The organism is Roseibium sp. (assembly GCF_965233565.1).
Taxonomy (GTDB): domain Bacteria; phylum Pseudomonadota; class Alphaproteobacteria; order Rhizobiales; family Stappiaceae; genus Roseibium.
Map to the genome: position 1 here is coordinate 6,093,737 of NZ_OZ247494.1, position 57,671 is coordinate 6,151,407.

A 57,671-nucleotide genomic window follows, 5' to 3' on the forward strand; every position below is an offset into this window, starting at 1 on the left:
CGGGGGTTTACACACAGCCCGCAGGATAGTTCGAAATTTTGCGTATGTTGTTGCGACATAAAACTCTTTTATGTGACCATGGCCACACTCGTTTTGCCATTCTTTGATACTATCAGCCCATAGACGATGCGATCGGCGCTGAACTTGGCTGGGTCGCAAAATGACCAATGACCGAGGAGTCCGTCATGAAACACATGTTTAGATCCGTTTGTTCGGAACGAAGTTCGAAACGCATTCTGACAGCTGCCGCCGTCCTGAGCCTGTCGTCTGCCACGGCCTTGGCCGAGCCCGTTGCCCTTGTTCTGGACAAGTCGGAAAATGTCGGCGTGTCTGCCTTCAGCGAACTGATGCCGGGAACGGTGGTTGAGCTTGGCGATGGTCATATCGATCTTCTCGACTATGGCGCATGCCAGGAAGTTCGCCTGTCTTCCGGTGTCCTGAGCGTTTCCTCAGAAGGATACACTCTGGAAGGCGGTGAAGAGAAAGTGCTCCGGGCCGGCAATTGTCTGCAGGCCGACAGCGGAACAAATGTCGAGGCGGACAAGGGACTGACCGTAACCCTGCGCGGCCTCAATCTGGAAAACAAAAAGGCGGCCTCGCTGATGCTGCGCTTCGATGACAAGTTGCGCGACCAGTACGACACCGTCTTTGTCTCCTTTGAAGGTGGAGCTCCGAAGCGTTTCGACTTTGATGCGCTCGATAATATCTTGACGGATATGCCGGATCGCGAGAGCGAGGGCGACGCCGTCGAAGTGGAGCTCTTCCTGCAAGGCAAGGCGCCGGATTATGGAGTTGTCATGCGGAAATTCACCATCGATCCGGATCAGGTCGGGCGTAAAACAGCCGTTGTCATTGTGAAATGACAGGAGGCGGCCGCTTTGCGGACGCAGCCTTTGGCCGAAAGCAACTCATGATCCTGATCGCGCTTGTTGCGACCGGGGCAGGCATCGCCATCGGATTATCCGCCAAAAAGGCCATCTGGGAAGGGTGGGTGACGGACCGCCTTTTCCAGGTGAAGACCGCATTCGCGGGCGTGGATCGGGTCGAATCCGCGCCCGTGCTTGTCGTTGGTCTGGACAATGTTGCGCTCAACTCCGAACGGCTGGCGCCGATTCCACGTGTTCTGATGGCACCGCTTCTGGCGGAAGCCGGGCAGGCGCTTCTGGAGGCTGGCGCCGTCGCTGTCGGCTATGATTTTGTCTTTGCCTACAGCGCCGATTCCTTTGTTGATCCCAGTACAGGTGAACCGCGCCTGAGGGGCTTCGATCTTCCGTTCCAGAGATACCTTTATCAGAACCGCGACCGGGTATTCATTGCGCACACCGAAGTCGGTGTTCCGCACCGGTCCTTCACCGCAGCGGCAGGGCAGGGCGGTGTGCGCTCCGTCATCGTGTCGACGGACAGCGATGGCGTTGTCCGCCAGCACACGCCCAGGCTGCCGCTTTCTGAATCGCCGCACCTGATTGATGCTCTGCTGGCCAAGGGCGGGGTGCAGATTTCCGAGCGCTACACGGCAATGCCTACAACAAGGCTTGCCACGTCCATTCCCTATCTGTCGCTCATCGATGTTCTGGACCTTCTGGAAACAGAAGCAGGACGCAAGGACCTGCAGGAGTTTGCCGCAGGACGGATCGTGATTTTCGGCGGGTTGTTGCCCTTTGAGGACGAGCACCTGTACTCCGACAGGTTCCTGCCGCATCTTCCGGCAGAACGCGCGGAGACCGGTCCAAGCGGCCGGCCGCGGGTTCAGCCGCAAACGGCCGGTGTCTTTATCCTGGCCGACTTTGTTGCCGCAGCAGCGACAGGCCGTATCGCGCTGGAACCGGTACCTGGAACACTGCCCGCGCTTGCAATCGCGTTTGCCCTGATTGGGGCCGTCGCGGGTTTGCTTTTGCCGCTGGCGAGTTTGCCGTTTGTTGCGATTTTGGGGAGCGTGCTCGGCCTGGGTATCAGTCTGGTCGGATTGAGTGCCGGCGTGCTGCTCGCACCCGGTGTGATGCCGGTGGCCTGTCTCAGTGCCATGGTGGTGTCAGGTGTCGGCAAGGTCGGTATCCTGCAGCGACGGCAGAGGTCGCTGGTCAAATTGTTCGGCCATTACCTGGCGCCGGATGTCATCAAGCAGATGGCGGTCTCCGAGCAACTGCCGGAACTGGGGGGCGACACGCGTCCCGTGGTGGTGGCTTTTATCGACATTGTCGGCTTCACGAAAATGTCGGAAAGCCTCGCCGACCGGGATGTGGTTCGGGTGGTCAATGCCTGTTTTGATGAAATCGGCAGGGTCATCACCAAACACGAAGGCTACATCGACAAATATATAGGCGATGCCATCATGGCGGTCTGGAATGCCCCCAACAAGGTGGAAGCGCCGGAAAAAGCGTCCGTCGATGCGGCGGCTGAGATAATCGGTCTGCTGGATCAATTACGCCAGATTACCGGCCAGCCACCTCTGGACCTGCGAATTGCCCTGAATGCAGGACCGGTTCTCGTCGGTGATATCGGCGGTGAGCACCGGCGGTCTTTCACAGTTATGGGTACAACGGTCAACACGGCAAGTCGCGTTGAGTCGGTTGCAAAGGATTGCAAGGTTCGTCTTGCGATCAGCGGCTCCGTTGCCGAGAAACTGCCTGAGGACTACCCTGTTTCGGAAATCTGGACCGGACAATTGCGCGGTCTGAGCACTGACATCTCCGTTTTCACCTTGGACCGGCCGGAAATGTATATGGAGCCGCGCAGTGGAACAGACACGCAGACAACCGGCAGCAAGGAGATTTCGGCGGACCCTGGCAATCTGGTCAATCTGAAACGGTAACGGCAGGCGAGCCTTCCACAAACGCGTTTTGCATCTCGCTGCGTCATCCGGCATGATCCGGAAGCAGAATTGTTTGGCGAACCGCGCAGGCTTGGCCTGCCTTTTCAGGGTCTCGGCATGGCTCAATGGCCTGAAAACTACAACCCGGGTCAAAACCGTCCCGAATTCGAGCGGACGGTGATCCGTCCGTCCGGACAATCGGCGCGCAAGACAGGTACCGGCTCGAGCCCTCCGCCGACACCACCCCCCCCTTCACCACCACGGGGACCTTCTAAATCCGGTCGCAAACGCAGTCCCATTTGGACCTATGCTGCATTGGCCGTTGGTTGCCTGCTCATTGGAGGTGTTGCAGGAGGTCTGGCCCATCTCGTCACGTCGGGCGCAATCTCGTTTTCATCGCCAGAGGAAACCGGTCCTGAGCTGGTGACCGCGGAGAGCGTCGAAGCGATTGCCGAGCCAACAGAAGAGACGGTTGAGGAGCAGCCCGAACCGCCAGCGGAAGACGAAACGGCGCTTGCCAATGGCGATGATCTGGATCTGCCTGCCGATCCGTTTTTCGACATGGCCCAATCGGCGGTCATTCCGCTCGCAGGAGATCCGGTTCTGCTTGAGAGCAGCGCGGCGGGTCAGCGCATCGACCTGACGGAGCGACCGGTCCCGGCTTCAGCCAGCGGCACGGGGCGGGCAGCCATACCGACTGCGTCAGCCTTTGTGCTCGACAGCCGCATGCTGGATCAAAACGGCAATCTGGTCATTCGTGCTCCCGGTAACGAAGCGGACTTCCAGTTCGGCAATTTTGGTGGCGGCGCCGACAGTGAAAGCCTGACCATTGAAGAAAACAGCGGTTCCGCCGATCCGGCGGAAAAGAATTTGCCGGTTTTCCTGAAACCGGCGACAGACACGCTGAATCTTTACCTCACTGAGCGCCCGATCGGCCAGGGGCCAAGCCGGATCGAGATCCGGGAGGTCATTGATAAGGGCCTGTCGCTGAAAGACTTTCTGACGGAAAACGGATTTGATCCCGACGCAATCAAACCGCTTCTGGAATTCATGGCGATCGAGCTCAAGAAAAGCGATTTGATCGCTGGCGATAAAATCGCAATGCGGGGGGTCCGGATGCCGAACCGGCTGGGTCGCGTCGGTGATTACTATCGTCCGGTGCAAATTTCGATTTATGCAAAGGACGGATATCTCGGTACAGTCGCCATGTCCAACAGCCGTGACGGACCGACTTACGTTCATGGTGCCGATCCCTGGTTTGGACAGGAAATCGGACAGGACAAGATCGCGCAAGACACAAGGCCCGGCTCCGGAAAAAAACACCGCCTGATTGACGGGCTCTATGCCACGGCTGTCAGGAATGCCGTGCCCGCTTCTATCGTGGGAGAGGCAATCGCCTACCTGGCACCCATGACGGATCTGCAACGCGCCATTACGGATGATGAACGGTTCAGTCTTGTCTTCACCGATGCGCCTCGCGACGAGAAACGGGGCGGGGGCAGGGTGTTGTTTGCAGGCGTCCGGCGCGGCAATGACTGGTCGGTGCGCTGCTATGTCATGAAGGCACCGGGCAATCGCGGATTTGCCTGTGTCAACGAGGGTGGACAAGTCAGTTTGTCGGGGGCCATGCTGGTGCCGGTCAAAGGGGTGCTGACCTCAAAATTCGGTATGCGGTTTCACCCCATCAAGAAAACCCAGCGACTTCACGCAGGTGTTGACTGGGCCGCGCCGACTGGCACACCGATCCGCGCGGCCTTCTCCGGCAAGGTCACCTATCGCGCCGTCCGCGGCGGCTACGGAAATTTCATCGAACTGACCCACAAGGACGGCATTACCAGCCGATACGCCCATATGCATGAGTATGCTGACGGCGTTGAAATGGGGACTGTTGTGCAGGCGGGCGACCTGATCGGCTATGTGGGTACGACGGGGCTGTCCACCGGTCCGCATCTTCATTTTGAGATCCGGATGCGCGGCGAACCGACAGACCCTCTGGCCTTTGAAATGGAAACGGGAACGGACGCCCCGCAATCCGTCGCCAGCAATGATATTCGCGACTATCGCAATTCAATCACGGACATTCTGACGGTTCATTGAGCGGAGCACGTCTCAGCCGGTCGGAGAAGCCCCGACCGGCGTCTCAGGACCTTTATTCAGCCGCTTGGGCAGCCGGGCCGGCGGTTTCAATGTCCAGACCGTCGGCGCCCACTTTCAAGGTAGCCTCTGATATCTCTTCGCCGTGCAGCTGCGCGGTCAGGAATGCACGCGACAGCTTCGGCAGAAGATCATTGGTGATGATATTGTCAATCATGCGTCCGCCGCTGTCCGGGTCCCGGCACAGCGAGACGATATGGGCGACAACATCGTCGCCATAGGTCAGCGTGGCATCCCGGTTTTGCTTGACGCGCTTGACGATGCGGTTGAGCTGCAGGCGCACGATAAAGCCGAGCATCGATGGTGACAGCGGATAATAGGGGATCGTCACGATCCGGCCGAGCAGGGCAGGCGGGAACACGTCCAGGAGGGCAGGACGCAGAGATTCCGCAAGCTGTTCCGGATCCGGTGCATTCGGATCAGTTGCCGCCTGGCTTTCGTCGGTCGACACCGGCGCATCCAGCATGTGACTGGCCGCATTCATGATGATCTCTGTGCCGACATTAGAGGTGAGCAGGATGAGCGTGTTGCGGAAATCGATCTTCCGGCCCATGCCGTCTTCCATCCAGCCCTTGTCGAACACCTGGAAGAAGATCTCGTGCACATCCGGGTGGGCTTTCTCGACCTCGTCGAGCAGCACCACGGAGTAGGGCTTGCGCCGGACAGCCTCGGTCAGGCGGCCACCCTCGCCATAGCCGACATAGCCGGGAGGGGCACCCTTCAGGCCGGAGACGGAATGGGCTTCCTGGAATTCCGACATGTTGATGGTGATCAGGCTCTCTTCACCGCCATAGAGCGCTTCGGCCAGGGCCAGGGCCGTTTCGGTTTTGCCGACGCCCGAGGGGCCGCAAAGCATGAACACGCCGATCGGCTTGTCCGGATTGCCGAGCTGTGCCCGGCTGGTCTCGATGCGCTTGGCGATCATTGCCAGTCCGTGCGCCTGTCCGATCACGCGCTTGTTCAGGCTGTCGGTCAGATTGAGAATGGTCTGCATCTCGTCCTGAACCATCCGGCCGACCGGAATGCCGGTCCAGTCGGAAATGATACTGGCGACGGCCTCGTCATCAACATAGGCATAGACCATGCGGTCGTCTTCCGGAATTTCAGAGAGCTCAGCCCGTTTCGCCGCCAGGGCCTCTTTGATCGCGTCTTCGTTTTCCAGGTCGACATCGAGATCAAGTTCGATCTTGTCGATCGGCACCAGAGCCGGATTGTCCTCCTCGGGGTCTTCGATTTCGGCACTTTCCGGGTGCGGTGCGGCTTCTCCGCCTCTCAATTCGGTGAGGGCGGCGTTCAGACGCCGGATTTCGGCGACCAGCTTGCGTTCACGCTCCCAGTCCTCGCGCACTGTTTCGATTTTCTTTTCCGTTTCCTCGATGGCGTCATTCAGCGCTTCGAGTTTCTCCTCCTGCTCCATTCCAAGTTCGGCGTCATTGGTCAGAGCCTGCTTCTCTGTCTCCAGAAAACCCTTCTTGGCGGCGAGATCGAGCAGTCGTGAAGGCTGCGCGGCCTGGGAAATGTTGACGCGCGCCGATGCCGTATCCAGGACACTGACGGCCTTGTCAGGCAGCTGACGGGCGGGGATATAACGGTGCGATAGCGAAACGGCGGACCTGACGGCGCTGTCCAGAATGCGCACCTGATGATGTTCTTCCATCGGACCCAGCAGGCCGCGGACCATTGCAAAACACTTTTCCTCGTCCGGTTCGTCAACCTGGACCGGCTGGAACCGGCGGGTCAGTGCCGGGTCCTTTTCGAAATGCTGCCGGTATTCTGACCATGTGGTGGCGGCCACAGTGCGCAAAGTGCCGCGGGCGAGAGCCGGCTTGAGCAGGTTGGCCGCATCGCCGGTCCCTGCCGCTCCACCAGCGCCGATCAGCGTGTGCGCTTCATCGATGAACAGTATGGTCGGCACGATGGAGCCGTGAACGGCGTCGATGACCGCCCGGAGCCGCTTTTCGAATTCACCCTTCATGGAGGCGCCGGCCTGAAGAAGGCCGAGATCGAGCGCACAAAGCCGTGTGCCCAGCAGGGCCGGCGGTACGTCGCCCGCCACGATCTTCTGCGCAAAGCCTTCCACAATAGCCGTCTTGCCGACACCGGCTTCCCCGGTCAGGATTGGATTGTTCTGTCGGCGGCGCATCAGGACATCAATGACCTGCCGGATTTCCTCGTCGCGTCCCACAATCGGATCGAATTCTTCTGCCCGGGCACGGGCTGTGAAATCGACGGTGAACTGGGAAAGCGCATCCTCGCCGGGGCCGCCACCAGGAACGGATTCCGTCGGGGCTTCCCCCGGGGCGGCCGCGGCAGCCTTCGGGCCGGAGCCGTCGATCGGACGCGCACGCGCTTCACCGGAGCCGTCAACGATGGCATCCAGATTGCCGGAGATTTCGTCCCGCTTGAGCTTGTTGAGCGATGAGGACAGGCGGAACAATTGTGTACGCGCCGCCTCATCGCCGAGGACCGAGATGAGCACATAGGCCGACCGGATCTTGTAGTCGCCAAAGGTGAGCGTGCCGACAAACCAGGCGCCTTCCAGGGCTTCCCGGAAAGGCTTGGACATGGAGGGCAGCTCGGTCTGATTGATCTTCAGTTCCTTGATCGCCGCCTGAAGGTCCTTGTCGAGGGTTCCAAGGTCCACGTCGAAATGCCTGAGGATCTGAAAGAGATCCGACTTCTCATCGCGGATCAGATAGTAGAACCAGTGCAGCAGCTCCAGGTGCCGGTGACCGGCATCCTTGGTCAGCCGCATTGCCTTGTCGAGGCTCTCATAAGCGACCGAGTTGATCTTGTAGGCTACGTTTTCAACGGTGATGTCAGCCATGGCTCAGAACCTTCAAAGTTGAGTTCTATTGATAAACGGTGGTGTGCCTGCGCACGGGCCGGAAACGGGTGTCTGTCAGCATCTCTTCGTCGTCCTCAGGCTCGTCAAGTGATCTATCTGTGGCCGGTTTCAACCAACCGATATGGCCGAGCGTCGCCGAGTTGTTTCGATCCATCTTGACAGAAGAGGCGCAACGTTTGGGAAGGGCAAGTTCAATTTCGTATTCGATCTCCAGCCCGAGATAGAAATCGATCAGATCAAAGAGCTTCTCTGTCCAGGGATTGGGCTTCGTGCGCGTTGGCGGCAGGAACTTGCGGTATTCTTCCAGCGAACGTGTGAAGATCCGGATACGGATTTTGTCGCTCACGCTGTAGACCTTGGCGCCGACTATGGTATCCGCACCAAGTTGTCCGGCGCCGCCCGGACCGAACCCTCCCAGTTGCAACTGATCGTCCCGGTCGAGGTGCAGCCAGGTCCCGACGCATTGATCGACTTCGACCTTCACGCCAAAGACGCCGGTGATCAGCGCTTTCAGCCGCACTGCGCTTTTGGTCTTGGAGGAGGTGAGCCCTGCATAGAGCAGCTTCAATCGGTCGTCGATGCGGTCCTGATCACGGTAGATAGGAGCGCCGAGGCCAATCGGCGAGCCGAGATAGGTCAGAAACCGGTCATCGTCAGGCCTGTCATGCTGCACGATCGGACGGGCATCGGCCCAGGCTCTGAAAAACAGCTGGACAAAGCGATTGTTGAAGACGTCAAGGAAGCGCGGAAAACTGTCATCGCCTCTAAGCCCGCGCATGATCGCTTCGTCGGTGTAAGGCGCGGGCAGACCACCTTGCGGCCCGAGCAGGCCCAGAAAGCGTTCCAGCAGCACCAGACCGCCATCGGCATCCCGCGTGGCACGTTCGATAGTGGAAGGGGCAAATTCACTCGAAGGATCCTGTCCGAACCGAACAATGTCCTCCATCAGCCGGCGGCTTTTGCCTATCCGTGGCGGAGCCGGTTCATCTGCCTTTTTGGGGTCCATGCCCGTGGACGCGCCACCCGGCGCGGTCTGGCCCTCCAGCATGCGCAGAACGGCAAGAAGGTCATGGCCGCCGGGGTGTTGCTCGATCCGGTCGCTCAACGCGGCGAGCAGGGATGCAAATTGCTGCTGGACAGGCACCTCGATCCTGGGAGCTTCGGGCGGGGGGGCGCTGTTGTCTTCCGCCGGTTCCAGCTCCGCATCTGACAACGCGGGCGCGGCGGTTTCCCTGGGTTCTTCATCCTTGTCTGCTTCAGCCCGGGTGCCAGTTTCGGGTGAAGGAGGTTCTTGGGGGGTGGGGTCGGCGAACGATGACGGATCAAGCGCGTTAAATGGATCTGCGGCATGAAGCGCGAGTTCAGGCAATTCGGGCGTGTCAGTTTTTATCGTATCCGCTTTGATCGTCTCTATTGCCGACGCGTCCTCAATCGGAGTTGGCGTTTCTGGCGCTTGCGACCAGATCGTGTCATCGGGTATTTGCGCAATGTCGGTGGAAGCTGGCTCCTCTTGCCTTGCTTCACTCTCGATGGCTGGATCCGATCCCTCTTCGGTCTCAGGCGAAGAAGCTGCGTCTGCCTCCACCGCGTCTTTGGGGATGTCTCCTCCAGCCTCGGTATCTTCGTTATCGGTCGCCGGCCAGACATGCGTGCGTGCACCGGCAAACTGGACAATTGTCTTGTCGTCCGCCTTCCGGTCCTTGAGCAGGTCCTTGTCGTCCTGCTTGCTCATAAGATCCCCTTTGCACCGATCCTGGGCGGCCACTTCATGATGACACCGCGTTCGGTGGTGGCTATGACGCATTGCGTGAAGTGATTGATGGACGCGTATTCCGCAACAAACCGGTCGAGCACAGCCCCCAGAAGGAATGCGCTGGCGCCTTCAAAGGCCTTGTCGTCCAGCGTGATGGTGACTTCCAGACCTCGGGCAACGCCTGTGCCGGATTTCTGCTGCAGACGGCGCACGACGGGACGGGTGGAAACCGCGCGCACCGATTGGGCCTGTCGATCTGCCGCATTGTCGGACAGCGGCGCGAACACGCTCAGAATGTCTCGGAATGACCGTCCGTCGGCGCCCGCCGCATCATGGACAAGACCCGTATGGTTGAGCGCCAGTATGTTGATGAGGCGCCAGGCAATGGCGCCGGCGTGACCATCCTCCCCAAGCCGCTCGTTGTAGGAAAGCAGCGGCGGGCGCGGTGCGGTCGGACCGGCAACGCAATCCACCTTCAGACCGACATCTTCCAGAATGCGGAAATCACCGGTCTCGGACTTGTCCGGATTGGAGCCGACAGGCAGATCCGCGGCAAGAGCGCGATTGGACGCCATGACTTTCAAGGAGAGTTCTGCAAGGCGCTTCTTGCCGCTTTGCAAAAGTGCTGTTGCCTGTGCGCCGCTGGAGATTGTGATGAACGTCTCCGTGCCGACATAGGAGCTGGGCTGCTGTCGCCGGATTTCCGATGAAGATTGGCGGCGCGGCAGGCGGCGGATCGTATAGAACCATTCGTGTCCGGATTTTTCCGTGTCCGGCGCAACGCTGTAGAGCGGCTCTATGGGGCGCTTTTCGCCGCCGGAAAAATGTGCGTTGACCTCGGTGACGGAATGAACCTCATAGTCCAGCGGCCGCGTTCTGTCGGTGATGACGGCAAATTCATGCTGCCCCTTCTTGATCGGCACCCGGTCCGTCTGGCGTTCGAAGAGATTGACAGCGGGGGCAGTGTGAAGGGCAAAGATCTTGCCCTCGACATGGGCCGGCAAGCGTGAATCCGCCTCATCGAAGACAAACACAAGGTCGAAGGACTTGGCGCGGATCCGGTCGAGATAGCGGCGCAGCCCGCTAAGACGAAAGCCCAAGAAGCTGCGCGGGAAGTTGAAATAGTCGCGCAAATAGTCAAAGCCGGTGAACAGCCTGAGGTCATTGTGCAAAAGCGCATCTTCCTCGTCGAAGCCGAGTTGCTGAACAGCGGACACCGGAAGCCGCTGCAAACTGACCTGGCCAAAGGCATCTTCCGTGCGCAGGTAAAGCGCGATGGTGTGGCCGAAGATCTGCTCATAGACCTTTGACGCCAGATCCAGCGGGCCCACCAGCCGAATGGGCAGTTCATCAATGCGGCAGCCTGCGACCTGGAATTCCGGTTTTTTGAGCGCTTCTTCCGCAGAAACCTCCAGTTCCGGATCTTCCGCCATGCGGTGGGTCAATGTGATCGACAGACCGGCCCGAGCGCGCCGGTCTTCGGCCATGTCAGCGCCAAGGCCGGACACTTGCGCAGCTGAGCTGAGATACTTTGCCGAGGCGAGTTCCAGCGGCGTCAAGGTGATGGGGGAGGTCAGGGTGAAGCGACAGCGGACTTCCCCCTGCCGTTCGCGGAACACCGCCTCCATGGGCGCGTGGCGCTCGATCTTGATGCCGTTTCGCAAGTTGGCATCGCCGAATTTCGGCGTGACGCGCGCCAGCACCATCGAGGGGATCGGGGCGAGGGCGGTCGGATACAGTTGCTCGAACAGGTTGGAGGTGAATTCCGCGAATTCGTGCTTCATCTTGAGCTGCACACGAGCAGACAGGAAGGCAGTGCCTTCCAGCAGGCCGGACAACATCGGATCCGACTTGTCCTCCAGAAGTCCGCCCAGGCGCTCGGCAACGGCAGGATAGGCCTCCGCGAAGGCGGCGCCCTGTTCGCGCAGATAAATGAGTTCCTGGTTATACAGATCCAGAAATTCGCGGTTCATGAAGTCGCCCCGATAATCTTGATGCGTCCAAATGCGGGATCTACATCGGCAACAAATTCACTGCCGACCCGGATCGGGTCGCAGCGGATTTCGGCCTTGATCAGGAACCGGACCTTGAACGTGTCGCTGTCAATGCTGTCGTCCCTGGTCACCTGGAGTGTCTTGGGATCCATTCTTGGTTCAAACCGGATCAGAGCTTCCTTAATATCATCTGCAAGGCGATCGATCCGCACCGTATCGACAATGTGGACGGACAGATCCGGCAGACCGTAGTTCAAGATGGAGGTGGTGACCTCCGGAAAATCGGAAAGATCTTGTGTAGAGTTGAGATTGACCGTGTTCAGCAGGGCTTGCAGGTCTCTGCGAACTTCGGACAGAAGGGCGTGTTCAGAAACGCCGTAGGAGCGGGACAGTCGACGGCCAGACCGCAGATTTTTGCCATTTGAACTTTGTTTTTGACGCTCCTGGGCAGCTTTGTAGTCCGGGTCGTCCATCGCCCGGAAAGCCCACATCAGCGGGGAGTGCATTTTCACGGTTGATTTAGCCATCGGCCATGCCCACGCTGACTGCCAGCCCCAAGATGCTTGTCGTTCCATTCGGCGTTGCGCCGGAGATCGACTTGAGCGAATGCCTCAAAGAAAACGGCTGCCGCGCAGCGCACGGCAGCCGGGTCGGCAAAAGCCTTATTTCTTTTCGTTGGAAGCGATGTCCCAGGCAAATTCCGGGGCCGCGCCCTTGGAGCCGTCCGGCTTCTGTTCGGTGTAGATGTATTTGTACTCACCGAAGTTCAGCGTGCAGCTCTCCGTGATACGGTCGTCGGAACCGCTGCCACCGGTCGAGATGTTGGTGACGATAATGTCTTTCATCTCGATCTTGATGTATTCCAGCGGGCTGTCACCAGCCGCCTTGCGCACGAACAGAGTGCCTTTGGCGATGTGCTTGCCGGTGGAAACATGCTGGAACAGCACCGGGGTGGATTTATCGACATATTTGGTGATGCTCAGGTCCTGAAAATGAGCCTTGCCGGAGCCGGAGCCACCGCCCATATGGGTGGTGCCGGACTGGGATGCGCCCCAGGACCAGGACAGGACGTCAATCTTGTCCTTATGGGTTTTGTCCTGTGCTTCGCCTTTGATACCATCAAGTTCCAGAAAAAAATCGACAGCCATTTCAATAAGTCCTCTTGGTTGTTGACGGTCAGGTCCGGAAACCTGACACAATCCTAACTATTCCTGACAACTACCTCGGACCTCGCGGTCCAAACCCCTAGACACTTGCGTGTCTCGTTTGTACCTCCGCCCGGAAAAACCGGACCGCATCCTTTGGGGATGCCTGCCGGGGGCGGTGACCGCCGCCCGGCAATTCGTGAAATCAGGTGCCGTCCTGCGGGATGCGGGACGCCAGGCTCATGCCGATGTCCATGCCTTCCAGCTGATAGTGCGGACGCAGGAAGAACTGGGCCCGGTAATAGCCGGGGTTTTCTTCATCGGGCACGATGGTGACCTTGGCTTCGCGAAGCGGCTTGCGCGCTTTGGTTTCCTCGGTCGAATTGTCCGGATCGCCGTCGACATAGTCCATGATCCAGTCGTTCAGCCAACGCTGCAGCTGCGGCGCTTCCTTCGTCGAACCGATCTTGTTGCGCACCATCACTTTCAGGTAGTGGGCGAAACGCGTGGTCGCGAACATGTAGGGCAGGCGGGCGGACAGGTTGTCGGATGCGGTTGCATCCTTGCCGTCCGGTCCGGAGAACTGCCGCGGCTTGAACACAGACTGTGCTCCGAGGAAAGCCGCCTGATCGGTGTTCTTGCGGTGGATCAGCGGGATCAGCCCAAGGCGGGAGATCTCGTGTTCGCGCCGGTCCGAAATTGCGATCTCGGCAGGGCATTTCTGATCGACGCCGCCATCATCGGTCTCAAAGACATGGGTCGGCAGTTCCTCGACCAGTCCACCGCTTTCAACGCCGCGGATACGGACTGTCCAGCCATACTCCTTGTAGGCACGGTTGACGTTCGCCGCCATGGCATAGGCGGAGTTCATCCAGGCGTAATTGTCGTGCGTGTCCTCGCCGAATTCCTCTTCGAAAGCGAATTCTTCAACCGGATCCGACTTGGCACCGTAGGGCTGACGGGCCAGGACACGCGGCATGGTCAGGCCGAGATAACGCGCATCTTCAGATTCGCGAAGGGTCCGCCACTGGGCGTGGATCTCGGTGTCGAAGATCTTCGACAGGTCGCGCTTGGCCGGCAGTTCCGTCCAGCTGTCCATCTGCATCAGCTGCGGGTTGGCAGCTGCCAGGAATGGAGCGTGGGCCGCGGCCGAAATCTTCGCCATGCCGCGCAGAACCGTGATGTCCTGCGGGTCATAGGAAAACTCGTAGTCACCAACAAGGCATCCGTAGGGCTGGCCGCCAAGCTGGCCGAATTCAGCTTCATAGATCTGCTTGAACAGCGGGCTCTGGTCCCACTTGGCGCCACGGTAGCTCTTGAAGACCCCGGCAAGTTCCCGTTTGGAGATGTTCAGGAACTGCAGTTTCAGCGTCGCATCCGTTTCCGACTGGTGGACCAGATAGTCCAGACCGCGCCAGGCGCTTTCCAGTTTCTGATATTCCGGCGCGTGAATGATCTCATTCACCTGCGCGCTCAGCTTTTCGTCCAGCTTGGCGATCATCTCGTCGATGGTGTCATAGACATCATCCTTGATCAGGGCCTGGTCGGACAGGGCCTCGGCAAGGAAGGTCGACATGGCATTGTCAACAAGCTGATTGGCCGTGTCGTTCTCGTCCTTGATGCGAAAGTTCTGTTTCAGGATCGAGGCGAACTCTTCCGGGCTGGCTTCCCCAGTGGCTTCGCCGGCAGCAGCAGCGCTTGTCTGGGCGCTGGTATCCGTGTTGCTCATTTACGCCTCCTCTTTGCCGTCGCCTTCTGCCGCACCGTCGGCAGAATTCGATTGATCGGCCTCGATCTTCTGAGCCAGGGCCTGCATCAGAGCCGGGTCCCGTGTCAGTTCCTCCAGTTGCGAAATCGCCTGAACGCGGCCATCCATCATGGTCCGAAGCGCAGCCAGGCTGCGGCGGGCGTCCAGAAGCTTCTTCAGCGCCGGCACCTGTTCGGCCACCTTGCCGGGTGTGAAATCGTCCATGCTCTTGAAGCGCAGTTGCACGCTCATCTTGGAGTTGTCTTCACCGGACAGCTTGTCTTTCACGGTGAAAGACGTACCGGGCTCGATAGCCTCCATGCGCTTGGTGAAATTGTCCATGTCGATATCGAGAAGCTTGCGATCGTCGATGTCGGGTTTCTCGACACCCGGATTGTCTCCGGACAGGTCGGCCATGATGCCCATGACAAACGGCAGCTCGACCTTTTGCTCCGCATCAAACGGATCTTCGTAAAAAATGTGAACCCTCGGAGGCCTGTTCCGCTTAATAAAGCTTTGCCCGCTATTCGATGCCATTGTACTTGCCTTTCATTTCATTGACCCAGAAAAAGCAGAGTCAAATTTAGTCAAATACTGACGCAGCGATATTGATTTATTGAATTATTGTTTTCTCTGCGTTTGATCTCTTGTGTATCTATGTACTTCGATTGATCGTGATTGGAAGTGATCATGGTCACATGATCGCTGGTTTCTAATTTTATTTCGATTATTGAGGACCCGTTGACCGATTGTGTCAAGAAGAACCTGAAAACTCTAGGGAATGTGGTCCCGGTCAATGCTCGGCGTCAGTCGTCCTCCGGTCGCAAAAACAGGTTCAGCAGGCCGGTGAAGGACCCGGAACTCATGTTCTGGGCTTCTTCGAGCAACAGGGGTATCGGGCTCGTCGGCTCGTTGGTGGTGAAATACCCCTTGACCGCACCGATGCCTTTCATCGCATCCGATCGGCTCTCGATCACCATGACGGAAAAGTCTTCAATGTTGCCGAGGTCACGATCGTCGTTCTCGTTGAGGTCGATCAGCCGATCGTTGGACAGCTGCAATCCGCTTGCGCCCAGGAGCAGGGCGACATCGTCAAACCGGCGCGGCATCAGGATTTTCAAAGCGTCGAGATAGGATTTTCCGACAAGACCGCGTGCCTCTCGGACGAGAAACAGAGCCGGGTGCGACGGTTCCCTGGACGCGAAATAATCCTCAACCGCATCCAGGATCAGCTTGGCCTGCGCCGCGTTGGCAATGTCCTGCTGTTCCATTGCCGGCTGATCTGCAGAACCGGCATCCTGCGATGTCTCTTCCTGATCCTCGCCTGCTTCGTCTTCTGGAGAAATGCGACCGAGGCGGACGTTCAGCTCTGTCGTCATTTCCTTCAGCAGCGTCGTCAGGGCGTCGTAATTGGGCGGCGCCGCTTTGGCATCCTTGAGCTTTTCGGTGCAGATGCTGGAAATTGCCTCCAGTTCTGCCGGCAGCTCTGTGAGGTCCTGCACAACTTCGTCGATTTCGTCCTGTTCCAGTTCGCCGGAGGTCAAAGCAGCTTCAATCGCACCAAGTGAAATGGTGTGTTCGTCAGGGCGCGCTGTCGCGCTTCCGGCGGCGATCTGGATGGCGCGGTAGCTTATCGGACCGGTTCGGCGGGTCTTCAGCAGCGGTGCGGCTTCAAGCGGCAGCACCACGGCTGGACGGTTGTTGAGCGCTTCCAGGGCACCAACACGCTCCATATAGCCAAAGTCGGCATCGACCGGATGGACTTCGTCCCAGTGCGCCTCAAGCAGTTTTCGGATCGTACGCACGGCATTGGCAAAGGTGTGCAATTGCCCGCCCAACAGACCGAACTGCGCCACGAAGACCAGGAGCCTGAGGTCCCTGGACTGTTTCAGAAAGCCGTCCATCTGTTTGAACAGATCTGTAAAATCTATTTCCGACCGGTCGAACTCGCTGAACCGTTCGGGCAGCATTTCCTCGCAGGAATCAAGCAGGGCGGCAAATGCGGGTTCAGTGTCATAAAGATCCGGTCCGCAACCCGCGCCGGGCGAGACTTCGGTGCCGTAAGTGTCCGGATCAAAACTCATGGATGCTCCCCAACCCGGTCCGTTGCCCAGGCCCATCTCTTATAGAATTTGCTCCGGCCGGTTGTCTGTCCGGCCGGAGAGCGCACGAGCCTTACTGCTCGAGGATAAGCTTGCTTTCGACGCGGCGATTGGCCGGGTCGTTGATGTCGGCGACCTTCGGCCGCGATTCACCATAGGCAACAGTCGTCAGTCGGCCGCGATTGACGCCGAGATTGATCAGATACTGCGTGACCGCCTGCGCACGGTCTTCTGACAGACGCTGATTGTAGCTTTCAGAGCCGATCCCGTCGGTGTGACCCTCGATAACGAATTTGGCCGCCGACAGGTCAGGATCCTGGATGGCTTTGGCGAATTCCCGGAGGTTTGCCTGTGCCGAGGTGCTCAGACGCGCTGAAGCATATTCAAAGGACACCAGCAGATTGAAAGCGTCGTCGATGGCGTTGGTTTCCGGGTCGACCACCAGGGGGGCATCGGGTGTGGCCGCGGCGCTATCCGTCTGGCCGTCCGCGTTTTCCTGGGTCACGGCAACCTGGCCGCCACCCTCTGTCGCCGCGTTCGGGTTGCACTCGTCTCTGGTGCCGATGCACAGGGCCCTTGTGGACCCTGTTGCCTTCAGCGAACGGGTCTTGAGCTGCTTGAAGTGCTGTTTGACTTCATCGGCGGAGTAAGTCGCATCCTGCGCGGCGGCCGGTGAGGAGAGGCTCACAAGACCGGCGAGCGCGACTGACAGCACTGCTGCGAATACGGCGCTACGCAATACGGTGCGGTTGGCATGGTGCCGGGTCTTGGTGTCAATGGTAGGGGTCACGATCTCAATCCTCCCTTGTGGAGTGTTCGAATGCATCATTGCATCGGGCTTCGAAATGTATCGTGCCATATCGGTGGAATATTAGTGTGGTCAAAGTCACTAAAGTGCGTTTTGATGTCAGTATGTCGTTTTGCGGAAAAGAAGCAAGAGGAGACATGGGGGAATGACGTTGCTGAGCGGGCTAATCAATTTGAAGAAAGCGTTCCTTAATAGAAGAACAGTTGGGTAAGGCGCTTGACGCATTTTCGTCAATCTAGCGAAAGGCGCTGAAAGTATTTGCAACAATTGTGTTCTTGAGCACATTATTTTTTGCGGAAACGCCATAGGTACTGAAGGAAGGCAGTTGCCAGGCTGCCACTGTCAGAAACCACAGTATTTCCGAGGAGACCTTTCGTGGCCTTAGGACAACTCAAACAGAAACAGCGGATGGCCGAACTGACGTCGGTCTTTGGCAAGGACGAGCTGTCCATTGTCTCCGTTGAATGCGACGAGGGCCTGAGCGACGATTTCGAGATTCGGTTGGAAGTCGTCAGCCAGAAGGAAGACCTGGATTTCGACCAGGCGATCGCGACACATATGACGGTCAAGGTTGTCACCAACAATGGCGACACGCGATATTTTGACGGTCTTCTCACCGATGCCAGGTGGATGGGGCACCGCGATGCCTACTACATCTATAGGCTGACACTTCGGCCCTGGTTCTGGCTGCTCACCAAGAATGCCAACTGCCGGATTTTTAAAGATAAATCCGCGCCTGACATCATTTCAGAAGTGCTCGGAGAGCATGATTTTGCGGACCACCGGAAGAAGCTGACGGAAAGTTACGATCCGATCCATTACTGCGTTCAATATCGCGAATCGGATTATGATTTTTGCCGCCGCCTGATGGAAGAGTTCGGAATCTCCTATTTCTTCGAGCACGAAGACGGCAAGCACACGATGATCCTGGCCGACGCCAAGTCGTCCTACAGCCCCATCACGGGCGATTCCACCATTCCCTTCATTCCCATCGGTGGCGACAGTCAGCGCGACGAGGAACACATCTACCACTGGATCCCGACGCGCCGGTTCCGGACGGGGAAATTCGCCGTCAACGACTACGATTTCGAGAAGCCGAGTGCGTCTCTCGAGGCGGACAGGGACGCCGGTTCGGCCTATCGCGCAGGCTCGCTTGAGCATTACGACTACCCCGGTCGTTATACGGAAAAGGACAAGGGCACGACCTTCTCCAAGATCCGTCTGGAAGCGGAACAGGCGGCCGACAAGCGCATCGAAACAGCCGGCGAGGTGCCAAGACTGTATGCCGGTGGCCTCTTCACCCTGAAAGATCATCCCCACGGGCCCCAGAACAAGGAATATCTGGTGGTGCGCGCAAGTCACCAGATCATCACCGAGCAATACAGGACCGGCGGCGGCGCTGCGCAGGGTGAAGCCTATACCGGCACCTATGACGTACTTGCGTCCGAAATTCCGTTCCGGACGCCGGCAGTCACGCGCAAGCCCAGGATCCCGGGCCCGCAAACGGCAAAAGTCGTGGGGCAAGGCGAAATCGATGTGGACGAGTACGGCCAGATCATGGTCGAATTTCACTGGGACCGCGACAAAACGCAATCGCGCCGGGTGCGCGTTGCTCAAGTGTGGTCCGGCAAGAACTGGGGCGGCATCTACATTCCGCGTGTCGATCAGGAGGTGATTGTTCAGTTTCTGGAAGGAGACCCGGACAAGCCGATCGTCATCGGAACGGTCTATAATGCCGAAAATATGCCGCCTTATTCCCTGCCGGGAGAGAAAAACAAGGCTGGGGTCAAGTCAGACTCGACGGTCGGCGGCGGTGGCTACAACGAGTTTGTGCTCGACGACACGAAGGGTCAGGAACAGATCGGCGTGCACGCGCAGAAAGACATGGACACCGTTATCGAGAACAACGAGACGCTTCATGTCAAAAACTGCCGGGACACCAAGATCGACGTCAACCGTACGGAAAAGGTTGGCGTGAACACGACCGAGAAGATCGGCATGAACTGGACGGTGGAGGCCGGAACGCTGATTGAATTCAAATGCGGTGCCAGCAAGATCACCATGACGCCCGCGTCGATTGCAATTGAATCGGTGATGATCGACGTGAAGGCATCGGCCGTGCTGAATGCGACTGGCACGCTGACAAACGTGACCGGCAGCGCGCTTCTGAAGCTGAAGGGCGGACTTGTGATGATCAATTGATGTTGCTGTTCCGGCAATGCGGCAAAACAACAAGAACGGAGTAGAGCAGATGGGATCACGTATCCGCTTTACCAAGGCAAAACAGGTTTTCGAGGCCTATCCTGGTCTCTCGGAATCGGTGAGTGAACCTTCAGGGGACATGGCTCCGGAAGAGTATGCTCTGGAACTTCAGGAAGGTGACGAACCTCTGAAGGCCATTGAATATTTCGCGCATGTGTTGCCCAAACGGGAATCGGTCTGGTGGGGCATGAAATGTGTGGCGGGCCTGGACGGTGCCAAAGACGACAATGACCGCGAGGTGCTGGCGCTGAGCGAGACCTGGGTGCGCGAAGGCGATGAAGACGCCCGCGCCGCAGTTCACGCGGCGGCTGAAGCGGCAAAGGCCGACAGCGCGGCCGTGTGGATCGGCTTTGCCGCCGGCTGGTCGGGAGGCTCCTTGTCGCCCAATCCCGATCATCGTGTTGACATGCCAGATGATCTCACGGCGAAAGCCGTCAACGCGGCTGTTCTGATTGCGCTTGGAACGCTGTCTGCTCCCGAACGCGAACAGGCCGTGAAATCTTGTTTGTCGGCGGGCCTGTCCTTTGCCAGTGGCGGGTCGATGCCGGCGGTGAATGTCGAGGCCGTATCGGCTGCTGTGCCTTAAGTCAGGTGAAGGAGATCTGCGGGAATGCGTATTACGCTCCAGATCGAAAATGTTGACCATTTGGATACCGGCGGACAGCTGTCCTACAGCTGTAGCGATCGCGGGTTCGATATTGGCCGGCATGAGCATCTGGATTGGAGTCTGCCGGACCCGCAACGTGTGATTTCGGGAAAGCACTGCGAGATACGCTTCGAAGGCGGGCAATACGTCCTCTATGACTTCTCCACCAATGGCACGTTCTTGAACGGCAGCCAGACCCGGATGGACAAGGCCCATGTTCTGCGTACGGGCGACCGCCTGATGATCGGTGACTACATTATCAAGGTGTCGCTGGAAGCCTCGGCAGGAGCTGCGTCGCACCCACAGTGGAGCGCACCGCAACCGGAACCGGTTGCCGCTGCACCTGCATGGCCGTCGACAGCGGATCCCGCCCCGCAGTCGCCTTATCCCTCAGAGCCGGGTGGTGGGCCATGGGCTTCGCCGGTGGCTGGAATGGAAGGCCGGCACGCGCCCCCTTCGGCGGCTCCCGGCATTGGCACACCGGCCGATGACGTCTGGAGCCAGCAGGGCCATGGATGGGGCAGTGCCGATCCCGCTCTCTACGATCCGCAAGCGCAGCCGATGGAACGTGAACAGGTTCGTCCTGCGCAGGCTGATCCGCTCGATCATCTGGCCCAGCAGCCGCATCTTTATCCGGAGCCGGCGAGCCCGGCAGGCCAGGAGCCAGTGCCGCCGCCGCCCGAGCCGCCTGTGTCTGCTCCGGCACCTTCTTTTCCTTCGGCTGAGATCAGCGCGGACGGCGCACCGCCCGAACCCCTTTTTAAGCTCCCGGAGATGGAAGACGCGTCGGCGCAACCCGAGCCGGTCGGTTCACCTGTAGCTGCAGTTGCAGAGCCCGAGGCAGCTGTGTCTCCGTTTCCAGAGGCAGGAGGCTGGGCAGAACCTGCACCGGCTCAGGTGGCGGAGCCACCACAAGCGCCGCAACCACCCGCTGCGGCGGAACCGGCACCAAAAGCACCAGAAGCATCAGCGCCTGTCGACCCCAAGACAGGGGGCGATGTTCTTGCCGAAGCACCCGTTCCACCAGTTGCAGCACCGGCAACACCTTCACCAGAGACCGCAGCACCGGAAGCGCCTGCGCAAGAAGTTGCAGCTCTGCCTTCGGACGTTGATATTCTGAAAGCCTTCGCAGAGGGCGCAGGCATCTCGCCGGATGTCTTGAAAGGACGCGATCCGGAAGAATTTGCACGCGAGCTCGGGGCCGTCCTCAGTGGTGTTACCGGAGACCTGATGGGTCTTTTGCAGGCCCGCAGCCAGGTCAAGGCGATGACACGGAATGTCAACCGGACCTTGATCATGCGCAGCGGAAACAACGCGCTGAAATTCTCGCCGACACCGGCCATGGCCCTGCAGACCATGCTGTCTCAGGGCGCTGAGGAAACCGGCTATCTGCCGATTTCCAAGGCCATGTCGGCCGCGTTCAAGGATATCCAGAAACACCACGTTTGGACCTACGCTGCCATGCAGAAGGCGGCCGCCCGGTTCGAGGAGACACTGTCTCCCAAGGCCATTGAGGATGAAGGGCAGGTGGCCAAGAGCACGTTCGGAAATCAGAAGGCCAAACTCTGGGAGAAGCTGGACGAGCGCTGGACATCGTTGACCAAGGCCTATGACGACGGCCTTGTGGGTGTTTTTACCCAGTATTTTACCGAAAGCTATGAAGACATGAGCAGCGACGACCTGGATGAGATGCCAGGTCGATAGACCAAAAGTTTTTTCGAGTTCACGAGCGCAAAAGCGCCGTAGGTGACAAGGGAGCAGTGCCTTTATGTCGTGGTATAGCAAGGTTGCTTGGACCGAAGGCCTGTTTTTGCGGCCGCACCACCTGCAGCAGAGCGACCGCTACGCGGAACATCTGCTGGACGAGCGGGTCCGGCTTGCCTCCGCCTATCCCTGGGGTTTTTCAGAACTCGAAATTGACCAGGATGTCGGCCAGCAGTGCCGGTTTGCGCTGCGCTACGGCCGCGGGATCTTCCCGGATGGAACAGTCTTCAATTTCCCGGCGGACGGTACGCCCCCGCCGGCAATCGACGTCCCGGAAGACGCTGCCGGGCAGATTGTCTGGCTCGGCATCCCCGAAACGACCGTCAATGCCGTCGAAGTGGCGAATGGCCGCGAGGATGCCGCCACGCGCTATGTGCAGGACCGTGAGACCATCATCGATTCCACCTCTGCCATCCGGCAGGAGGAAGAGATCGACGTGGCCCATCCGCGGCTCATGTATTCCATCCGCTCGACACCTCATCCTGGACAGGTGTGCCTGCCGGTTGCCCGGATCACGGAGATCAAGGACCGGATCGTTATCACCGATGGTGCCTTTGCGCCTCCGGTGCTGGCCTGTCACGTTCATCCGGCGGTGACTGGCTGGATCGATGCCGTGATCGGCTGGGTGGAACGCAAGCTGAGTGAACTTGCCCGCTACGCTGCCGACACTTCCGCCGGTGGCGGCCTGCAGAATTTCGATTACCTGACCCTGCAGATGCTGAACCGGACCTATCCGTTGCTGATGCATCTGCGCAAGTCGGCCTATGTTCATCCCGAGCGCGTTTATTCCGAGTTTCTGCAAATCGCCGGTGAGCTTGCGACCTTTGCGACCGAGGAGCGCCGGGCCCGCAACTATCCGGTCTACGATCACGACAAGCTGCATGACGTCTTCAAGCCGGTTCTGTCCGACATTCAGGCGTTCCTGTCTGCAGGTTACGACCGCCGGGCGATCCGCCTGCCGCTGGAGCAGCTCGCTCCGAACGCCTACAAGTCAACGGTTGTCGACCGCAACCTGTTTGCCCAGGCAAGCTTTGTCATCGAGGTTGCGGCGCGCCGTCCGCTGACCGAGATCCAGAACGAATTTCCGAAACTGTTCAAGGTCGGTCCGTTCGGGCAGATGCGGCAGATCGTTTATTCCAACCTGCCAGGCATTCCCCTGATTCACATGCCGGTGCCGCCTGCACAGATCCGGGCGCTGACGGACAGGGTCTATTTCCGCCTCGACAAGACGACGCCGCTCTGGCGGGAATTCAGTCAGGATTCAGCGGTCGGATTGCAATTTTCCGGCAACTGGCCTGACCTGCAGCTTGAATTCTATGCCATCCGGGAGGGCCGCTGATGTCCGACCAAGACGATCCCTTTGGCGTCTCTAAACGCAAGGGCAAAACCATTGTCATGCCCAATCCGGGCGGGCGCTGGAGCGAGGGTCAGTCGGCCGGGCCAACGGCGCCGCCCGGCCAGGCGCCACCACAATCCCCGCAACCGCCACCTGCACAACCGCCGCAAGCAGCCCCTCGGCCGCCGCAACAGCCACCGCCGCAAGGCGGCGCACCTGACCCTTGGCAGGGAGGCGGCGGGAAGGGGGACCCCTACGCCCCAACACCGGCCGGCTACGAATATGGGCAGCAAGCGGCCCCTGATCTCAGAACGCCGCCGCAGGCACCCGGCGCGGCTCCACCGCCACCCCAGGGAGCTGCGCCGGCTTCCGGAGCCGGACAGCTCGCACACACACCGGATATCAACCAGATCCGGGTTGCCAACCGCAATCCCATTTCCCGCGCAGCCGCACCGCTGCTGTTGTTGCTCGGCCGCCTGCACCTGACCATGACCGACGCGCAGTTCGATCAACTGATGCGGGACGTCTACAACGCCATCAAGACCTTCGAAAAAGAGCTGCGCAACGCAGGGATTACAGACGATCAGATCCGATCTGCCGCCTATGCCCTTTGCGCCACCTCCGACGATATTGTGCAGAACCTGCCATCCGCAGGCCGTCACCAGTGGACGCAATACTCCATGCTGACGCAGTTCTTCGGACAGGCTACCGGCGGTGTTGAGTTTTTCCAGTTGCTTGAGAAAGCGAAACAGGACCCTGGGCTGAACTATGGGGTCCTGGAAGTGATGCATGCCTGCCTGTCGCTCGGTTTTTACGGCAAGTATCGCGCCATTCAGGGGGGACAGCAGGGGCTGGAGCGCGAACGGCGCGATCTGCACGAAATCCTGCGCCGCGTCCGGCCACGTCCGGGAGATGACCTGTCGCCGCATTGGCGCGGGTTGGAATTGCTGCAGAAACGAACCGGATTTTCGGTGCCGATCTGGTCTATAGCGGCTATTGCAGCAGCCCTGCTTCTGGGCGGGTATGTGACCCTGATGCTGCTTCTTGCAAGCGGCAGTGAAGTGGTCGCCGGACGTGAAGTCGCACTCTACCCGACCGGACCGATCGAACTGGCCCGGGAGGGCTACCAGCCCAAACCGCCGCCCGCACCGCCGCCTCCCGAAGATGCGCCGATCGACACGGTTTCTGATCAACTGGCCGGCCTTGAGGGCGTGGAGATCTCGCAGGCCGGGCCTGCAATCCTGTTGCGGATGCGCGCGCAGTTCGATGTTGCCGCCGCCACCTTGCGGCCCGAGTTCCAGCTGTTGGTCGAACAGGTCAGCCGAACCCTCGACAAGGTGGACGGAGATATCCTGATTGTCGGGCATACGGACAGTGATCCGATCCGCAACAACCCTCGTTTTCCGACCAACTGGCACCTGTCTGTCGAACGGGCGAGTTCAGTAGCAGAGGTCATGAAATCGATCCTGCAGACGCCGGACCGTGTCGAGGTGGAGGGCCGTGGGGCGGATGAACCCATCGCACCGAACACGTCACGGGACGGCAAGGCACTCAACCGTCGGGTGGAGGTCTTCCTGAAGCCGCCGCAAGGCGGACTTGTGATCAACAATTAGCATGGGCGGATCTGGTCCGCTCAAACTCCGGGTGACCGCAGAATAAGGTTTTGTCGATGAAATTCTGGCTCGGAATAACGGCGATATTTCTTGGCGTGCTCGCGCTGGCCGCGCTGATCTGGTTCGGCGGTCCGTTCCTGGCAATTGCCGGTGTCAGGCCGCTGGAGCCTCTCTGGCTGCGTCTGCTGCTGGTGCTGCTGATTGTGCTGAGCATTGGCGGGTGGCAGGCCTGGCGCATTTACAAGCGGATTGCGGCCAATCGGGCGCTTGAGCAGGAAATTCTGCAGCCAAAGGCCAGCGAGGAAGATCTGCAGATCATGTCTGAGCGCATGAAAGACGCGCTCAAGACGCTGAAGACTTCAAGCGGCAATGCACGGACCTATTTGTACGATCTTCCCTGGTACCTGATGATCGGACCGCCCGGTTCGGGCAAGACAACCGCGCTGATGCATTCCGGTCTGAAATTCGCTGCCTCCCGTGGCAAGGGGGAGGCCCAGAAACTCGAGGGTCTTGGTGGCACGCGGTATTGTGACTGGTGGTTTGCGGAAACCGCTGTTCTGATCGACACGGCCGGCCGCTACACAACACAGGATTCTGACGAAGAGCACGACCGGGAGGCCTGGCTCGGCTTCCTGAACATTCTGCGTAAGGCGCGGCCGCGGCAACCGGTCAACGGTGTGATGGTGTCGATCAGTCTGGAAGACCTGATGACCTTGCCGGACGAGGAGTTGAAGCAGCATTCGGATGCCATCCGGGCTCGGCTCATCGAGCTCTACAAAACCCTCAAGATCGATTTCCCGGTCTATGTCGTCTTCACCAAGGCGGACACGATTGCCGGTTTCATGGAGTTTTTCGGCTCCTACCCGGAAAGCCGCCGCAATCTGGTTTGGGGAGCGACCTTTCAAACCCGTGAAAAGACCAAGAACATGGTCTCTGAAACGCCTGTCGAGTTCGATCTGCTGATCGAACGGCTGAACGAGGAGATGGCGGACCGCTTGCAGGAAGAGCCCGATCCGCGTGCGCGATTGATGCTCTATGGGTTTCCGACCCAGGTCGCGGCCCTGAAAGACAGGATCACCGGGTTCCTGAACGCGATTTTCGAGCCGAGCCGCTACTACCCGAATGCAGTCCTGCGCGGTTTCTATTTCACCTCCGGAACACAGACAGGCACAGCGATTGACCGGGTCATCGGTTCCATGAGCCAGGCCTTCGGCACGGCCTATCAGGCTGCAGCGCTCTCGGGGCAGGGAAAGAGCTACTTCCTGCGGGATCTTCTGACCAAGGTGATCATCGGCGAAGCCGGCTGGGTCACCCACAACCGGGCCGCCGTGCGCATGGCGACGGCAACACGCATTGCCGCCTATGCGGTCATAGCGCTGGTGACCCTGGGGCTTGGCAGCCTCTGGGCCGTCAGCTACTTGAACAACAAGGCACTGATCGACGAAACCGCGCAGGCAGTCGACGATATCCGGGTGAATGGCGAAACCGTCCTGTCGGAACGGGTTGTCCGGAGCGATGATCTGCTCGACACGGTCTATATCCTCAACAAGTTGCGCAGCCTGCCGGTCGGTTATGACAGCCGCAACGACCCGACGCCGATCATGGAGCAGTTCGGCCTGTCGCAGCGAGAGCGTCTGGAAGCGGCCGGTGTGACATCCTACCGGAGCGGGCTGGAGCGCCTGTTGCGCCCGCGCCTGATCCTGCGCGTTGAAGAGCAGATGGCCGACGTCCTCGACAACCGGACCGGTCCCGGTGGCGAAGATGTCGAGAAGCTCTACAATTTTGCCAAGCTTTACCGGATGCTCGCCAACGATGCGCCTGAGATCGATGAAGACCAGGTCAGGAATTCCTTGCGATCGGATTTCCTGCAGAGTTTCCCGGGACCCGCGGGCGAACCCCTGCGTCAGGCCCTCAATGCCCATGTGGCAGCAATGCTGGAGCTAAATTTCGGTGGCAATGTGCTGACCAGCCAGCTCGATGGCGTGTTGGTGGACGAGGTCCAGCGGGAACTGGCGAGGGTGAGCCTGGCCGAACGCGGCTACGCCTTGCTCAAATCGCGCGCAACAGGTCTCGCGAGTGAGGACTGGATTGCCGAACAGCGCGGTGGCCCGGATATGAAAACCGTTTTCGAAACCGAGAACGGGGACACGCTGGACACGGTCCTGGTCGACAAGTTTTTCACCTATCCTGGTTTCCACCTGTCCGTCTTGCCCAATCTGGCCGGTATTCGGGCGGAACTGGAACGCGACAAGTGGGTCTTTGGTGAAATCGGTGAAGTCGATGCTTTCGAGGATCAGTACCAGTCGCTGCCCGGTGAGATCCTGGCGCTTTATACCAAGGAATTTATCGAAGCCTGGGAAGAAGCGCTCGGCAATCTGAAATTCAAGTCGATGCGCAACGACAAGCCGCTTTACACCACGCTTCAGGCAGTGTCGGCGCCAACGTCGCCCGTCGTACAGCTGTTGGAAAGCCTGCGCCGCGAAACGCTGCTGACACAGGACCTGTCCAGCGAAGGGATAGCCGGGAACCTGACGGGCGGCAACGCTCAGGAAGCAGGTTCGGAAGCCGCCCAGAAGATCTTTCAACGCTACGTGCTGGATGCATCCGGCGGCCTGAAACGCATTGGTCTGGAAGCGGGTCTTCAGGTGCTGGCACCGGATGGTCTGCAAGGTGCGATCGGTGGTGCGACAGGCGCTGGAGGTCCGGCAATCATCCCTGGCAAGGCCATTGAGGATCATTTCCGCCGCTATCATGAACTGGTGGAAGGTCAGAATAATCGCAAGATCGATGCCCTGCTTCTGAACTTCAAGAACATTCTGGACAATCTCCTGGTCGTTGCGAATAACCCGCTGCAAAGCGAAACCGCGAACAACAATGTCCAGATCCAGGCATCGCTTCTTCGCAGCAATGCCACGCGCTTTCCGCCGCCCTTTGACACGCTTATCCAGCGCGCCGCGCGGGAATTTGACGAGGAATTCAAGGAGACCTCGATCACCCAGCTGAACGAGAAGCTCAGCACACAGGTGGTCGGGGAATGCAAACGCATCGTCGGGCGCAATTACCCGTTCGAAAACGGACGGTCCGAAGTGCCCATGACCGAATTTGCCAAGCTGTTTTCACCGTCCGGGATCATGCAGCGCTTCTTTGATGAGAACCTCAAGGGCCTGGTGGATACGTCGACGCGGCCCTGGAACTGGAAACCGGAGGTCTCACAGGCAGATCGGTTGTCCAACGCGACTTTGCGCCAGTTCGAGCGGGCGGACCTCATCAAGCAGGCCTTCTTCCCGACCGGGAACGCATTTCCGTCGGTTGGGCTGCAGGTGGTGCCCAGATCGCTGTCCCAACAGGCGGAATCGGCAAGCCTTGAAGTCAATGGCAACGTGGTGTTTGTTTCTCGAGGCGCCGGGTTCAATGCCGAAATCCAGCCGGTGCCCTCCAATTTCGACTGGCCCAGCAACACAGCGACGCCGCGCGTGGTCCTTGTGATCCAGCCGGAAGTGCCGGGCTACAAATCGCGGCAGGAAATCCACGGAGACTGGGCTTTCTACCGTTTCATCAAGGCCAACCGCGTCAGTTCGGGCCAGAACAAGTTTGTGGTCCGCAGAACGCTTGGCGGGCGGCAGGTTGCCTTCACGATAACTCTGCGAACGAAACCGAACCCGTTCTTCCTGTCGGCGGTCGGCGAGTTCAGTTGTCCGACGAGTTTCTGAGATGGCCGGCTATTTCGGCAAATTGCCGGCAAGAGCCGATTTCGTGATCGGGCAATGCCCGAAAGGCTTTTTGAAACTGTGGGAGCCCTTCCTGCTGAAAGGGCTTTCGCACTCCAGGCTGGATCTGAGCGACAGCTGGAAGGAGGCCTATATGACCATGCCGATCTGGCGGTTCGACGTCACGCTGCAGGATCAGGCGGATCCGGACCCGGAAACGCGGATGGTGGCCGGGGCGTTCATGCCGAGTGTCGACAGGGTGGGGCGGGAATACCCGTTGACGGTCGCCGCGGACATGAAAGCTGACGGGGGGGCACCGCAGGCGCACTGGTACGAAGCCACTGAGGCGGTGCTCCTGAGCGCTTTGCAGGAAGACGCACGTTTCGAGGACTTTCAAAGAGCGGTCGCAGATCTCCCAAGACCGCATGGGCAGGTTGGACATATTTCAGGTGAGGGGACTGAGCTGCCGGCCATGCCAGGCACTGACGCCGTGATCGTATCCAATTTCAGAAGCCGGGGAGGAGACAGGGATTTTGTATTTACCTGCAAGGGATTGCCGGATGCTGGGACGTTCCGGTGGTTGATCTTGCCTGAGCAGATTCCAGAGGGGCAGGAAACGGCAGGGGTGAATCATGGGCGATATCATCCGGAGGATCATCGAACGTGACCGGAATTCAGGAGGAAACGCTTCGCGGATTTGCCATTGGTCTGACGCATGTCGGCCGTGTGCGCGAGCAGAATGAAGACACATTTTTTGTTGATGAGCAAAAAGGGGTTTTTGCTGTCATGGACGGCGCTGGAGGTCTTTGCGACGGTGCCATGGCCTCGGGTCTTGTGCGCGAGGCCCTGACCAGCCTGACCAACCCGCGCAGCGGAGAGGATCTGCTGGAACAGTTCGAAAGCCGGTTGATCGTAGCGAAGGACCGGATCGAACGCGCATCGGAAAGTGCAGACGGCGCACCGATGGGGACGACGATCGCGGCCTTGCTGACCTTCAAGCGCAATTTTGCCTGTTTGTGGGCAGGCGACAGCCGCGTTTACCGGCTGAGAGACAGCCGTCTGGAGCAGTTGACCACAGATCATACGGAAGCGCAGGAGCTGGTGGACCAGAATGTGCTGACCGTGGAGGAAGCCAGAACCTTCGCCCGCCGGCATGTGATCACCCGGGCCATCGGGTCCGGTCTGGATCTGGAACTGGAGCTTGTTTCCGGCAATCTGAGGCCTGGAGACAGGTTCCTGCTGTGCTCTGACGGGCTGACCGGGCATCTGGAAGACCCGGTCATCGGTACATTCTTGATGAATGGAGCGTCGAGGCTCGCCGCGCAAAGCTTGATCAACGGGGCTCTGGAGGAGGGCGGCTCCGACAATGTGACCGTGGTAATCGTCGATATAGACCGCCTGGCCGGAGCGGAAGGAACCTTCAACTGATGAACTCTGCTGATCAATCGCTGCCCGCCGGAACCCGGCTCAACAATCTCTACGAGATCGAGGAACATATTGCCGATGGCGGTATCGGCACCGTTTACAGGGCACGCGACGTGGAAAGCGGCGACCCCGTGGCCATCAAGGTGCTGCTGGCGAATTTCGCGAAGGATCCGATGATCCTGGATCTTTTCAAGCGCGAGGCCAAGATCCTTCGCAAGCTCAAACACGATGCGCTCACGCAGTATTTTGTCTTCGCCAAGGAACCCACGCTTGGCATCTATTATCTCGCCATGGAATTTGTCAGCGGGCCTTCGCTGAAGACCAGACTGCAAGCCGGTCCACTGGAGCCGGAGGCAGTCTTTCGGCTGTTGCAGCGGCTGTCATCCGCGTTGCAGGCCGTGCACGACCGGGAAGTCATTCACCGCGATCTGTCGCCGGACAACATCATCTTGCAGAACGGCGATGTCGGCCAGGCCAAGATCATCGATTTCGGGATTTCCAGAGCCAATACGGGCGGCCCGACAATCATCGGCGACGGCTTTGCCGGCAAGGTGAACTATGTCTCGCCCGAGCAGGTGGGGATATTCGAGGGCAAGGTCACGGCGCGCAGCGACATCTATTCGCTTGGCCTGGTGATCTCCGAAGCGCTTCTCGGCAAACAGGTCGACATGGGCGGCACCCAGGTGCAGATCGTTGACAAGAGGCGCCATGTGCCGTCGCTGGAAGGCATCGACAACAGGTTTCGTCCGCTTCTTGAAGCCATGCTGCAGCCGGACCCGGCCAATCGACCTGCCAGCATGGCGGAGATTGCAGGCTGGACGCTCGGTGCGCCGATGCAAACATCTCAGGCCGAGGATCGTACGATCATCCGGCCGTCATCGCCGCCTCCTGAACAGACTGCACTCGATACACCACCACCTGCTGCCAGCTGGGGTAAACGTATTCTCGTCGCCTTGTCACTGCTTGGTATTGCGGGCGTTGGAGCAGGGGGGGTCTATTTCCTCGTTGGCCAAACGGTGCCGGAGCAGGACCAGACGCCGGTTCTCGTGGCTCCGCCAAATCCCAATGCACCAGAGGCGCCGCTTCAAACCACCACGGTGACACCGGAAGTGGAAAGCCCTCAACCTGATCCGGCGCCTGTCGTCACCCGGCCGGAACTGACACCGGAAACGAACGAACCGGATCCCGTCTCCACACAGGATAGTCTGCCGGAAATTCCCACACCATCGCCGGTGGTTGCCGACCCCGAACCGGTGCAGGAGGCGATCAAGCCCGAGGACCGGATCCGAAATTACCTGAGCAGCTATCAGGCTGGCGACTGCATGTATCTTCAGCCAATCGAGATCGCCAGCCGGTCGGCAGAAATAGAGGGCTTTGCCTCAAGGACACCTCCGTTCATTACCTTCGACAGTGATTTCACCCAGACCCAGGGGTTCGAGGCCAAGATCCAGGTGAACCTCGTTTCCGATGCCCAATGTCCGGCCATTGCGTTCCTGCGGGGCACACCTCCTGGAAATGCCAAAACCGAACTGCACCTGGATATGCAAAGGACGGTCGTTCCGAACGGAGAGAACATGGCCGGCAGGATATCCGGTTATGATCCCTCGACAGGCGGGCTGGGCCTGGTGTTCGTCAACAGCAAAGGGGAGGTGACCGATCTGACGCCGTTTTTGCAAAGTGACGCTGGTGGCGCCGGATTTGTCGTACCCTTGTCCCTGAAAACGGCTGTGGAAGAAACAGGCCTGATCATAGCGATGGTCGGGAAGGACCTTGCGGAAAATCTCTCGGGTCAAACGGTGAAACAGGCGGGCCCCTATTTTGAGCAGCTGATGCAGGGCTCGCCGGTCTTGCGGGCGACAGCGACGACGGTCAAAGTGGTTCCTTAGATCGCAACGGGTTGTCGTTGAATTCCGGTTTGGGTTTTCGACGCGTCGCGAGGAAACAGGAAGAGGCGAAGACCGAATGACGCAAACAGCAGCTGATCTGGTCCAGCCATGAAGCGCTACACGAAACCCATTCATTTGCAGCAGCTGACGCCACACCGGCGCGCGGACAGTTCACTTGCCCTGATCAATGTCGTGTTTCTCCTGCTGCTGTTCCTGCTTGTCTCGGGAACCCTTCGACCGCCGCTGCCGGAAGACTTTGCCTGGGCGGAGACAACGCGAAGTGAAGGGGCATCCAGCATTCGCAATGGTCTGGTGCTCACGCGAGACGGCAAGGCCTGGGTCGAGGGCACGCAACTCGACGAGGCCGGACTGATTGCCTTTCTGGATCAAACCGCATCAGAAAGTGATCGCCTGACGGTGCAGGTCCACAAGCACGCAAGGATGGAGGCGGTCGCCGCGCTTGCCACACAGGCGAGGCAAAGCGGTGTCAGGGCCTTGTCGCTGGTGACCGTGGAGGCGGGGGCACCTTGACAGCCGCGGCCTACAACCTCGACACACAATGGCAAATTCCGGCCTATGTCTGGCCGGCGGTGCTCGGGGTGTCGGTCGCGCTTCATGTCTCCCTGTTCGTCTTTGGTCTGCCGAACCTGCGGTGGGATGTGACCGAAATAGCCCCCCCTCCGGTGACGGAAGTGATGTTCGAGGCCGGAGGTCCCGTTTTTCAAGAAGTAACCGCACTCTCGCCAGATGATCAGGCCTTCGAACCGGTCGAACCGGAAACAGTCGTCGAACCGACGCCGCCGTTGCCGGACGTTGTCGCGGCACAAGAGCCAGGCGAGTTAACACCACTTGAAATCAGCCCTGTGGAACCGGTCCAGGTCTCGCCCGAAGCGATTGCCAGCGACCCTATGCCCGTTGAGCCGGACACCCTTGCCAGCGAAGTACAGGTTGTCGAAGCCGAAGAAGTGGAAGGTTTCGTGGTCGAGGAGGTGACTACCTTGCTACCCGAGCTCGTCGAAGGCCAAACTCTGGAGGCCGTTGACGTCACCGTGCCTGCTCTGGTTTCCCCCTCCGAAGTGCTGGTTGCCGAGGAGCCGGCAGTTGAGGTTTCCGCGTCGACCGGTGAGGCTGAGGCGGAGCTGAGCGTGGTTACGCCCGATGTGTCGTCGGCTGATGTTCAAGACGTCGAAATCCTGACTCAAGCCCCTCTTGCAGTCATTGAAACGCAAACGCTTTCTTCAGCGCCGGAAGTTGTGGCTGAAGAGGCTCCCACCGAAGTAATCGACACCGCTTCCCTGGAACCGATTGTTGCGGAGCCGGAGGTCGCCCTGATCGACCCGGTCGAGAGCGCCGGCGTCGTGGTTACGCAGGATCTTGTCGACACACAGGTAGATACGGCAATCGCATTCGAAGCTGTTGACGACGATGCGCAAGCGACTGAAATACTCTCGGCGTCACCGACAGAAACGGTTACCGCAACCTCGCCGGATGACATTGGTGTTTCGGTCATCACGCCCGATCGTCCGATTGCTCTTGCGCCGATTGAAAACCCGATATCGGAAACCGTGACGCCAGAGATCCAGCCACTCCCCCCGGTGGAGCCTGACGAGACGGTTGTTGCTGCGCTTTCTCCAAGTGAACCGGAAACATCGGTTGTTCCGTCAATTGCACCTCCGACCGATCCCGCAAATGTAGTTCCGCCGGTGGAGGTTGCAGCAATCGACCCGCTGGCGAAGGTGACGCGTTACGTTCAGAACTATGATTTCGGCGACTGTGCCCATCTTTCCGTCCTATCGGCCGGGGCCGACAGTGCACAGGTTACGGCCTTTGCGCCGGGGATTGGTCCGTTTGCCCTGTTTGACAAGCGGTTCACGTCTGACCAGGGGTATGAGGCATCGATCGAACTTCGACTTGTGACAAGCCAGCAATGTGCCTTGTTGAACGCCCTAGGCGTATCTGAGGGGCTCGATGCAGCTGGTCTCGTCGAACTGGACAAGACGGTGGTCAAAAGCGGCTCTGTGGCAACCGGGCTGATCCAGCGTGACCTGCCGGTCGCCCGGATTGCAGCGGCAGAAGCCGCAGGCCTTGACCTGGGTGGTAAGGGGCCGCCGGAACTTTATCTCATAGACGATGCCGGTCAAATTCATGACGGCCGGGAGTTTCTGCTGCCTGCCTCCAGCGCTCAGACAGCCGGGGGGTGGCGGTTCAAGGTGCCGGTGGTGCTGATGTCGCGCTCAGATACCGAAACGGCGCTGGTCCTGGCCATCTGGAACCGGCCGGCCGCAAACCAGCCGCCCCGCTTCGGTACGCTGCCGTCTTCGCGCATTGCAGGCATTCTGGCAGCTCCAGGTGTTTATTCCCTGGCAGCCTTCAAGGTGTCGCGTTGACGGTTTGAGGGCTGCCGGCGCCGGCCGTGAAAACACCGGTGAGCAACACTTCAAGCGCGGCCCGTTCCTTTTCCAACCTGGTTTCGAACCACGTAACGGCCACGGACACCGGGATCGCAACGGCAAGCCCGCAGGCGGTTGTCAGCAGGGCAACCCAGATACCGCCGGCAAGCGTTGCCGGATTGGCCGAGGCGCCGGAATCCTGGAGGGTCTGGAAGGTCTCGATCATGCCGAGGACGGTGCCGAGAAGGCCGAGCAGGGGAGCAATCTGGGTCACCAGGTCAAGTGCTTTCAACCAGCTGGCCAATCCGAACAGCCGATCTGCGGCTCGTGCGGAGATTTCCTCGCGCAACCGCTCCTCGCGGATGTCACGTTCCTGCGAACTCAAGGGCTGCTGGTCGAGCATCTGAATGGCATCCATCGCGCTGCGTACGAGTGCCGCAGACAACGACCTGTCCTTGATCAGGTTCTGCGAGGCCTTGGCGCGGTCTCCGGTGCGCCATTGGGAGACGGCCTGGCGCACAAGGTGATGACGTCCGACCCGGGCGCTCGAAAACTGGAACGCCTTTGCGAGGATGACAGCAAGCGCGGCCACCGAGATGGCCAGAAGGATGATGACAACCGGTCCGCCCAGTTCCAGAAGTGACGAGGAGGTTTCGACCATGAGATCCGGGATCCGTTCAAGGGTTCAAGGTGAACTCAGTCGCCGAAGCGGATGGGTGTGCGATTGCTCAATTGCAGGAGGTCAGAACAATAGACATCCTTGATTGAGGTCGGCACGCAATTGCTGACATTGTTGACATGAAGCCGAGAGATGCTGTCACAGGACTTTTCGGCTAGAGCGAATTGCAGGATCTTGGTTTTCCCGGCCGAGATGCGCGAAAACTTGAGCGCCAGGAACCGATCAACCAGCCCCTCCTTGTCAAAGAAGACCATGTCGAGCGTCAGCTGATCCATTGGGCGTTCCAGACCATTGGTGGCGATGATCGACAGCCGGCAGCCACCACCGTCGATGGGCTGTAGCTTGTTGAGCTCCAGGCTGATTTTGCCGGAAACGTCCTGAGCTTGAACAAGTGTCAAATGAGTGAGGCTGAAGACCGACACCAAAATCAGGAAAAGAAAACTCCGCATTCAACCCCCCAAGGCAACTCTGCACATCCTGTTTCGTCATACTTCTCGATCTGCGAGGCCCTGCGTCTGAGTGTCAGTCGTAGGACAACAGCACCGTCCAGTCCGGCGCTCCCTCCGTTTCGATCTGAAAGAAATCCGCTTCGATCAGACCGCGCTGCCAGCATTGATCGCCATCATAGAGAACGAATTTTTCTTCGCGAATGCAAAGGGTAATATCGCCGCCAAGCCGGCTTTCACCAAATCCGTCAGCGACGTGGAGATAATATCTGGTCTTGCCGAGAGGTTCCTGCAGGATCTGACTGCACGCGTTGGACGTGATTGTCCACCAGCCCTCCGTGCGCAATCCGTCTTCGGTTTCGTAGCCAATCGCGACGTTGACCAGATCAACGGAGCCATTGCAGACCCGCAAACCTGCTTGTGCGGACTGAGGCAGGCAGAAGCAGGCAAGGGCGATTACGAGGCGTATGAGTATTGATTGGTCAGGTCGGCACGCTGAAAATTGGCCTGCGACGTTTCCGGATTGCATGGGCGCCTTGTTTATTGTGATCGCGTGGAGTCTCACGCTAAGGAAGGAAGGCGCCAGGGTCAATTTGGCAATTGCGATTGTGCTTCCGGCCGATCTGTCGGAAACTGATCGCCGGACCTGTCTCTTCGTCTCTTTTCGCGGCCTTCCGGATGATCCTACTTCCCAATCCCGTTGCCAGGCGCAAACGTATTCCCCTGACGCCGCTGATCGACGTTATCTTCATACTGATCATGTTTTTTCTATTGTCGTCGACCTTCGGGATCTGGCGTCCCCTCGAGGTCCTGCTTGGTCAACCGGCAGGGGACAACAGCGCGCTTGAAGCTGCCAGACCAGAGATTCCGTCTATTTTGATCATGGTTGGAGCCCATGGTTCTTCGGGCGACATCCAACTGACGGTCAATGGAAAAGAACTGATGTTCGAGGAGCTGGCCGCCGAACTGGACCGACTTGCAGGCAAGGGCGCAACAAGCGCCTTGCTGGTGCCGGAAAGTGAGACCGACTTTCAGCAGGTCGTCCGCATTCTGGACGAAGCTCGGTCTTCCAGGCTGCAGCGGGTCAGCCTTCATCTGCGATAGGCTAATTGCGATTTTCAATTAGGCTTTAGGCAACAGAAAACGGCCCGGTAAAAAGCCGGGCCGTTCTCAACATTCAATCCGTCGGCTTACCGGCCGATGGCACCGCCGATGATGCCACCGACAACACCGCCGATGAAGGCAGCTCCGGCCGGGTTCATGCTCCCGCCAGAGTTATTGTTGCGGCGGGTCGTGGTTGTGGTGTTGTTCCGGCGCGTCGTGGTGCTGCGTGATGCGGCCGCGGCTTTCTGCTTGCGGTTCACCTCAGCCTGGTACGCCGAGTATTGCGTGGCGGTCTGGGCCGTCAGCAGGGCATATTGTGCCGCCGTGAAGAAACCGGTCGGAACGATCCCGTTGGCCGTCTGCCAGGCGGTCACGCCGGCACGGGTCTTCGGACCGAACGCACCATCAGGACGACCGACATCATGACCGGCCAGGTTCAGACGGGTCTGGACTTCGCGACGTGCTGTGCGGTTCCAGCCAAGAGCGGATTCCGTTACCTGAGTGCCAGGGATGGCTTTCTGCGGATCTGGAAGCGTCGCTACAACGCCGGTCGCGCCTTGTGTGCCGGCAGCGTCGGTGGAGACGGTCGGGTTGACAGAAGCCACCTGGTTCGCGCTGCTAAGGCGCTTGATCGAGTTGCGTGCGAAATCTGCAAACAGACCGTTCGGATAAGCCTGGAGGTAGGCCTCATAGTCAACGACGGTATTGCTGGATTTGGCCGTTTCCCAGATCAGCTTTTCACGTTCCCAGGCGATGTTCGACTGGGTCGCGGTGGCACCGGCAGTGTTCGCGGCCGGTTGCTGTGGGGTTGTCGTCGACGTGTCGCCCAGGGACGCAACGGTCGTGGACGGGGCGACGGACCGTTTGTTCAGGAACACTTCGCCGATCAGGGACGCGTTCACCCAGGGCCGCTGACGCTTCTCGGTTTCCTGATAGACGTCGCCGGTAACGCGCGTCATGACCGTCTGGATCGACGCATTCGGTGTGTCGATGTGACGGATCAGGGCCGAAGTGAACGGCGAGTTGGACCCTTCGCCATCAAGTGCGACGTCGCCAGGGCTGGTCGCAAAGGCAATGACTGACCCTTCGCCCCCGGTTTCCTCGATCTTGATTTCCGCAAGGCCATTGCCAATGCTGCCGGAACGAGTCGGGCCCATGCGGCGCGCAAGCGTCCGTGCCAGCGGGTTGTCGCGGCACGCATCCAGAAACACCATCTGCACTTTCACGTCTTTTGACATCTGGCGCATGATGAAGTCGACCGTGATGGTTTCAAAGTCGAGGGAGGTTTCGTCTTCGATAGTCGCGTCGATCGGCACAAGATGGTTTTTGCCGGCGACCTGAAGACCGTGGCCTGCATAAAACAGGATGGCGATCTCGGCACCGTAGGCCTTCTTGGCGAAATTCATGACAGACCGGCGCATATCGCTATAGGTCTGGTCCTGGCCTGCTACGACATCAAATCCGAGGGCACGCAGCTTTGCGGCCATCTGCTCGGCGTCGTTGGCCGGGTTGGGAAGGGGTACCGTGTGCTCGTAAGCACCGTTGCCAATGACAAGGGCAACGCGCTTTGCAAGTGCCGGGGCAGTCCCTGCAAGTACAATTGCCAGCACGGCGATCAATCGTTTGAACATGTCCTGTCCTCTCGTAGATCAAGGTTGCCTGTCGGTTGGACCGATCTTGAAACGAGGTCTGCGTCCTCTTGACGATAGAGCTACCCCGTTTGGCATGAACTTTCTGTAATCCGCGTCACAGGAACATGAAATAGGAAAAAGCGCCCCTGCAACACCATAAGACGCCACCAGCCCTGTCTGATGTCGTCCCTTCCAAATCAGACACCGAGTATATGCAAAGCTTTTCTCGAACACCACGACTAAGCGAAAGGTTCCTGCCATTTTCTGCAATGTGTTGAACGGATTGTGATGAGGGAACGCCGGGCATCAGCTGATTGTGCTGGTGTGGGCGGGGGGCAAGGGGCTGTGGCCCCGGATCAAAGACCAAAACCAATGTTTCTGTGACCTGAATCACCTGCCTCGGGAGCGTCTGTTTGATAATTTGGACCAGACCGGTACGGCCGGACCATCGATACGCGGCTGGAGTTGGTGGAGAGTACAGTCATGGCTGGAAAAGCGGATATCCTGAAACACATGCGCGCCAAGCATGTTGGCGTCTTTCTCTCGGCGGCGCGGCTATACAATGTCGCCATCCTGGTGCGACGGACCAACACGGCGTCTCTTCAGCATATCGGGGAGCCATATGCTTCTCCGAAACGGCTCGACTGCAAGGCCAAAACCGCCGATTTCGACGTGGCACCGGCAGGCTGCAGGGTGCCGGAAGCAAAACGTCCGTCCCTTGCAGGCCTCGTTGTCGATCCGGGGATGGTTGGTGAGCGCGCCTATACCGATGGCAAATACACCAAGGCAATGGAAGCCTGGAGATCCTTTGCCACGCAACTTCGGCCGGAAATGTCCAGCCATGAAAAGCAGCAGGGACTGACATATGTGCCGGGAGGAGGGCTCTATTTTGTCGAGCGCAACCCGGAGGATCCCTATTTCGGCTGTGTGAAATTCACTGCAAGCTCGCTGATTACGGCCGGGAAGTGCATTCACGGTGACTTTGATCTCTATGGCATTGTCGATATGGAGGCGCCTGACCAGATCGTCCGGGTGAAAGAAGACCGTCTCGGCCAGACCCATGCCCGGTCGCCAAAGTTTTTCGACGTGCAGAATTTCGTCAACAGCCGTATCGGCGTCGCCATGATCCTGCACGGATCACAGGAAACCTATGCTTCGAGACATGAAGACGATGACCTGGACGTGTTTTTTCCCGATGGACGGGTCGATTACGCCGGACCGTCGGCGGCAAAAATCAGCGGGTTTTACCAGCGCGAGTTTCCGGGACGGACATTGTTCAGCAAGGGCGATCCGGCACAGCAGATCAAGGGCAGGTTCATTTCGCCCGGATCGGTCTGACCGCAGGATCGCGGTATGATGCTGTTTCGAAGTGCCGGGAAGAATTGGCACGCCCAACGGGACTCGAACCCGTGTTTCCGCCGTGAAAGGGCGGCGTCCTAGACCGCTAGACGATGGGCGCGCGGTCGACGCGGCTGCGTCGTGGGGAGGCTTATAGGCGGGATTGGATCGGGCCGCAAGAGCCTTGATGACAATTTTTTGCAGGCCCGGATTTCCGGGCCTGCGGCTGTTGAAAACCCGTCTCTTTTACCACTCGCCGGTGTTTGGCATGGATGCCCAGGGCTCTTTGATTTCAAGAGCTTCGCCCTTTTGAAGAAGCTCGAAGGAAATGTTGTCCGGCGAACGAACGAACGCCATGCGCCCGTCACGTGGCGGGCGGTTGATGACAACACCTTTTTTCTGCAGGCTTTCACAGTACTCGTAGATGTTGTCGACTTCGTAGGCCAGGTGCCCGAAGTTCCGTCCGCCGGAATATTCCTCCGGATCCCAGTTGTAGGTCAGCTCCAGAAGCGGTGCGGCACTGGCCTTGCCAGCCTCGACGTCGTCTGAACCTGCCAGAAAGATCAGTGTGAACCGGCCTTTTTCGTTCTCGTAACGGCGGACCTCGGTCATGCCCATCTTGTTGCAATAGAAATCGAGCGAGTCTTCAATGCTGGTCACGCGGACCATGGTGTGTAAATAACGCATGTCCAATCCTATCCTCAGGTGAGGGGTTATATAGTCAGGGCGTGGAACCGGCCGATGAAAACGATAACCAGTCTGCCCGAAGCGCGGGACTTTGTGGCACAGTTCAGGAACGGTTCCTACAGGAACATTGTCGCCCTGACAGGGGCGGGGATCTCGACGGAGTCCGGCATTCCGGATTTCCGGTCTCCGGGTGGCATATGGTCCAAACGCCAGCCGGTTCAATATCAGGACTTTGTTGCTGACGAAGTCAGCCGGCTGGAGGACTGGGATCGCCGCTTTGAAATGCTCGACATTTTTGAAAAGGCCGAGCCCAACGCTGCGCATCTGGCATTGACCCGGCTTGCCCAAAGTGACGCGCTGGCCTGCCTGGTCACCCAGAATGTCGACGGCCTGCATCAAAGAGCCGGCTTTCCAGAGGACAGGCTGATCGAAATTCACGGTAATTCGACCTTTGCGCTATGTCTGGAGTGCGGCGCTCGGGCGGAACTGGAGGAGCAGCGGCAGAAGGTCGAGGCGGGCGACAGCCCGCGCTGTCAGGTCTGCGGTGGTCTGCTCAAGGCTGCCGTGATCAGTTTCGGTCAACAGATGCCGGAGCGGGCGCTGCATCAGGCGGCCCGCGCGGCACAGCAATGCGATCTCTTCGTGGTGCTGGGGTCTTCCCTGGTTGTGCACCCGGCCGCACAGCTGCCGGCACTCGCGGTTCAGGCCGGGGCAGATCTGGTGATTCTGAATGCAGAAGAAACGCCGCTTGATTCGCTGGCGTCAACAGTCATTCGCACCCCTCTTGCGCAGACCTTTGCAGATTTTGGCGAAGAACAGCCGGATATTCCGTAAATGGTCTGTGGTTAGTTCGTTAATTTCCCTTCCTGGCGATAAGCACAATGTTATCCTTTTGTTAGGAATCAGCTGACTGACGAGTCGAACCTTGTCTTCAGCTCTTGATGCGGACCTAAAGACGGGACAAGGGCCTATGGGGGTTAAAACCGCAAGAGATGCCCGCGCACTCGATACGATGGCTGAAGATGTTGCCGTCGACGTATTCGAGATTGCCGGCACCATTAAGTGGTTCGATGTCGGCAAGGGCTACGGCTTCATTGTGCCGGACAGCGGAGAAGGCGACATTCTGCTTCACGTCACCTGCCTCCGGCGGGACGGGTTTCAGACCGCCTATGAAGGCGCGCGTGTTGTATGCGAAGTGCTGGACCGGCCACGTGGCCTGCAAGCCTTTCGCATATTGTCGATGGACGAGACCACCGCGACCCACCCGTCGCAATTGCCTCCATCCCGGACCCATGTCCAGGTCGTTGCCGAAAGCGGCTTTGAAAAGGCAACCGTCAAGTGGTTCAACCGGGTCAAGGGCTTCGGCTTTCTGACCCAGGGCGAGGGCACGGAGGACATCTTCATTCACATGGAGACCCTGCGCCGCTTCGGCATTACCGAGCTTCGGCCCGGTCAGGATGTTCTGGTCCGCTTCGGTGAAGGCCCGAAAGGCCGCATGGCGGCCGAGATCCGTCCTGTCGGCGCCGGCACGCATATTCCGGCGTCCCACTGACACCAGTAAGTTTCAAGTTGCGCATCCCTTCAGGCCGGACTTGTTCCGGCCTTTTCTTTTACATGCGGGAACGGGTGGCTTTCCCCGCCAGGGATCACAATCTGCAGGAGGAGCGCGGTTTCTGCGTACAAATTATGTCTTATTTTACACATCCGATTTGAAATTGAACACGGAGAAGGAGCCCAAGGGCGACATTTGCCGTGACGAATTTTGTGAAAACAGGTTGCGACCAGGCCGGCCTGTTGAACTGTCTGATGGAAACAGTTCACCAGGGCATCACGGTTGTCGACAGGAACCTCGATCTTGTGCTGGTCAACGAAGCGGCTCAGGCCCTCCTGGACATTCCCTATGAAGTCCTTGCCGCCGGTCCGAACCTGGAGCAATTGTTTCGCTTCAATGCCGAGCGTGGGGACTATGGCCCCGGTGATCCCGACAGGCAGGTTCAGGAGCGGCTCGAAAAGGCACGCCTGTTCGAACCGCATGATTTTGAACGGGTCCGGCCCAACGGGACAGTGATCAGGGTTCAGGGGACACCTGTCAGCGAAGGCGGATTTGTCACGCTCTACAGCGATGTCACGCGGGAACGGCAGCAGGAGCGGGATCTCCTGATCGCCCGGCAGGAGCTTTCCAGGAGACTGGATCACAAGACCCAGCAACTTCTGGAAAACAGGGATCTTCTGCTCAATGCCATCAATGGCATTCGCGACGGCCTGGTCATCTCGGATGAGAGAGGCCGTGTCGTGCTTGCCAATGACAAGATGAAATCCATTCACGCCAATATCGGTGGCTATGTCAGCACAGGGGCGACGATCGCAAACCTGATGAGCTGCCTCTTTCCAACAGATCCGGAAAAAAGTCTCGAAGACCTCATGGATCCTGATGTTCCCTGGCTGGAACGACGCTTTCCGATGGGCAAATGGTACCGGATCTCCCACTCCCGGTCGACCGATGGCGGCATCATCTCCGTCTTTACCGAGATCACCGAATACAAGAAGCAGCAGAGCAACCTCCGCCAGCACACGGACGAACTGGTCAAACTTCTGCAACAGGAAAAGCAGCTGACGGAAATGCAGCGCGAATTCGTCTCCATGGCCTCGCATGAATTTCGCACGCCGCTGGCGATCATCGACAGCAATGCCCAGAGAATTCTGCGGCGCGGGGAAACGATGGCGGCCGACAAGATAAAGGACCGTCTTGGGACGATCCGCGAATCCGTTTCAAGAATGCAATATCTGATCAACCGGTTTCTCGATTTCTCGCAGACCCAGACAAAGGGCATGGAACTGAACCGGCGGCGCCAGCCCTTCCGCAGTGTCGTCGAGCGGATCTGCCTCAACTTTGCCGAAGCCTGCGACAGTCACGAAATTCATGTCGACCTGGCAGAGCTGCCGGATCACTACAACTACGACGAAAAGCTGGCTGAACTCTGCATCGAAAATCTCCTGTCCAACGCGGTCAAATATTCCCCAAACGCCGGCAGTGTGTCGATCACAGGCAGCATGGCTGGCGGTGTCATTGAAATTGCGGTCTCGGACCAGGGCGTCGGCATTCCCGAGGAGGAAATCGACAGGGTCTGCGACAAGTATTTCCGCGCCTCGACCTCCAGCGGCATCCCTGGAACCGGCATCGGTCTCAACATGGCCGCCAGCGTGATCGAGCAGCACAGCGGGGAAATTCATATTGAAAGCGAAGTCGGCGAAGGCAGCCGGATTGCCATTCGCCTGCCCGAGGTGGTGGGCGCTGCGCCGGAACGAGCCCGGTCTGTTGCGTAAAAGAAAGAGTGGAACAATGGAACGAGACCCCAGGATACTATGCGTGGAAGACGAGCCTCTGCTGCTGGAAGACCTCACCGAAGAACTGCAGGAAGCGGGCTACAGGGTGGACACGGCCGCCAACGGAATAGAAGCGATCAAACGCCTTCAGCTCAGCAGGCCGGACCTGATCCTGTGCGACATGATGATGCCGGAGCTGGACGGGCCGGGCCTGCTGCAGCATGTCCGCCGTGAGTTCCGGGATCTGGACACGGTTCCGATCATCTTTCTGACCGCCAAGGCCACCCGTGAGGATATCATTGCCGGCAAACGCATGGGGGTCGACGACTACCTGACCAAACCGATTGATTATGACCTGCTGCTGGCAACGGTGGAAAGCCGGCTGCGCGAGGTCAAGCGCATCGAGGACATGAACCGGGCGCGCCTGCAGGAAGCGGAAAACGAGGTGCAGCAGCTAAAGGCGAGCAGGGGAGTGGTCAAGGTCGCCATGGTGACCAACAATCTTCAGCTGGTCGCCCCGATCAACAATGCCTTGCTGGATCTCGGCTGTGACATGCGCACGGTGCGTGAGGACGCGCTGAAGGGCGGCCGATTCACACCGCAACAGGATGAAATCGTTTTTCTGGTCTACAGCAAGCCGGTGCATTTCTATCTGGAACTGCTGAAGGGTCAGAAGCCCGGCGAGAAGATTGCCAAATATGTTGTCCTTGCGGCGCCCAACATGCATGGCGGCATTCGCGAAGCGATCCTGGAATGCGGCATCGACGAGATCATCGAGTATCCCTACAAGCCGGTCGATATTTTCAGGCAGATCGTTCTGCATTTGCGCGGCCACCATGCCGATGTGAAAACCGCCCTGCTGATCTGAACTCCGGATGGCGGCAAGAGGGGCTGGCACCGGTTTCGGCCGTTCTTTTGGACCGATCCGGAAGATCGGCAGGTGCAGGCATCGGGGCTGATGCGAATTCCGCCAAAATGTGCCTATATGACCGCATGGATCTGACGAACATGGCAGGCGGTTTTATGCATTCACTGAGACAGAGATTTCATGCTTCGCATTTCTTTGTGTGTCTTCTGATGGCCGTCAGCCTGTCCCTGAGCGCAACACACTTTGCCCCGGCCGTCGCCGATGAAAGCCAGACGGGGCTGCCGGTTGAAGACCTGACCATAACATCCGGCGAGACGGTGCACCGTTTTCAGGTCGAGATCGCCGCCACCGACGAGCAGCGCTCCATGGGCCTGATGTTTCGCGAGGAAATGGCGCTGGATCACGGCATGCTGTTCCTGTTCGAGACCGAAGGCCAACGCTATTTCTGGATGAAAAACACGCCCTTGCCGCTGGATATCATCTACATCTCCGCAACCGGCACGATCGTCAGCATCGCCGCGGACACCAAACCCTTCTCGCTGGACACCATCCCTTCAGGCGGACCTGCGCAATATGTGCTGGAAATAAACGCAGGCCTTTCTGCAAAGCTCGGCATCAAGCCGGGAGACAAGGTGTCGAACCCGTCGATGGAGGCGGAATAGGTGCTGAAGTGCACAGCTGTCCACAGCGGCCGGGGCAGTTCGTCTTCACTCTTGACGCGCCATCCGAACGCGGATAAACCCGCGACACCGTCGGGGTATAGCGCAGCCTGGTAGCGCATCTGGTTTGGGACCAGAGGGTCGCAAGTTCGAATCTTGCTGCCCCGACCATTTTCTCAACGACCTAGCTTGCTGTCTGAATGCTCAACAGCCATCTTGTGAGAGTGGCGTGAGCGTCAATTGACGCGTGCGGCTATGAATGACGCGCAAATCATTTGTGGTATGAGCCTGCGCTTCTGCCCGATTTTCTCGTCATCAATCTGCGCCGGGGACAACAGGGTCTGTCCGACCTGTGTTTGCCGGTCTCGCGCACGATCAGACCCGTCGCGACGGCAATGTCTTGCACGAGGTCCGGGGCGCATCTGTCTGAAGAGCCTGTGGTCCGGGAGCCCGTCTGATCTGTGTGGCCCAGCCAGACGAAACACTGACCCTTTCCGGGCCGGCGCCCATTGGTCAGCAGGGGATCTCGTGCGGGACAACACTTGAAAGCACGGCTTTCGTGGCGGCCAGGGTCAGGCGCGCGCCCAACGCGCTCCTGGCGGCTACCGCTTTGATGGCTTTTGTAGCCGCCAGGCCTACCCAATTTTTTCCGAGGTCTGCGCTGGCGGGCGTTCCATCACCAACCCATATGAAGAAGACGGGGACGGGCGGATCGACTGGGGGTATCGGCCACCGAAACCGGGCTGTTTTCTCCAACGTTTTTGCCGTATGACGGTCTTTTCAGAGATGTCTGCAACTTCTTCACCGGGCAAGAATTTGAGTCCGCAGCGGAATGCTTTGCCGACCTGTAAAAGTTAACAAGTCCTTCTTGTCATATTTCCGGATATTGCTAATTTGTGCGCCACTCTTGGGGCGAGGCGCCCCGGGCGATTTGCTGGAATGAAACCGGTCGGGCAGGCCGGGGGTAGGGTGCCGGGGCGGCACTGGAACAGGGGTAAGGATGAGCAGCGCGAGCGGTCTCATCAGCGAAGAGGCAAGGGCTGCCGCCACCGAGGCGGGGGCAGGTGGATCTGTTCTGAACGGATCAGCCGCAGGCGTGTCCGCGGCGACAGGCCTTTCGGCATGTCAGACGGACGCTCAGTCCCGGGGCGAAGGCACGGCCGCGTCCGACTTGGTGCGGACCAGCGTCAAGATCCGCCTGGTGAATGGCTCTGAAAGCGACTGCCGAGCCGGGGTCTATCTGGCCCGCGAAGCCCATCAGCACACGATCTTTCGCGACATTGCGTTTTCTGAAGACAAGGCCAGGGCGATCTACGACAAGGCGGTCCGCCAGCCGGAGCGGTGCGGGCTGATTTATGCTGTGCCGGGGGCGGATGAACCACTTGCCGAGGACGGGCTTCTCGGTTTTGCCTCGGTCCATGCGGGCGAGCATTTTCTGGGCGAGGGCACTTTGATCGCAACGGTGCAGACGCTGAACATTTCCCAGAAGCTTTCCGGTACGCTGCTCGGCGGCAAGGTGGCCCTGCGCCTCGTCCAGGCGATGCGCCACTGGGCCAAGACACGCAACTGCGCGCATCTGATGGTGCATGTCACCAACGGCGACAATGCCGAAGACGCGGATCGGTTCTTCCGGCGCTGCGGGTTGGTGACGGTTGGGGGGAATTACTTTGAGGCTTCGAGCGGAATGCTAGTTCAATCTCGAGAAATAGACGGTTATGGAAGTTAATCTTGAATATTTCGTAGCATTCGTTTTTTTGTGCATGCTGGCGATTGCAATTTTCCCTTATGTTTTCAAGCGCAATAGGTGGGAGAGATTATTGAAATCTCTTTCATTGAGTGCGGGATACTTAAGGTTATTGGCAGTTTTTGCTGCGTTTTTGATTTTCGTTTTCTTGGGGGTGGCTGTTTTTTACTTACTTGTGAATTTTCTGTCGGGTAGTTTGTTGGTATTAAAATAGGAACTTGGGTTGTGGGTGATAATAAAACGGATGGGACTAATATAGTCCAAGGAATTGGTGTTTCTGCTTCTCTTGATATTCCTGCGGTATTGGATTGGGTTCCGGTAGTAGGAAATCTGCCGGGTATGGGGGTTTTATCTGGCCTAAACGGTTCCATTGCGATTGGATACTGGGACTCAGGTCCACTTGGAACTTTTGTTCCGGTGGAACGAGGGTTTTATGCTTCTATTTCAACAAGTAGCATCGAAGATGAAATCCTTGGTTTGGGGACGCCTGGGGTTGGCGTAGGACCACAGCTCGAAGTATTCGACGGCGGAAAATTTCACGGTAAACTTAGCTCGATTAAATATAGTATCGGTGTCAAAGCAGTTCTGGAGGTGTTTCGAGTTGCAAAATCTCCTGAGGAACACTTTGGCGACGATATTTCGCTGGGCGCTCATGTCAAATTTGCGGGTGCAAAGTGGGAAGTAAAGGAAAACCCAGACGTATTTGATCTTATTCCGAATACAATAACAATTGGTCCGGGCTTTTTCTTTGGTGCGGAGGTCGAGAGGACATTTGCAGTAGGATTTCACAATGACGGAAGTGTTTATTATTACGATCATAATGGTAAGCATAGGTTGCTAAAGTGCTTTGTCGGTGCGACGGAAGTACAAACTCGCAATGGCAACAAGAAAATTGCTAAAATTGAGCCCGGTGATGAGGTGTGGTCGTTTGACCCACATTTGGATCTCGGTAGAGGCGATTTTGTAGCTAAAGCCGTTGTTAGAACTTTTGAAAATATTACAACTGAATTATTGCGACTTACTTGGCTTGAAGGAGCGGAAACAAAAGAACTCGTCACCACACCAAGTCACCAATTCCTGACTGTGATTGGCGGTTTCCGAGAAATCGAGTGCCTTATCCATGCAGGCAAAGGTTCTGTTGTTCTTGCCGACGGCTCTGTTGCTGAGGTCATCGCCGAGCGAATTGTCTATTCTGAAGCCACTGCCGACATGTTCGAGCAGGCGGAAGGTTACGTTTATCCGGAAAACGGCAATCTGGCGGTGAAGCCGGTCTATAAGAAGGGCTGGAAGACCTACAATTTCGAGGTTGAAGATTTTCATACCTATGTCGCCGGTGGTGTCCGGGTACACAACGATTCTTGGAACGACAAAAAAGGATTCGAGTTTCACAAGGAAGACTATGGCACAGGTGAAGCTTATGCCCTCACAGAGTTGGAAGGAGTTGTTCCGGTCAACGGCTATGCAGTTACAGCCTATCGGGTAGCGCAAAACGTTTCTTACGATGCTACGCCACAAGGTCGGGCTGAGGCGGTCTCCTTTGGAACTGCAGTTGAGGGTGGCAGCAATCGAGAGGTCAGTGCTGCTGCTTGGAGTGAGCTAAAAGCAAGAAGCGGCGAGGGGTGGACATCTGCTTTTTGGAGTGCGGATCAATTCTCCCGATTTGAGGCATCTGTTGCGCATGGTCGCGAAAAGGGTCGCAAAATTGCAGAGGCAATTTCCAGCCGGGACAAAGCTTCGGGCCGTGACACGGAAGGCGCGCGCGCGGACACCAGCCGATCTCAACCGACGCAGGACCGCGGCATTGGCACCGGCGATTATGACCGCGACGGTGAGGTCGATGCGCGTGAGTTCCGGCGGGCGGAACGGGAAAATCTTTACGACAACAACAAACAGAAAGATCAATCCGGCGCCGAAGGAGGGTCCGGCTCCAAGCCGGTCTTGATCGACCTTGACGGCGACGGCCTGGAAGTCACCGCTCTCGATCGCTCCACGGTGTTCCTCGACACGGGTGGGGATGGTTTTCTGCATCGCACGGCCTGGGCGGGCGAGGGGGACGGGGTGCTTTACTTCGACCCGGACGGCCGCAACGAGATCACGGAAAAACGCCAGTTTGTCTTCACCGAATGGGACCCGACGGCGACCAGCGATCTGGAAGCCCTGGCCTCGGTGTTTGATTCAAACGGCGACGGCACCTTAAGCGCCGGCGACAGTGACTTTGCCAAGTTCAAGGTGATGGTCACGCTGGCGGATGGCTCGATCGTGTCGAAAACTTTGGCTGAACTCGGCATTACCGAGATCGACCTGACGGCGGATGCCACCAATATCGAGCTCAGCGATGGCTCGGTGATCACCGGCAAGACGACCTTTACCCGCGCTGATGGCTCGACCGGCACGGTCGGCGACATGCTGCTGGCAGCGGAAGCTGAGGGCCACCGGGTGGAGCAGGTGGAAAGCGTCGATGGCGCCGGCACGCGCAGCCTGACGACAGCGGCCTATGCCACGGACGGCAGCAAGGCCTATGAGATCTTCTCCGAAGTGAGCGCCGACGGTCTCTCGGTCACCAACCGCTATGACGATGACGGCGACGGGGTGATCGACCGGATCCAGACCATCGAGACGGTGGTGGATGCCAGCGGCAACCGAACCGAAACCGAACAGAACTTTGCCGGCGCCGATGAGGCGAGCGCGGTTCTGACCTCGCAGACAGAAACCCGAAAGCTGGTGAACCCGGCAAGCGGTGTGATCGACGCGGGATCCACCGAGATCATCTCCCGGGATTCCATGGGCGGCGGCTGGTTCGACCAGCGGGAAACCCGCTCCTTTACGGCCGGCAGCCTGACGGTGCAGGTGGAAAACCTTGCCAAGGACGGCTCGGTGATCACCAGCCGCAGCGAGACGGTCTCGGCCGATGGATCAACCCGCATAGACGGTCTGGACGCCGATGGCGACACCAAGGCCGATACCATCGAGACACATATCGTCGACAAACACGCCGACGGCAGCCGCACGGAAACGGTCACGGTCAGCAACCAGGACGGCTCCTTGCGCAGCCAGACCATCGAAGAGGTCGGCGCGGATAATCGTTCGAAAGTCATCACCCGGGATCTTGATGGCGACGGGCTGATCGACCAGCGCGAGATCCTCGATATCACCGTGACGCCATCCGGCGGCAGCACGTCGCGGCTGGAGATCCGCAATGGCGACGGTTCGCTGAAATCCTCTTCCGTCACGGTGACTTCGGACGACGCGCTGACCAAGACCACCTCGCTCGACCGGGACGGGGATGGCGACGTGGATCTGACCACCGTCGATGCCACGACGGTGAATGCCGATGGCAGCCGGGAGCGGATCGTCACGGAGACAAATGGCGACGGCTCGATCCGGGCCATGCGCAAGGAAAGCCTTGCTGCGGACAAGGTCGGCCAGGAGGTCTGGCTCGATCTCAACCAGAATGGGAGCTTCGAGGCCGACGAGCTGGTGTCTTCTGTCGTGGTTGATGGTTCCACTTCTGAGCGAGTTGCGACCTCCTGGACACGTTCTGCGGATGGAATGGCCCTGGCAAAAGTGACGAGCACCACCTCCGCCGACGGTTTGACCACCCGGACGGAGAGCGATCTCGATGGCGATGGCGACATCGATCTGCGGGTCAGTGATGTCACGGTTCTGAACGGCGACGGCTCGTCCAGCCGGACGGTGACCACGAAGAACCAGGACAGTTCTCTGCGCACCCTTGTCGAAACGCAGACCAGCGCGGACGGGCTCAGCAAGACCGTGCGCGAAGATGTCGACGGCGACAGCCTGTTTGAAAAAATCACCGTCAACACGCTGACGCTGGAAGCAGACGGCGGCACGACGCAGACGGCGTCCGCCTATGCCGGCAATGGCACGACCCTGCTGTCGCGCACCATCACCACCGATTGCGCCGACCGGCGGACCCAGACCGTCACGACCGACCGGGATGGCGACGGTACCATCGACAGCACGTCCATCCGGGTGAAGGGCACCGATGGGGCGGTGACGCAGACCGTCACCGAGGGGGCGGCCGATGGCACGGTTCTGGGCGAAACACGCAAGACCCTCAGCGCCAACGGCCTGACCACGACAACGGCAACGGATCTTGATGGCGACCAGATCGCCGATGTCACCAGCCGCCAGACGACAACCCTCAATGCCGATGGCAGCCGGACGACGGTCAGCACCACGGAGAACGGCGACGGTTCGCTGAAGAGCACCTCCACGGTCACTGTCAGCGATGACGGGCTGAAGACGGTGAAACAGACCGATGCGGATGGCAACGGCACTTATGAGCGTGTTGTCACCGACGAGACAGTTCTGGAGGCTGGTGGCGGCACCACCCGCACGCTCGAGACCCGCGCGCAATCGGGCGAGGTTCTGTCCCGCAGCCGCACGGAAACCAGCGATGACGGCCTGGTGACGGTCCAGAAGACCGACCGGGACGGCAATGGCACTTTTGACCTGGTCGAAACAGCGACCACGGTTCTGAACGCCGATGGCGGCACGGTAACGACCACCGCGACCCTCGAAGGCGGTGTGCTGCGCGGTTCCACGACGCAGACCATCTCCGACAATGGTCGGTCCAACATTACCGAGACCGACATCAATGGCGACGGCAAGACGGACATCCGCCTCACGCAATCGATTGCCGACAGCGGCCTTGCAACGGATCATGTCCAGCACAAGGGGGCCGATGGCTCTGTCCAGAGCCAGACCCGAACGGTGACCAGCGCCAATGGCCTGACGGTCACCGCGTCCCAGGATGCCGATGGCAATGGCGCCTATGAGACCCGCACGGAAACCGTCCGGGTCTTGAACGCGAATGGCTCCGTAACGACCACGACCAGCTCTAAAGCACAGAACGGTGCGCTGCAGAGCCGCTCTCAAGAGACCGTCAGCGATGACGGCCTGTCGACGACGGTCAAGCGCGATCTCGACGGCGACGGCACTTATGACAGCACGCTGGTCAGGGGCAGTTCGCTGGCGCCGGACGGCACGCTGACCACCATCGAAACGGTGACGGCGGCGGACGAGTCGCGTCTTTCCGGCCGGGTTGAGATCGTGGATGGTGATGGCCGTTCCTCGACGGTGCGGCTGGATACGAATGGCGACACCTTTGACGACGAGGTTGTCTCGACCTCCATTGCCGACGATGGCTCGTCGGTGACCACCGCGTCCTATTACTCAGAGACCAGAGAGCTGATCGCCCGCACCACCACCAGGGAAAGCGGCAACGGGCTGGAGAAGACCGTCTCCTTTGATCTCGACGGCAACGGCACCGCCGAACGCACGCTGAGCGACCAGACGGTGATCGATGCAAACGGCACCACGACCCGCACGGTGAGCCATCAGGCCGGCTCCGGCCGCTTGCTGGCCCGCGAGGAGGTGACCAGCTCAGATGATGGCTTGAGCGTGACAACGGCGCTCGATCTGGATGGCCAGCTTGGCAACGACTTTGTCACCACCAAGACCATCAGCTTTGGCCATGACGGCACCACCACGGACCGCTGGTCGACCTTCGGCCCGGGAGGGCAAAAGGGCAGTGTGACGCGTACAACCAGCGGCGACGGTCTGGAGGTGACCACGGCGACGGATCTCGACGGCGATGGCGACATCGACCGGCAGACCAGCCTTGAATTGGGGGCGATCGGGGGCAGCACCGAGACCAACCGGTTCTATGGCAACGGCGCCAACCTGCAACGCTCGGAAACCACGATCCTCAGCGCCGATGGTCGCCAGCGCACCGTCAATATCGACCGGGACGGCGATGGGGATCTCGATCTGAGTACACACACGGCCATTGACCTCAGCGGCAACGAACTGACCACCTGGTCGGATCTTGCAGCAAATGGCGATGCCGAGGCGGTGGTGACCCGCCTGGCCAATGCCAACGGTACCAGCGACATCTACCGGCTGGACATTGACGGCGACGGCAGCACCGACATCACACGTGAGACCTCGATCTCTTATGACAGTGCCGGCAACGAGATAAGGGTCTTTGAAGAAACGGAAGCTGTCGGCGGCCTTGCGTTCAAGTCGACGACAACCACCTCGGCCAATGGCTTGACCTCGAGCCGGGAGACCGACAGCGACGGTGACGGTGCCATCGACACGCGCATGGAGACCAAAACCATCTATCACGCGGATGGTTCGTCCGTGACGACCAGCCGGGACTGGCATGTCGATAGCGGCGATCTGCGCTCCAGCTATCTTGAAACCGTCAGCGCCGATGGCCGCACGGTCACCGAACGCTTTGATTTTGACGGCGACAGCGTCACCGACAAATCCCGGGTCACGCAAACCGCTGCCGATGGCTCGGTGGTGGTGATCGAAACCGGCTTTGGCGAGAATGGTGCTGAGAGACGGTCGGTGACGACAACTTCCTCCGACGGTCTCACCACCACGGTCCTGCGCGACGGTGTCACCCAGACCTTCTCCCGCTCCGAGCTCGGCAATGGCAGCTATGACTGGGACAATGGCAAGGCGGGCACAGCGCATGTCGCCGTCTCCCACAAGGTTGATGCCATGGGCATCGAGACCTGGGAAATGACGTCTGCGGCCGGCAGCCACAGCCAGCGTTTTGATGCGGCCGCCAAGGCCCGGCTTCTGGCCGAGGCCGCCAGGCTCTTTGATGCCGCCCTCGACCGGGACATGGATGGCTCTGAAATCGAGGTCCTGGTGAAGCATGCCCAACATGGCCAGCTGAACCTGGACAGCCTGGCCACCGCGCTGCTCGGCTCGGCCGAATACAGCGCCCGCTACGGCGCGCTGACGGACACGGGTTTTGTCGCAAGAGCCTATCAGAACACCTTCGGCCGCGAGCCGACGGTGGAAGAGCTGGGCGACCACCTGGCCGCTCTAAAAGCGGGCACCAGCAAGGGCGCGCTCCTGGCGGAACTCTCTGAAAGCGCGGAACATATCGTCGTCGGCAACGGCCATGGCGAGACCAACAACCATGATGTCTTCCTGATCGATGTGGTCAAGGAAGACGATCACCATGTGTCACTCGGGATCAGCGGGCTTGATCTGAACACCAGCAAGGACAGTGCGCTGGTCGGCACGGCGTCCAGCCAGACCCTGAACATCGGCAGCCACGATGCTGTGTTCGGTCTTGCCGGCAACGACACGCTCAATGGCAGCTCCGGCAACGACATTCTCGTCGGCGGCACCGGCAATGACAGGCTCAACGGCGGCGCGGGCAACGACACCTATGTCTATAACCGCGGCGATGGCCACGACACGATCAACGACGGCAGCAGCCCCTCGGGCGGTGATGTCTTGCGGTTCGGGGCCGGGATCGAACTGGAGGATCTTCGGTTTTATCACGTCAGCAGAAACGAAGTCAGGTTGGAGTTTTTTGCGGAAAGTCAGGCTGAGGCCAACAGCGCGTCAGCTCAGGGCCTGGCGCCGCTCACCGGGTCCATCACCATCCACAATTGGAACGACGCCACCACACGGCCGATTGACTGGCTCGTCTTTGAGGACGGAAGCCAGGTCTGGATTGGCGGGATCCGCAACTTTGGTGGATCGGGCGTCGACTACAACCTCTATTACCGCCTGAGCGATGGCGCCGACACATTCACCTCCACCGGCCGCGCCCCTGATGCCCATACGGGCCATCAGGGCAGTTCCGACATCATCGTCGGTGCCAATGGCAATGACATCCTCCACGGCAAGGAAGGCCATGACCACCTGATTGGTGGCGGGGGCACCGACAATGTCTATGGGGGCGACGGCAACGATATCCTCGAAGGCGGCGCCAGCGCGTCGGGGTGGCAATATCTCAACGGCTACAAAGGCAACGACACCTACATTGTCTCCCGCGAGGATTATCAGAATTTTGTCAACACCTACGCGGAAAAAGGCGATTGGGGGACCGACACGATCGTCTTTGACGATCTCACGCTTGCCGATCTCGAGATTTCGATCCGTGACAATGCCGACGGTTATCAGAATGGCGACGAATTGCAGTTCATCTGGCGCGATTCGAGCGGTGGATACGAAGGCGCTTTGCGGGTTGCCTTTGGCGGCCAGCATATTGAGCGGTTCGAGTTTGCTGATGGAACCATCGTTTCGAAATTTGGATTTTCTTCCCAAAACCGGGTGATTCTCTATGGCACATCGGCCAACGATACGATTGTCGGCACGAAGGGCAGCAATTACATCAAATCAGGTGCCGGAAACGACATTCTGGACGCTGGCGGAACTCACGGGTCCTGGCAGCATTTGCACGGTCAGGAGGGCAACGACACCTATTTGATCGGCCTCGACGATGGCCACGTCTGGATCTCCCAACACGGTGAATGGGCGGGCAGCGGCACGGACACCGTTCGATTCAAGGATCTGACGCTGCAGGATTTGACCCTGTCGACCTATAGTCATTCAGGGTATGGCGAGAGTCTTCAGCTAGGCTGGAGCAAGAACAGCCACTCCGGGAACCTGTTCCTGTCGGACATGGGGCAGTATATCGAACGGTTCGAATTTGCGGACGGCACAAGCCTGAGCAAAATTCAGTTAGGAAACGATGTTTACGGGCGCTGGCAGTTGCATGGAACTGACACGGACGACCTGATTATTGGTACTTCCCTCAGCAACTACATTTACGGTGGCAACGGGAATGACACAATAGATGCGGGAGGCGCCAGTCCGGACTCAGGAGCCTGGCAGCATCTCCGTGGTCAAGGCGGCAATGACACCTATCTGATCGGTCTCGACGACGGCAATGTCTGGATCACCCAGCATGGCGAATGGGTGGGCAGTGGCACGGACACCGTCCGGTTCATGGACCTGACCTTGTCTGATCTGACGGTGTCGACTTACAGCCATCAAAACTACGGTGAGTCCCTGCAACTGAGTTGGAACACCGGCGAACATCGCGGCAACCTGTTCCTATCGGACATGGGCGAGCATATTGAGCGATTTGAGTTTGCTGATGGAACAAGCCTTAGCGCCATCACTCAGGGAAGCCACGATCGGATCGTTCTGCATGGCACGTCGTCTGGCGAGCTTATCGTCGGGTCCAGTGAAGACAATATTCTGCTGGGCCGGGGTGGTAATGATGTTATTGACCCTGGAAAAGGAACCGGGGGATGGCAGCATGCACGAGGTGAAGAAGGAAACGACACCTATCTCATCGACCAAGATGACGGCACTGTCTGGATTACGCAACAAGGCGAGTGGGCGGAAAGTGGAACTGACACGGTCCGGTTTAAGGATCTAACGCTTCAGGATTTAACGCTGGGAACCTACAGTCACGCGGGATACGGCGAGAGTCTCTGGCTTTCCTGGAATAACAACAGCTATGCGGGAAATCTGTTCCTATCGGACATGGGACAATACATCGAGCGGTTCGAATTCGCCGACGGGACAGCGTTCGGCGCAATTGGTTTCGACAGCATTGGTCGGTTGCTTCTGACAGGTACCGATGGCGACGACTATATCCGCGGCGGCGGTTCCAGTCCTGGTGACCGGGCAGGCCGGTTTACAGACGACTATCGTCTCTATGGTGGTCATGGCAACGACACGCTGGAAACCGGTACCAGCGACCTTGCCGACTGGCAGTTGCTTTATGGTCAGTCCGGAGACGATCTTTATCTCGTCGGTTCCAACGGTGGTTCGATGATCATCGACCAAACCGGAGAGAAAACCGGTGGCGGCACGGACACGATCCGGTTCAAGGATCTGAACCTGTCTGATCTGGCTATCTCTTTTCACGACCACGGCAATGCCAATGGGGTCGCACTGAAACTCGCCTGGGAGGCCGAAGGTGGTCGGTTAGCGGGACAATTGCACATTGCCAACATGGCCGAGCATATTGAGCGGTTCGAATTTGCGGATGGGACGACGCTGAGCCAGATCGTGGAGCGGTCCGACGGCCGGGCGGCGTTCTTCGGCACCAGCGGTGACGATCTGATTGTCCTTGGCGGCGTGTCGCCGGGCCAGGAAGGTGGCCGTTTGACGGATGATCATGTCGCTTATGGGGGCGCGGGCAACGACATTTTGGTTGCTGGCCCGAGCGATCTGCAGGACTGGCAATATCTGGAAGGCCAGAGTGGTGACGACACCTATGTGATCGGGTCCGGGGTCGGGTCCGTGCTGATCGACCACAATGCGGAAGTGTCCGGTGGCGGGTTCGACACGATCCGGTTTACCGACGTGTCGCTGTCGGATCTGTCGATCGCCTATTACACGCATCGCAATGCAGACGGCAGCGTGAACGCGAATGGCGAGGCGCTGGCCCTGTCCTGGTCGGCCTCCGGCAACCGGCCTGCGGGCGAGCTCCAGATCGCCAACATGGCCCAGCATATCGAGCGGTTTGAGTTTGCCGATGGGACGATCCTGTCGGCGATTACCCTCCAGTCGGACAGCTCGATCGCGCTTTTGGGCACCTCCGGGAACGACCGGATCGCCGGAACGGCGGTGATCGATCACCTGAGCGGCGGTGCTGGGTCTGACACGTTCGTCTTCACCGATGGTCACGGCAACGACACCATCACCGACTTCACAGACGGGGAAGACCTGATCCGGATCGAAGGTGGCAGCTTCAGCTTTGCTGATCTTCTTCTGGAAGCCTCAGGCTCGGATGCACTGGTGCGGTTCGGAAGCTCGGTTGTCACGCTGGAAGGGGTGCAGCTGTCGGCTCTGGGTCAGGATGATTTCCTGTTCTAGTCCTTTCGAATTGAACATTCAAAAACTGCCGCGCATAATCCGCGTTCGCGCGGCAGTTTGTCGAAGGCAAACCGGGCAAAAACTTAGGGCTCGATGGGGTCCGCAACGGGATTGTCGCG

38 protein-coding genes and 2 tRNA genes (1 of these 40 cut by a window edge) are annotated in these 57,671 nt (G+C 58.9%); 25 read left to right on the forward strand and 15 right to left on the reverse strand.

Annotated elements, in window-relative coordinates; genetic code table 11:
* The 4 genes from ACO6TG_RS27745 to ACO6TG_RS27760 form a co-directional block, all read left to right on the forward strand.
* Positions 1-29, forward strand: partial view of a caspase family protein gene (locus ACO6TG_RS27745; protein WP_422376171.1) — the 3' portion only. The gene continues 1,588 nt to the left of window position 1, outside the view; 29 of the gene's 1,617 nt are visible here — the last part of the coding sequence; the start codon falls outside the window, past its left edge; its stop codon occupies positions 27-29.
* A gap of 156 nt (positions 30-185) precedes the next feature.
* Entirely contained in the window at positions 186-863 is a 678-nt protein-coding gene (locus ACO6TG_RS27750) for a hypothetical protein (protein WP_422376172.1), read from the forward strand.
* Positions 864-910: 47 nt separating this feature from the next.
* On the forward strand, positions 911-2,809 hold the full coding sequence (locus ACO6TG_RS27755) for an adenylate/guanylate cyclase domain-containing protein (protein ID WP_422376173.1): 1,899 nt from the start codon (positions 911-913) through the stop codon (positions 2,807-2,809).
* 315 nt (positions 2,810-3,124) lie between these two features.
* Complete coding sequence (locus ACO6TG_RS27760; RefSeq protein WP_422376174.1) at positions 3,125-4,906, forward strand: M23 family metallopeptidase; 1,782 nt, start codon at positions 3,125-3,127, stop codon at positions 4,904-4,906.
* A 52-nt stretch (positions 4,907-4,958) separates the two neighbouring features.
* On the opposite strand, the gene tssH is transcribed toward ACO6TG_RS27760, so the two are convergent.
* The 9 genes from tssH to ACO6TG_RS27805 all read right to left on the reverse strand — a co-directional run bounded on the left by tssH (position 4,959) and on the right by ACO6TG_RS27805 (position 17,342).
* Complete coding sequence (tssH, locus tag ACO6TG_RS27765) at positions 4,959-7,790, reverse strand: type VI secretion system ATPase TssH (RefSeq protein WP_422376175.1); 2,832 nt, start codon at positions 7,788-7,790, stop codon at positions 4,959-4,961.
* Positions 7,791-7,815: 25 nt separating this feature from the next.
* Complete coding sequence (tssG, locus tag ACO6TG_RS27770; protein ID WP_422376176.1) at positions 7,816-9,543, reverse strand: type VI secretion system baseplate subunit TssG; 1,728 nt, start codon at positions 9,541-9,543, stop codon at positions 7,816-7,818.
* A complete protein-coding gene (gene tssF / locus ACO6TG_RS27775) occupies positions 9,540-11,537 on the reverse strand; it encodes a type VI secretion system baseplate subunit TssF (protein WP_422376177.1) in 1,998 nt (665 codons plus the stop codon). The genes tssG and tssF overlap by 4 nt, the downstream gene beginning before the upstream one ends.
* Positions 11,534-12,085, reverse strand: coding sequence for a type VI secretion system baseplate subunit TssE (gene tssE / locus ACO6TG_RS27780; RefSeq protein WP_422376178.1), 552 nt, complete (start codon positions 12,083-12,085; stop codon positions 11,534-11,536). Before tssE ends, tssF begins: the two co-directional genes overlap by 4 nt.
* Before the next feature lie 135 nt (positions 12,086-12,220).
* Positions 12,221-12,706, reverse strand: a complete 486-nt coding sequence (locus tag ACO6TG_RS27785; RefSeq protein WP_094070527.1) for an Hcp family type VI secretion system effector — start codon at positions 12,704-12,706, stop codon at positions 12,221-12,223.
* Between the two features lie 202 nt (positions 12,707-12,908).
* The gene (gene tssC / locus ACO6TG_RS27790) at positions 12,909-14,432 is read right to left on the reverse strand and encodes a type VI secretion system contractile sheath large subunit (RefSeq protein WP_094070528.1); all 1,524 of its coding nucleotides are present in this window, start codon (positions 14,430-14,432) and stop codon (positions 12,909-12,911) included.
* Positions 14,433-14,987: a type VI secretion system contractile sheath small subunit gene (gene tssB / locus ACO6TG_RS27795; RefSeq protein ID WP_094070529.1), complete on the reverse strand. Its 555-nt coding sequence runs from the start codon at positions 14,985-14,987 to the stop codon at positions 14,433-14,435. It lies immediately after the preceding gene.
* Positions 14,988-15,256: 269 nt separating this feature from the next.
* Positions 15,257-16,534, reverse strand: coding sequence for an ImpA family type VI secretion system protein (locus ACO6TG_RS27800; protein WP_422376179.1), 1,278 nt, complete (start codon positions 16,532-16,534; stop codon positions 15,257-15,259).
* A 91-nt stretch (positions 16,535-16,625) separates the two neighbouring features.
* Positions 16,626-17,342, reverse strand: coding sequence for an OmpA family protein (locus ACO6TG_RS27805; RefSeq protein ID WP_422376180.1), 717 nt, complete (start codon positions 17,340-17,342; stop codon positions 16,626-16,628).
* A gap of 393 nt (positions 17,343-17,735) precedes the next feature.
* Between ACO6TG_RS27805 and ACO6TG_RS27810 the strand changes: the two genes are divergently transcribed.
* The 11 genes from ACO6TG_RS27810 (at position 17,736) to ACO6TG_RS27860 (ending at position 34,386) form a co-directional block, all read left to right on the forward strand.
* Positions 17,736-19,562, forward strand: coding sequence for a type VI secretion system Vgr family protein (locus ACO6TG_RS27810; RefSeq protein ID WP_422376181.1), 1,827 nt, complete (start codon positions 17,736-17,738; stop codon positions 19,560-19,562).
* Between the two features lie 49 nt (positions 19,563-19,611).
* Entirely contained in the window at positions 19,612-20,208 is a 597-nt protein-coding gene (locus ACO6TG_RS27815; protein WP_422376182.1) for a DUF6931 family protein, read from the forward strand.
* A 24-nt stretch (positions 20,209-20,232) separates the two neighbouring features.
* Positions 20,233-21,972 carry a type VI secretion system-associated FHA domain protein TagH gene (tagH, locus tag ACO6TG_RS27820; protein ID WP_422376183.1) on the forward strand — a complete coding sequence of 580 codons (1,740 nt, stop codon included), beginning with the start codon at positions 20,233-20,235 and terminating at the stop codon, positions 21,970-21,972.
* 64 nt (positions 21,973-22,036) lie between these two features.
* Complete coding sequence (gene tssK, locus ACO6TG_RS27825) at positions 22,037-23,371, forward strand: type VI secretion system baseplate subunit TssK (protein ID WP_094070535.1); 1,335 nt, start codon at positions 22,037-22,039, stop codon at positions 23,369-23,371.
* Entirely contained in the window at positions 23,371-24,981 is a 1,611-nt protein-coding gene (gene icmH, locus ACO6TG_RS27830; protein WP_422376184.1) for a type IVB secretion system protein IcmH/DotU, read from the forward strand. Before tssK ends, icmH begins: the two co-directional genes overlap by 1 nt.
* A gap of 56 nt (positions 24,982-25,037) precedes the next feature.
* Positions 25,038-28,691 (forward strand): type VI secretion system membrane subunit TssM, encoded by a 3,654-nt coding sequence (gene tssM / locus ACO6TG_RS27835; RefSeq protein WP_422376185.1) that lies wholly within the window; start codon positions 25,038-25,040, stop codon positions 28,689-28,691.
* A 1-nt stretch (position 28,692) separates the two neighbouring features.
* Positions 28,693-29,355, forward strand: coding sequence for a type VI secretion system-associated protein TagF (gene tagF / locus ACO6TG_RS27840; protein WP_422376186.1), 663 nt, complete (start codon positions 28,693-28,695; stop codon positions 29,353-29,355).
* A complete protein-coding gene (locus ACO6TG_RS27845) occupies positions 29,352-30,116 on the forward strand; it encodes a PP2C family protein-serine/threonine phosphatase (protein WP_422376187.1) in 765 nt (254 codons plus the stop codon). Before tagF ends, ACO6TG_RS27845 begins: the two co-directional genes overlap by 4 nt.
* Positions 30,116-31,999, forward strand: coding sequence for a serine/threonine protein kinase (locus tag ACO6TG_RS27850; RefSeq protein ID WP_422376188.1), 1,884 nt, complete (start codon positions 30,116-30,118; stop codon positions 31,997-31,999). The genes ACO6TG_RS27845 and ACO6TG_RS27850 overlap by 1 nt, the downstream gene beginning before the upstream one ends.
* A gap of 108 nt (positions 32,000-32,107) precedes the next feature.
* Positions 32,108-32,530 carry a biopolymer transporter ExbD gene (locus tag ACO6TG_RS27855; RefSeq protein ID WP_422376189.1) on the forward strand — a complete coding sequence of 141 codons (423 nt, stop codon included), beginning with the start codon at positions 32,108-32,110 and terminating at the stop codon, positions 32,528-32,530.
* A complete protein-coding gene (locus ACO6TG_RS27860) occupies positions 32,527-34,386 on the forward strand; it encodes a hypothetical protein (RefSeq protein ID WP_422376190.1) in 1,860 nt (619 codons plus the stop codon). The genes ACO6TG_RS27855 and ACO6TG_RS27860 overlap by 4 nt, the downstream gene beginning before the upstream one ends.
* Here ACO6TG_RS27860 and ACO6TG_RS27865 read toward each other — a convergent pair.
* From ACO6TG_RS27865 to ACO6TG_RS27875, 3 genes are all read right to left on the reverse strand, one after another.
* Complete coding sequence (locus ACO6TG_RS27865) at positions 34,370-35,050, reverse strand: MotA/TolQ/ExbB proton channel family protein (RefSeq protein WP_422376191.1); 681 nt, start codon at positions 35,048-35,050, stop codon at positions 34,370-34,372. The genes ACO6TG_RS27860 and ACO6TG_RS27865 overlap by 17 nt on opposite strands.
* Before the next feature lie 35 nt (positions 35,051-35,085).
* On the reverse strand, positions 35,086-35,517 hold the full coding sequence (locus tag ACO6TG_RS27870; protein ID WP_422376192.1) for a hypothetical protein: 432 nt from the start codon (positions 35,515-35,517) through the stop codon (positions 35,086-35,088).
* Between the two features lie 73 nt (positions 35,518-35,590).
* Positions 35,591-35,926 (reverse strand): DUF1036 domain-containing protein, encoded by a 336-nt coding sequence (locus ACO6TG_RS27875; protein WP_422376193.1) that lies wholly within the window; start codon positions 35,924-35,926, stop codon positions 35,591-35,593.
* 266 nt (positions 35,927-36,192) lie between these two features.
* Between ACO6TG_RS27875 and ACO6TG_RS27880 the strand changes: the two genes are divergently transcribed.
* Positions 36,193-36,618 (forward strand): ExbD/TolR family protein, encoded by a 426-nt coding sequence (locus tag ACO6TG_RS27880; protein ID WP_422376194.1) that lies wholly within the window; start codon positions 36,193-36,195, stop codon positions 36,616-36,618.
* A gap of 86 nt (positions 36,619-36,704) precedes the next feature.
* Here ACO6TG_RS27880 and ACO6TG_RS27885 read toward each other — a convergent pair whose 3' ends face one another.
* The gene (locus ACO6TG_RS27885) at positions 36,705-38,249 is read right to left on the reverse strand and encodes a caspase family protein (protein ID WP_422376195.1); all 1,545 of its coding nucleotides are present in this window, start codon (positions 38,247-38,249) and stop codon (positions 36,705-36,707) included.
* 483 nt (positions 38,250-38,732) lie between these two features.
* On the opposite strand from ACO6TG_RS27885, the gene ACO6TG_RS27890 reads away from it, so the two are divergent.
* Positions 38,733-39,587 carry a hypothetical protein gene (locus ACO6TG_RS27890; protein WP_422376196.1) on the forward strand — a complete coding sequence of 285 codons (855 nt, stop codon included), beginning with the start codon at positions 38,733-38,735 and terminating at the stop codon, positions 39,585-39,587.
* A gap of 45 nt (positions 39,588-39,632) precedes the next feature.
* Here ACO6TG_RS27890 and ACO6TG_RS27895 read toward each other — a convergent pair.
* Positions 39,633-39,708, reverse strand: a tRNA-Glu gene (locus tag ACO6TG_RS27895).
* A gap of 125 nt (positions 39,709-39,833) precedes the next feature.
* The gene (locus ACO6TG_RS27900) at positions 39,834-40,274 is read right to left on the reverse strand and encodes a VOC family protein (RefSeq protein WP_422376197.1); all 441 of its coding nucleotides are present in this window, start codon (positions 40,272-40,274) and stop codon (positions 39,834-39,836) included.
* 54 nt (positions 40,275-40,328) lie between these two features.
* On the opposite strand from ACO6TG_RS27900, the gene ACO6TG_RS27905 reads away from it, so the two are divergent.
* From ACO6TG_RS27905 to ACO6TG_RS27940, 8 genes are all read left to right on the forward strand, one after another.
* Positions 40,329-41,108 carry an SIR2 family NAD-dependent protein deacylase gene (locus ACO6TG_RS27905; RefSeq protein WP_422376198.1) on the forward strand — a complete coding sequence of 260 codons (780 nt, stop codon included), beginning with the start codon at positions 40,329-40,331 and terminating at the stop codon, positions 41,106-41,108.
* Between the two features lie 136 nt (positions 41,109-41,244).
* Positions 41,245-41,826 carry a cold-shock protein gene (locus ACO6TG_RS27910; RefSeq protein WP_094070551.1) on the forward strand — a complete coding sequence of 194 codons (582 nt, stop codon included), beginning with the start codon at positions 41,245-41,247 and terminating at the stop codon, positions 41,824-41,826.
* A gap of 254 nt (positions 41,827-42,080) precedes the next feature.
* Positions 42,081-43,598 carry a PAS-domain containing protein gene (locus tag ACO6TG_RS27915; RefSeq protein WP_422376199.1) on the forward strand — a complete coding sequence of 506 codons (1,518 nt, stop codon included), beginning with the start codon at positions 42,081-42,083 and terminating at the stop codon, positions 43,596-43,598.
* Positions 43,599-43,641: 43 nt separating this feature from the next.
* Complete coding sequence (locus tag ACO6TG_RS27920; RefSeq protein ID WP_422376200.1) at positions 43,642-44,466, forward strand: response regulator transcription factor; 825 nt, start codon at positions 43,642-43,644, stop codon at positions 44,464-44,466.
* 155 nt (positions 44,467-44,621) lie between these two features.
* The gene (locus ACO6TG_RS27925; RefSeq protein ID WP_422376201.1) at positions 44,622-45,128 is read left to right on the forward strand and encodes a DUF192 domain-containing protein; all 507 of its coding nucleotides are present in this window, start codon (positions 44,622-44,624) and stop codon (positions 45,126-45,128) included.
* A gap of 91 nt (positions 45,129-45,219) precedes the next feature.
* Positions 45,220-45,296: transfer RNA gene (locus ACO6TG_RS27930), tRNA-Pro, on the forward strand.
* Positions 45,297-46,125: 829 nt separating this feature from the next.
* Positions 46,126-46,851 carry a hypothetical protein gene (locus ACO6TG_RS27935; protein WP_422376202.1) on the forward strand — a complete coding sequence of 242 codons (726 nt, stop codon included), beginning with the start codon at positions 46,126-46,128 and terminating at the stop codon, positions 46,849-46,851.
* Positions 46,852-48,078: 1,227 nt separating this feature from the next.
* Positions 48,079-57,552, forward strand: coding sequence for a DUF4214 domain-containing protein (locus tag ACO6TG_RS27940; protein ID WP_422376203.1), 9,474 nt, complete (start codon positions 48,079-48,081; stop codon positions 57,550-57,552).
* Positions 57,553-57,671 lie beyond the last annotated feature (119 nt).

Excerpts from the sequence above, each read along its gene's own strand:
- ACO6TG_RS27750 (WP_422376172.1), top strand. The coding sequence starts at position 186 with ATGAAACACATGTTTAGATCCGTTTGTTCGGAACGAAGTTCGAAACGC.
- ACO6TG_RS27755 (WP_422376173.1), top strand. The coding sequence starts at position 911 with ATGATCCTGATCGCGCTTGTTGCGACCGGGGCAGGCATCGCCATCGGA.
- tssH (WP_422376175.1), bottom strand. The coding sequence starts at position 7,790 with ATGGCTGACATCACCGTTGAAAACGTAGCCTACAAGATCAACTCGGTC.
- tssG (WP_422376176.1), bottom strand. The coding sequence starts at position 9,543 with ATGAGCAAGCAGGACGACAAGGACCTGCTCAAGGACCGGAAGGCGGAC.
- tssF (WP_422376177.1), bottom strand. The coding sequence starts at position 11,537 with ATGAACCGCGAATTTCTGGATCTGTATAACCAGGAACTCATTTATCTG.
- tssE (WP_422376178.1), bottom strand. The coding sequence starts at position 12,085 with ATGGCTAAATCAACCGTGAAAATGCACTCCCCGCTGATGTGGGCTTTC.
- ACO6TG_RS27785 (WP_094070527.1), bottom strand. The coding sequence starts at position 12,706 with ATGGCTGTCGATTTTTTTCTGGAACTTGATGGTATCAAAGGCGAAGCA.
- tssC (WP_094070528.1), bottom strand. The coding sequence starts at position 14,432 with ATGAGCAACACGGATACCAGCGCCCAGACAAGCGCTGCTGCTGCCGGC.
- tssB (WP_094070529.1), bottom strand. The coding sequence starts at position 14,987 with ATGGCATCGAATAGCGGGCAAAGCTTTATTAAGCGGAACAGGCCTCCG.
- ACO6TG_RS27800 (WP_422376179.1), bottom strand. The coding sequence starts at position 16,534 with ATGAGTTTTGATCCGGACACTTACGGCACCGAAGTCTCGCCCGGCGCG.
- ACO6TG_RS27815 (WP_422376182.1), top strand. The coding sequence starts at position 19,612 with ATGGGATCACGTATCCGCTTTACCAAGGCAAAACAGGTTTTCGAGGCC.
- tagH (WP_422376183.1), top strand. The coding sequence starts at position 20,233 with ATGCGTATTACGCTCCAGATCGAAAATGTTGACCATTTGGATACCGGC.
- tssK (WP_094070535.1), top strand. The coding sequence starts at position 22,037 with ATGTCGTGGTATAGCAAGGTTGCTTGGACCGAAGGCCTGTTTTTGCGG.
- icmH (WP_422376184.1), top strand. The coding sequence starts at position 23,371 with ATGTCCGACCAAGACGATCCCTTTGGCGTCTCTAAACGCAAGGGCAAA.
- tssM (WP_422376185.1), top strand. The coding sequence starts at position 25,038 with ATGAAATTCTGGCTCGGAATAACGGCGATATTTCTTGGCGTGCTCGCG.
- tagF (WP_422376186.1), top strand. The coding sequence starts at position 28,693 with ATGGCCGGCTATTTCGGCAAATTGCCGGCAAGAGCCGATTTCGTGATC.
- ACO6TG_RS27850 (WP_422376188.1), top strand. The coding sequence starts at position 30,116 with ATGAACTCTGCTGATCAATCGCTGCCCGCCGGAACCCGGCTCAACAAT.
- ACO6TG_RS27855 (WP_422376189.1), top strand. The coding sequence starts at position 32,108 with ATGAAGCGCTACACGAAACCCATTCATTTGCAGCAGCTGACGCCACAC.
- ACO6TG_RS27865 (WP_422376191.1), bottom strand. The coding sequence starts at position 35,050 with ATGGTCGAAACCTCCTCGTCACTTCTGGAACTGGGCGGACCGGTTGTC.
- ACO6TG_RS27870 (WP_422376192.1), bottom strand. The coding sequence starts at position 35,517 with ATGCGGAGTTTTCTTTTCCTGATTTTGGTGTCGGTCTTCAGCCTCACT.
- ACO6TG_RS27880 (WP_422376194.1), top strand. The coding sequence starts at position 36,193 with ATGATCCTACTTCCCAATCCCGTTGCCAGGCGCAAACGTATTCCCCTG.
- ACO6TG_RS27885 (WP_422376195.1), bottom strand. The coding sequence starts at position 38,249 with ATGTTCAAACGATTGATCGCCGTGCTGGCAATTGTACTTGCAGGGACT.
- ACO6TG_RS27890 (WP_422376196.1), top strand. The coding sequence starts at position 38,733 with ATGGCTGGAAAAGCGGATATCCTGAAACACATGCGCGCCAAGCATGTT.
- ACO6TG_RS27900 (WP_422376197.1), bottom strand. The coding sequence starts at position 40,274 with ATGCGTTATTTACACACCATGGTCCGCGTGACCAGCATTGAAGACTCG.
- ACO6TG_RS27905 (WP_422376198.1), top strand. The coding sequence starts at position 40,329 with ATGAAAACGATAACCAGTCTGCCCGAAGCGCGGGACTTTGTGGCACAG.
- ACO6TG_RS27910 (WP_094070551.1), top strand. The coding sequence starts at position 41,245 with ATGGGGGTTAAAACCGCAAGAGATGCCCGCGCACTCGATACGATGGCT.
- ACO6TG_RS27915 (WP_422376199.1), top strand. The coding sequence starts at position 42,081 with ATGGAAACAGTTCACCAGGGCATCACGGTTGTCGACAGGAACCTCGAT.
- ACO6TG_RS27925 (WP_422376201.1), top strand. The coding sequence starts at position 44,622 with ATGCATTCACTGAGACAGAGATTTCATGCTTCGCATTTCTTTGTGTGT.
- ACO6TG_RS27935 (WP_422376202.1), top strand. The coding sequence starts at position 46,126 with ATGAGCAGCGCGAGCGGTCTCATCAGCGAAGAGGCAAGGGCTGCCGCC.
- ACO6TG_RS27940 (WP_422376203.1), top strand. The coding sequence starts at position 48,079 with ATGTTCGAGCAGGCGGAAGGTTACGTTTATCCGGAAAACGGCAATCTG.